Annotated in this window: 57 protein-coding genes (2 of these 57 running past the window's edge); 33 read left to right on the top strand and 24 right to left on the bottom strand. The window is 72.3% G+C overall.

The window, feature by feature from the left end; translation table 11 throughout:
* Positions 1-628 carry the 3' portion of an adenosylcobinamide amidohydrolase gene (locus ACH4RG_RS26590; protein WP_398540394.1) on the top strand. Its footprint begins 110 nt before the window's first position, so 628 of the gene's 738 nt are visible here — the last part of the coding sequence; the start codon falls outside the window, past its left edge; its stop codon occupies positions 626-628.
* A gap of 191 nt (positions 629-819) precedes the next feature.
* Here ACH4RG_RS26590 and ACH4RG_RS26585 read toward each other — a convergent pair whose 3' ends face one another.
* The 5 genes from ACH4RG_RS26585 to ACH4RG_RS26565 all read right to left on the bottom strand — a co-directional run bounded on the left by ACH4RG_RS26585 (position 820) and on the right by ACH4RG_RS26565 (position 5448).
* On the bottom strand, positions 820-1353 hold the full coding sequence (locus tag ACH4RG_RS26585) for a thioesterase family protein (protein ID WP_398163273.1): 534 nt from the start codon (positions 1351-1353) through the stop codon (positions 820-822).
* On the bottom strand, positions 1350-2357 hold the full coding sequence (locus tag ACH4RG_RS26580; RefSeq protein ID WP_397931717.1) for a 3-hydroxyacyl-CoA dehydrogenase NAD-binding domain-containing protein: 1008 nt from the start codon (positions 2355-2357) through the stop codon (positions 1350-1352). Before ACH4RG_RS26580 ends, ACH4RG_RS26585 begins: the two co-directional genes overlap by 4 nt.
* Before the next feature lie 118 nt (positions 2358-2475).
* Entirely contained in the window at positions 2476-3369 is an 894-nt protein-coding gene (locus ACH4RG_RS26575; protein ID WP_397924567.1) for a 3-keto-5-aminohexanoate cleavage protein, read from the bottom strand.
* 101 nt (positions 3370-3470) lie between these two features.
* Complete coding sequence (locus ACH4RG_RS26570) at positions 3471-4412, bottom strand: TetR family transcriptional regulator C-terminal domain-containing protein (RefSeq protein WP_397924569.1); 942 nt, start codon at positions 4410-4412, stop codon at positions 3471-3473.
* 163 nt (positions 4413-4575) lie between these two features.
* Positions 4576-5448 (bottom strand): RNA polymerase sigma factor SigF, encoded by an 873-nt coding sequence (locus ACH4RG_RS26565; protein ID WP_397924571.1) that lies wholly within the window; start codon positions 5446-5448, stop codon positions 4576-4578.
* Between the two features lie 634 nt (positions 5449-6082).
* Here ACH4RG_RS26565 and ACH4RG_RS26560 point away from each other — a divergent pair.
* The 6 genes from ACH4RG_RS26560 (at position 6083) to abc-f (ending at position 13318) form a co-directional block, all read left to right on the top strand.
* The gene (locus tag ACH4RG_RS26560; protein ID WP_397924573.1) at positions 6083-6844 is read left to right on the top strand and encodes a GNAT family N-acetyltransferase; all 762 of its coding nucleotides are present in this window, start codon (positions 6083-6085) and stop codon (positions 6842-6844) included.
* A 251-nt stretch (positions 6845-7095) separates the two neighbouring features.
* Entirely contained in the window at positions 7096-8373 is a 1278-nt protein-coding gene (locus tag ACH4RG_RS26555) for a PP2C family protein-serine/threonine phosphatase (RefSeq protein WP_397924576.1), read from the top strand.
* Between the two features lie 88 nt (positions 8374-8461).
* A complete protein-coding gene (locus tag ACH4RG_RS26550) occupies positions 8462-9166 on the top strand; it encodes a TetR family transcriptional regulator (RefSeq protein ID WP_397924578.1) in 705 nt (234 codons plus the stop codon).
* Positions 9163-9963 (top strand): SDR family NAD(P)-dependent oxidoreductase, encoded by an 801-nt coding sequence (locus ACH4RG_RS26545; RefSeq protein ID WP_397924580.1) that lies wholly within the window; start codon positions 9163-9165, stop codon positions 9961-9963. Before ACH4RG_RS26550 ends, ACH4RG_RS26545 begins: the two co-directional genes overlap by 4 nt.
* Before the next feature lie 71 nt (positions 9964-10034).
* A complete protein-coding gene (locus tag ACH4RG_RS26540) occupies positions 10035-11075 on the top strand; it encodes an NAD(P)-dependent alcohol dehydrogenase (protein ID WP_397924582.1) in 1041 nt (346 codons plus the stop codon).
* A 506-nt stretch (positions 11076-11581) separates the two neighbouring features.
* On the top strand, positions 11582-13318 hold the full coding sequence (abc-f, locus tag ACH4RG_RS26535; protein ID WP_397924584.1) for a ribosomal protection-like ABC-F family protein: 1737 nt from the start codon (positions 11582-11584) through the stop codon (positions 13316-13318).
* Here abc-f and ACH4RG_RS26530 read toward each other — a convergent pair.
* The 9 genes from ACH4RG_RS26530 to ACH4RG_RS26490 form a co-directional block, all read right to left on the bottom strand.
* Complete coding sequence (locus tag ACH4RG_RS26530) at positions 13282-13785, bottom strand: NUDIX domain-containing protein (protein WP_397924586.1); 504 nt, start codon at positions 13783-13785, stop codon at positions 13282-13284. The genes abc-f and ACH4RG_RS26530 overlap by 37 nt on opposite strands.
* A 65-nt stretch (positions 13786-13850) precedes the next feature.
* Positions 13851-14261: a PTS-dependent dihydroxyacetone kinase phosphotransferase subunit DhaM gene (locus ACH4RG_RS26525; RefSeq protein WP_397924588.1), complete on the bottom strand. Its 411-nt coding sequence runs from the start codon at positions 14259-14261 to the stop codon at positions 13851-13853.
* Positions 14258-14869, bottom strand: a complete 612-nt coding sequence (gene dhaL / locus ACH4RG_RS26520; RefSeq protein WP_397924591.1) for a dihydroxyacetone kinase subunit DhaL — start codon at positions 14867-14869, stop codon at positions 14258-14260. The genes ACH4RG_RS26525 and dhaL overlap by 4 nt, the downstream gene beginning before the upstream one ends.
* 110 nt (positions 14870-14979) lie before the next feature.
* Entirely contained in the window at positions 14980-15972 is a 993-nt protein-coding gene (dhaK, locus tag ACH4RG_RS26515) for a dihydroxyacetone kinase subunit DhaK (protein WP_397924593.1), read from the bottom strand.
* Between the two features lie 779 nt (positions 15973-16751).
* The gene (locus tag ACH4RG_RS26510; protein ID WP_398540360.1) at positions 16752-17234 is read right to left on the bottom strand and encodes a hypothetical protein; all 483 of its coding nucleotides are present in this window, start codon (positions 17232-17234) and stop codon (positions 16752-16754) included.
* Between the two features lie 367 nt (positions 17235-17601).
* Positions 17602-18255: a snapalysin gene (gene snpA, locus ACH4RG_RS26505; RefSeq protein WP_397931727.1), complete on the bottom strand. Its 654-nt coding sequence runs from the start codon at positions 18253-18255 to the stop codon at positions 17602-17604.
* Positions 18256-18818: 563 nt separating this feature from the next.
* Entirely contained in the window at positions 18819-19286 is a 468-nt protein-coding gene (locus ACH4RG_RS26500; protein WP_397924601.1) for a cupin domain-containing protein, read from the bottom strand.
* Between the two features lie 83 nt (positions 19287-19369).
* Positions 19370-20206 carry a helix-turn-helix domain-containing protein gene (locus ACH4RG_RS26495; RefSeq protein ID WP_397924603.1) on the bottom strand — a complete coding sequence of 279 codons (837 nt, stop codon included), beginning with the start codon at positions 20204-20206 and terminating at the stop codon, positions 19370-19372.
* A 45-nt stretch (positions 20207-20251) separates the two neighbouring features.
* Complete coding sequence (locus ACH4RG_RS26490; RefSeq protein ID WP_397924605.1) at positions 20252-20494, bottom strand: hypothetical protein; 243 nt, start codon at positions 20492-20494, stop codon at positions 20252-20254.
* Between the two features lie 82 nt (positions 20495-20576).
* On the opposite strand from ACH4RG_RS26490, the gene ACH4RG_RS26485 reads away from it, so the two are divergent.
* Positions 20577-21323 carry a phosphotransferase family protein gene (locus ACH4RG_RS26485; protein WP_398540359.1) on the top strand — a complete coding sequence of 249 codons (747 nt, stop codon included), beginning with the start codon at positions 20577-20579 and terminating at the stop codon, positions 21321-21323.
* Positions 21324-21526: 203 nt separating this feature from the next.
* On the opposite strand, the gene ACH4RG_RS26480 is transcribed toward ACH4RG_RS26485, so the two are convergent.
* Positions 21527-22204: a GAP family protein gene (locus tag ACH4RG_RS26480; protein ID WP_397931730.1), complete on the bottom strand. Its 678-nt coding sequence runs from the start codon at positions 22202-22204 to the stop codon at positions 21527-21529.
* A gap of 572 nt (positions 22205-22776) precedes the next feature.
* On the opposite strand from ACH4RG_RS26480, the gene ACH4RG_RS26475 reads away from it, so the two are divergent.
* The 3 genes from ACH4RG_RS26475 (at position 22777) to ACH4RG_RS26465 (ending at position 25289) form a co-directional block, all read left to right on the top strand.
* Positions 22777-23772, top strand: coding sequence for a Ku protein (locus ACH4RG_RS26475; RefSeq protein WP_397924611.1), 996 nt, complete (start codon positions 22777-22779; stop codon positions 23770-23772).
* Positions 23773-23819: 47 nt separating this feature from the next.
* Positions 23820-24755: a non-homologous end-joining DNA ligase gene (gene ligD / locus ACH4RG_RS26470; protein ID WP_397924613.1), complete on the top strand. Its 936-nt coding sequence runs from the start codon at positions 23820-23822 to the stop codon at positions 24753-24755.
* Positions 24756-24902: 147 nt separating this feature from the next.
* Complete coding sequence (locus tag ACH4RG_RS26465) at positions 24903-25289, top strand: VOC family protein (protein ID WP_397924615.1); 387 nt, start codon at positions 24903-24905, stop codon at positions 25287-25289.
* A gap of 108 nt (positions 25290-25397) precedes the next feature.
* Here the strand turns inward: ACH4RG_RS26465 and ACH4RG_RS26460 are convergent, their stop codons facing one another.
* Positions 25398-25685 carry a GlsB/YeaQ/YmgE family stress response membrane protein gene (locus ACH4RG_RS26460; protein WP_361869714.1) on the bottom strand — a complete coding sequence of 96 codons (288 nt, stop codon included), beginning with the start codon at positions 25683-25685 and terminating at the stop codon, positions 25398-25400.
* A gap of 257 nt (positions 25686-25942) precedes the next feature.
* Between ACH4RG_RS26460 and ACH4RG_RS26455 the strand changes: the two genes are divergently transcribed.
* The 13 genes from ACH4RG_RS26455 (at position 25943) to ACH4RG_RS26395 (ending at position 37349) form a co-directional block, all read left to right on the top strand.
* Positions 25943-26242 carry a gas vesicle protein gene (locus tag ACH4RG_RS26455; RefSeq protein ID WP_397924617.1) on the top strand — a complete coding sequence of 100 codons (300 nt, stop codon included), beginning with the start codon at positions 25943-25945 and terminating at the stop codon, positions 26240-26242.
* A gap of 63 nt (positions 26243-26305) precedes the next feature.
* Positions 26306-26743: a gas vesicle structural protein GvpA gene (locus tag ACH4RG_RS26450; RefSeq protein WP_397924619.1), complete on the top strand. Its 438-nt coding sequence runs from the start codon at positions 26306-26308 to the stop codon at positions 26741-26743.
* Between the two features lie 2 nt (positions 26744-26745).
* The gene (locus tag ACH4RG_RS26445) at positions 26746-27456 is read left to right on the top strand and encodes a GvpL/GvpF family gas vesicle protein (protein WP_397924621.1); all 711 of its coding nucleotides are present in this window, start codon (positions 26746-26748) and stop codon (positions 27454-27456) included.
* Positions 27457-27513: 57 nt separating this feature from the next.
* Positions 27514-27771, top strand: coding sequence for a gas vesicle protein GvpG (locus ACH4RG_RS26440; protein WP_397924623.1), 258 nt, complete (start codon positions 27514-27516; stop codon positions 27769-27771).
* Between the two features lie 49 nt (positions 27772-27820).
* A complete protein-coding gene (locus ACH4RG_RS26435; protein ID WP_397924625.1) occupies positions 27821-28420 on the top strand; it encodes a hypothetical protein in 600 nt (199 codons plus the stop codon).
* Positions 28413-29543 (top strand): SRPBCC family protein, encoded by a 1131-nt coding sequence (locus ACH4RG_RS26430; RefSeq protein ID WP_398540358.1) that lies wholly within the window; start codon positions 28413-28415, stop codon positions 29541-29543. The genes ACH4RG_RS26435 and ACH4RG_RS26430 overlap by 8 nt, the downstream gene beginning before the upstream one ends.
* 53 nt (positions 29544-29596) lie before the next feature.
* The gene (locus ACH4RG_RS26425; RefSeq protein ID WP_397924628.1) at positions 29597-30028 is read left to right on the top strand and encodes a gas vesicle protein; all 432 of its coding nucleotides are present in this window, start codon (positions 29597-29599) and stop codon (positions 30026-30028) included.
* Positions 30025-30879, top strand: a complete 855-nt coding sequence (locus ACH4RG_RS26420; protein WP_397924630.1) for a GvpL/GvpF family gas vesicle protein — start codon at positions 30025-30027, stop codon at positions 30877-30879. Before ACH4RG_RS26425 ends, ACH4RG_RS26420 begins: the two co-directional genes overlap by 4 nt.
* Entirely contained in the window at positions 30876-31088 is a 213-nt protein-coding gene (locus ACH4RG_RS26415) for a gas vesicle protein (protein ID WP_265603411.1), read from the top strand. The genes ACH4RG_RS26420 and ACH4RG_RS26415 overlap by 4 nt, the downstream gene beginning before the upstream one ends.
* A 59-nt stretch (positions 31089-31147) precedes the next feature.
* Positions 31148-31558 carry a gas vesicle protein K gene (locus ACH4RG_RS26410; protein WP_397924837.1) on the top strand — a complete coding sequence of 137 codons (411 nt, stop codon included), beginning with the start codon at positions 31148-31150 and terminating at the stop codon, positions 31556-31558.
* Positions 31559-31607: 49 nt separating this feature from the next.
* The gene (locus tag ACH4RG_RS26405; RefSeq protein WP_398163283.1) at positions 31608-32102 is read left to right on the top strand and encodes a hypothetical protein; all 495 of its coding nucleotides are present in this window, start codon (positions 31608-31610) and stop codon (positions 32100-32102) included.
* Between the two features lie 775 nt (positions 32103-32877).
* Positions 32878-36345, top strand: coding sequence for a DNA polymerase III subunit alpha (locus ACH4RG_RS26400; protein WP_398540357.1), 3468 nt, complete (start codon positions 32878-32880; stop codon positions 36343-36345).
* Positions 36342-37349: a DNA polymerase thumb domain-containing protein gene (locus ACH4RG_RS26395; RefSeq protein ID WP_397924636.1), complete on the top strand. Its 1008-nt coding sequence runs from the start codon at positions 36342-36344 to the stop codon at positions 37347-37349. The genes ACH4RG_RS26400 and ACH4RG_RS26395 overlap by 4 nt, the downstream gene beginning before the upstream one ends.
* Before the next feature lie 364 nt (positions 37350-37713).
* On the opposite strand, the gene ACH4RG_RS26390 is transcribed toward ACH4RG_RS26395, so the two are convergent.
* Positions 37714-38223, bottom strand: a complete 510-nt coding sequence (locus ACH4RG_RS26390; protein WP_397924638.1) for a GbsR/MarR family transcriptional regulator — start codon at positions 38221-38223, stop codon at positions 37714-37716.
* 123 nt (positions 38224-38346) lie between these two features.
* On the opposite strand from ACH4RG_RS26390, the gene ACH4RG_RS26385 reads away from it, so the two are divergent.
* Both ACH4RG_RS26385 and ACH4RG_RS26380 read left to right on the top strand, forming a co-directional pair.
* Positions 38347-39336, top strand: coding sequence for an ATP-binding cassette domain-containing protein (locus ACH4RG_RS26385; RefSeq protein WP_398540356.1), 990 nt, complete (start codon positions 38347-38349; stop codon positions 39334-39336).
* Entirely contained in the window at positions 39333-40994 is a 1662-nt protein-coding gene (locus ACH4RG_RS26380; RefSeq protein ID WP_398540355.1) for an ABC transporter permease, read from the top strand. Before ACH4RG_RS26385 ends, ACH4RG_RS26380 begins: the two co-directional genes overlap by 4 nt.
* Positions 40995-41021: 27 nt before the next feature.
* Here ACH4RG_RS26380 and ACH4RG_RS26375 read toward each other — a convergent pair whose 3' ends face one another.
* Positions 41022-42455, bottom strand: coding sequence for a hypothetical protein (locus ACH4RG_RS26375; RefSeq protein ID WP_397924644.1), 1434 nt, complete (start codon positions 42453-42455; stop codon positions 41022-41024).
* Positions 42456-42650: 195 nt separating this feature from the next.
* On the opposite strand from ACH4RG_RS26375, the gene ACH4RG_RS26370 reads away from it, so the two are divergent.
* Positions 42651-43922 carry a molybdopterin-dependent oxidoreductase gene (locus ACH4RG_RS26370; protein WP_398540354.1) on the top strand — a complete coding sequence of 424 codons (1272 nt, stop codon included), beginning with the start codon at positions 42651-42653 and terminating at the stop codon, positions 43920-43922.
* 394 nt (positions 43923-44316) lie between these two features.
* Here ACH4RG_RS26370 and ACH4RG_RS26365 read toward each other — a convergent pair whose 3' ends face one another.
* From ACH4RG_RS26365 to ACH4RG_RS26355, 3 genes are read right to left on the bottom strand one after another with little or no spacing between them, the layout of a single operon-like run.
* Positions 44317-45219 carry a class I SAM-dependent methyltransferase gene (locus tag ACH4RG_RS26365; protein WP_397924649.1) on the bottom strand — a complete coding sequence of 301 codons (903 nt, stop codon included), beginning with the start codon at positions 45217-45219 and terminating at the stop codon, positions 44317-44319.
* Positions 45216-45863, bottom strand: a complete 648-nt coding sequence (locus ACH4RG_RS26360; protein WP_397924651.1) for a DUF2064 domain-containing protein — start codon at positions 45861-45863, stop codon at positions 45216-45218. Before ACH4RG_RS26360 ends, ACH4RG_RS26365 begins: the two co-directional genes overlap by 4 nt.
* On the bottom strand, positions 45860-46627 hold the full coding sequence (locus ACH4RG_RS26355) for a glycosyltransferase family 2 protein (RefSeq protein WP_398540353.1): 768 nt from the start codon (positions 46625-46627) through the stop codon (positions 45860-45862). Before ACH4RG_RS26355 ends, ACH4RG_RS26360 begins: the two co-directional genes overlap by 4 nt.
* Positions 46628-46745: 118 nt before the next feature.
* Between ACH4RG_RS26355 and ACH4RG_RS26350 the strand changes: the two genes are divergently transcribed.
* Positions 46746-47543 carry a response regulator transcription factor gene (locus ACH4RG_RS26350; RefSeq protein WP_397924655.1) on the top strand — a complete coding sequence of 266 codons (798 nt, stop codon included), beginning with the start codon at positions 46746-46748 and terminating at the stop codon, positions 47541-47543.
* A 209-nt stretch (positions 47544-47752) separates the two neighbouring features.
* Here the strand turns inward: ACH4RG_RS26350 and ACH4RG_RS26345 are convergent, their stop codons facing one another.
* Together ACH4RG_RS26345 and ACH4RG_RS26340 are read right to left on the bottom strand one after the other, a co-directional pair.
* Positions 47753-48850, bottom strand: coding sequence for an NAD-dependent epimerase/dehydratase family protein (locus ACH4RG_RS26345; protein WP_397924657.1), 1098 nt, complete (start codon positions 48848-48850; stop codon positions 47753-47755).
* Positions 48851-48937: 87 nt separating this feature from the next.
* Positions 48938-49450, bottom strand: coding sequence for a nitroreductase family deazaflavin-dependent oxidoreductase (locus tag ACH4RG_RS26340; protein ID WP_397924659.1), 513 nt, complete (start codon positions 49448-49450; stop codon positions 48938-48940).
* A gap of 155 nt (positions 49451-49605) precedes the next feature.
* Here ACH4RG_RS26340 and ACH4RG_RS26335 point away from each other — a divergent pair, with 155 nt between their 5' ends.
* Both ACH4RG_RS26335 and ACH4RG_RS26330 read left to right on the top strand, forming a co-directional pair.
* Entirely contained in the window at positions 49606-50136 is a 531-nt protein-coding gene (locus ACH4RG_RS26335) for a MarR family winged helix-turn-helix transcriptional regulator (RefSeq protein WP_397924661.1), read from the top strand.
* Between the two features lie 124 nt (positions 50137-50260).
* Entirely contained in the window at positions 50261-50908 is a 648-nt protein-coding gene (locus tag ACH4RG_RS26330; RefSeq protein ID WP_397924663.1) for a hypothetical protein, read from the top strand.
* Here ACH4RG_RS26330 and ACH4RG_RS26325 read toward each other — a convergent pair.
* Positions 50887-51834 carry a methionyl-tRNA formyltransferase gene (locus ACH4RG_RS26325; protein ID WP_397924665.1) on the bottom strand — a complete coding sequence of 316 codons (948 nt, stop codon included), beginning with the start codon at positions 51832-51834 and terminating at the stop codon, positions 50887-50889. The genes ACH4RG_RS26330 and ACH4RG_RS26325 overlap by 22 nt on opposite strands.
* Positions 51835-52083: 249 nt before the next feature.
* Between ACH4RG_RS26325 and ACH4RG_RS26320 the strand changes: the two genes are divergently transcribed.
* The 3 genes from ACH4RG_RS26320 to ACH4RG_RS26310 all read left to right on the top strand — a co-directional run.
* Positions 52084-53442, top strand: coding sequence for a lysine N(6)-hydroxylase/L-ornithine N(5)-oxygenase family protein (locus tag ACH4RG_RS26320; protein WP_397924667.1), 1359 nt, complete (start codon positions 52084-52086; stop codon positions 53440-53442).
* A gap of 139 nt (positions 53443-53581) precedes the next feature.
* Positions 53582-54640 carry a FecCD family ABC transporter permease gene (locus tag ACH4RG_RS26315; protein WP_397924669.1) on the top strand — a complete coding sequence of 353 codons (1059 nt, stop codon included), beginning with the start codon at positions 53582-53584 and terminating at the stop codon, positions 54638-54640.
* A 38-nt stretch (positions 54641-54678) separates the two neighbouring features.
* Positions 54679-55538, top strand: partial view of a FecCD family ABC transporter permease gene (locus tag ACH4RG_RS26310; RefSeq protein WP_397924671.1) — the 5' portion only. Its footprint extends 202 nt past the window's final position; 860 of the gene's 1062 nt are visible here — the first part of the coding sequence; it begins with the start codon at positions 54679-54681; the stop codon falls past the right edge of the window.

The following is a 55538-nucleotide window of genomic DNA, read 5'->3' as shown; positions in this document are numbered from 1 at the left end:
GGTCTGCAGCAGCGCGATCCTCGGCGGCGGCATCGGCACCCGGGCCTGGGTCCTCAACGCCCAGGTCCCCGGTGGCTACCCGCGTCTCGACCCGGACCGGCACCTGGCCGAGATCGCCGCAGCGGAGGGGCTCACCGGACCGGGCGCGGGGTTGATGACCGCCGCCGACGTGGCGGCGTACACGACCGGCCAGGACGGTGGAGTCACCGCGACCGTCACCGCCGGCCTCGGCGTACGGGGCTGGGCGGCGGCCCCCGACACCGCCACCGGGGTGTCGCGTCCGCAGGAGGAGGAGGCCTCGGCGGCCCCGTTCCGGCCGGAGCCCGCGGAGGTCCCGGCGGCCCCGTTCCGGCCGGGCACGGTCAACATCGTCGTCACACTGCCCGTCGCGCTCTCCGACGCCGCCCTGGTCAACGCCGTCGCCACCGCCACCGAGGCCAAGGTGCAGGCACTCCTGGACGCCGGACACGACTGCTCGGGCACCCCCACGGACGCCGTGTGCGTCGCCTCTCCCGAACCGGGACCCGACGGCGGCGAACTCTTCGCGGGGCCCCGGTCCGCCTGGGGCGCGCGGATCGCCCGCGCCGTGCACACCGCCGTACTGGCGGGGGCCCGCAGCGCACCGTGACGGGCCCGGGCCGGCTCACCCACGGTCACCGGACGCCGCACCACCGCGTCGAACAGGCAGCCCGGGTTCGGCGCGGTACGTGATGGGGGCGATGCGCCGAGCCTGCCCGAGCCTCGGGTGCGGGGCCGCCGCTCGCCGCCGCGGCGCCGGCCGGGCGGGCGCGGCGGCGGCGAGCGGAGGGCGTCGACGGCTCAGCGGGTCGCCGGGACCTCGGCGATCGAGCGGCCCGCCCACACGGGCGTCGGCTCGACGAGCGCGGCCAGCCGCTTCCGTACGGAATCCGGGAACGGGACGGTGCGGCCCGCCCGTTGGTCCACGTGGAGCGCCAGCAGCTCGCTCGTCGCCACCGGGGCGGCCGCCGGTTCCGGTACGCCGTCCGGCGCGCCGACCACGTACAGCTCGTGGCTGAAGCGCGCCTTCTTCGCGTCCACGCCCAACAGGCGGGTGCGGACGGCGAGATGAGAGCCCTCGGCCACGTCGCGGAGGTAGCGCAGATGCGACTCGACGGTGTAGAGCGAGCAGCCGGTGCTCTCCCGGTACCCGGCGTGCAGACCGGTCCCGATCATCATCGCGTCGGTGGCGTACCCGAAGACGAGGACGTAGAACGCCTCGCTCATGTGGCCGTTGTAGTCGATCCACTCGGGTCGCACGGTCCGGTGGAACAGGGGGAGTTCCGCGGCGTCGTCCGCCAGGGCCGTCTCCTCGGGGGGCGTGTGCTCGCTCATCGGGCGACCTCCTCGGCGGACCGGGGCAGCCGGCCCGTGGCTCGCAGGACGCCGATGACGCCCCGGTCCCGCTCGGCGACCAGATCGGCGATGCTCCGGCCGTCCGCCGCCTCCTCGCAGCCGGCCACCACCGCCTCGTACAGCGCCCGGTCCAGTTCCGGTGCCTCGAGCCTGGTCCAGGGCGACTTGAGCGAGGGGCCGAAGTGGTCGAGCATATGGGCCATCCCGCCCTCGCCGCCCGCGAGCGCGAAGGTCAGCATCGGTCCCATGACGGCCCAGCGGAGCCCCGGGCCCTCGGTGATCGACGCGTCGATCTCCGCCACCGTGGCCTCGCCGTTGGCGACCATGTGCAGGGCTTCGCGCCAGAGGGCTTCCTGGAGCCGGTTGGCTATGAAGCCGGGCACCTCGCGTTCCATGGTGATGACGGACTTGCCCGCGACGGCGTAGAAGCGCGAGGCCCAGTCGATCGCTGCGGGGGCGGTCCGTTCGCCGCCGACGACCTCGACCAGGGGGATGAGGTAGGGCGGGTTGAAGGGGTGCCCGACGACGAGCCGCCCGGGGTCGGCGGCCTCGGTCTGCATGTCCGTCATCGGGTAGCCGGAGGTCGACGAGGCGATCACCGTGCCGACGGGCGCCGCGGCGTCCAGCCGGGCCAGCAGATCGCGCTTGAGGTCCAGCTTCTCGGGGGCGCTCTCCTGGACGAACTGGGCGTCGGCCACGGCCTCTTCGAGGGTCGTGGTGACGGTCAGCCGGTCCTGCGACGCTCCGGGGGCCAGCCCGAGCTGCTCCAGCGCGGGCCAGGCCGCTGCGATGAGCCGGCGCAGCCGGACGGCCGCGTCGGGGGCCGGGTCCCAGGCGGTGACGTCGTAGCCGCGGGCGAGGAAGTGGGCCGCCCAGCCACCGCCGATCACCCCGGCCCCGACGCACGCGACACGGCGTACGTCCTCCGGGGCGCAGGGGGCGGCGGGGCCGTCGGTCGGGGCGGCGGAGGGAGGGACAGGCACGGGCGATACTCCAGAAGGACGGTGGGGGTGGGGGAGGAGGGGCAAGAGGGGGAGGAGGGGCAGGAGGGGGGAGGGAAAGGGGGGAGGACGTGCGGGAGGGAGAGGGAGGCGTGCGTGGTCAGGCGCGCGGGCGCAGGCCGAGCTTCAGGCGTGCCTCGTCGGGCGTGGCGACCCGGGAGCCCAGGGATTCGGTGATGCGCACGGCGTTCTCCACCAACTGACCGTTGGTGGCCTTGACGCCCCGGCCCAGGTAGAGGTTGTCCTCCAGGCCGACCCGGACGTGTCCGCCGAGCAGGATCGACTGGGCGGCCCAGGGCATCTGCATCCGGCCGAGCGCGAAGCTCGCCCACTGGGCACCCCGCGGAAGCATGTTGACCATCGCCTGGAGGACGCCGGGGTCGGCGGGCGCGCCCCACGGAATGCCCATGCAGAGCTGGAAGACCGTGGGGTCGTCGAGCAACCCCTCGGCGAGGAGTTGTTTGGCGAACCACAGCTGCCCGGTGTCGAAGATCTCCAGCTCGGGCCGGACTCCGAGCTCCTGGATGCGCTTCGCGCCGGTGCGGAGCATGTCGGGGGTCGAGACGTAGAGATTGCTGCCGTCACCGAAGTTGAGTGAACCGCAGTCCAGGGTGCAGATGTCCGGCAGCAGATCCTCGACGTGCGGCAGCCGTTCGAGAGCGCCGACCAGATCGGTGCCCGGCAGCTGACGGAGCGGGGCCTCCGGGTCGATGACGAGGTCTCCGCCCATTCCGGCGGTCAGGTTGATGACCACATCGGTGCCGGTCTCCCGGATCCGCTCGACGACCTCCCGGTAGAGCCGCGGATCGCGGGAGGGTGCGCCGGTCTCCGGATCGCGGACATGGATGTGCACCACGGCGGCCCCGGCACCGGCGGCCTCGACGGCGGAGGCGGCGATCTGCTCGGGCGTCACCGGGACATGGGGGCTGCGGCCGACGGTGTCGCCGGCTCCGGTGAGGGCACACGTGATGATGACGTCCTGGTTCACGGGCATGCGGGAACGTCTCCTCTCGGGGAGTTCGGGGAGTTCGGGAGTTGGGAGAGCTCGGGCTCAGGGGTTGGGGTTCAGAGGGGCGTGCGGGGCGGGCGCGGGTGTCAGCCGGCCGGGGGCGACGTCAGGAAGGCGTCCACGTGGGCGATGAGCGCGTCGTGCATGGTCTGGGCGCCGGTGCCCGGGCGGCCGGGCTCGGTGGCCAGGACCTGGGAGGCCAGGCCGTCGATCAGGGCGGTGAGGGCGAGGGCCGTGCTGTCCGCGTCGACCGGACGGAACACGCCTTGTCCGACGCCGCGACGGATCACGTCGGCGACCGTTGACCGCCACTGGCGGTAGTACTCCACATGGAGCCGTCCGACCGTGGTGGACCGGGCGGCCTCGGCCCACAGGTCGAGCCAGACGCACCACTGCCGCCGTTGCTGTTCGGTGCGGGGCGTCTGGAGCTCGATCAGCAGACGCAGCTCGTCCCCGGCGTGACGGGTGCCGGCCGTGGCGTCGGCACGGCGACGGGTGTCCTCGTCCATGCACCAGCGGACCGCCGCCTCGAGCAGTTCGTCACGGCCGGGGAAGTGGTAATGGATCGCCGCCGTGCTGGTGTGACAGGCCGCGGCGATGTCCGCGACCCGGACGGCGTGGAATCCGCGTTCGGCGATGAGCCGGACGGTCTCGCGGACGATCTGCAAGGGCCTGCCGCCCTCCGGCGAGGGCGATGGCGCGCGAGGGGGCGACGGGGCGCGCACGGTCGACGGCCTCGACGTCGCGCTGCCGGCCGTCGCCTCACCCGCACCGGCTGCCGCCTCGCCCGCCGCACCGGCCGCCGCATCGTCGTCGGCACCGGGCGTCGTACCGATCAGCCGACCGACGTCCACACCGCCGATGTCCGCGATCCGGGCCAGCTCGGCGGCGGTGAAGCGCCGTGTGCCGTTCAGCGAACGGGACAGCTTCGACGGATCGATGACGATCCGCCGAGCGAACTCGCGCGCGCTGACACCCGTCGCGTCGATCACCTGCCGGACCCGTGCGGCCACCTCATCCTGCTGCATGGTCAGCCACCGTAGCCATGTGTTGAGAAAACCTCAACATTGGTGGGAGGTAATCCCGGAACAAGCAAGGTGTTGCGGTTCTGACTGATTCATCAGTCAGAACCGCAACACCTGCTCGTCCGCTGTCCGTCCGGCCACCGCCCGACGGGGTGGCTCGCGGTGATCACTCCTCGACGAGCATCCCACTCCGCAGCTTGCCCAGCATCCGGCTCAGCAGTCGGGACACGTGCATCTGCGATATCCCGAGCTCCGCGCCGATCTGCGCCTGGGTCATCTCCTGGCCGAAGCGCATGTCGATGATCCGGCGCTCCCGCTCGTCCAGTTCGCCCAGCAGGGGCGCGAGGGCGTGGAGGTTCTCCACGGACTCCATGGCGGGGTCCGGCTCGCCCAGCACATCGGCGAAGGTCCGTCCGGCGGCCTGACCGGGTCCGCCCTCCGCGGTGTCGGTCGGCATGTCCAGGGAGCCCGCCGTATAGCCGTTGGAAGCGACGATCCCCTCCGTGACCTCGGACTCCTCGATCCCCAGGTTCTCCGCCAGTTCCCGCACGGTGGGGTCCCGGTCGAGGTCGCCCGCCAGGGACTCCTTCGCCTTGGCGAGGTCGACCCGCAGTTCCTGGAGGCGCCGCGGCACGTGCACCGCCCAGCTCGTGTCACGGAAGAACCGCTTGATCTCCCCGACGATGTACGGCACGGCGAACGAGGTGAACTCGACCTCCCGCGAGAGGTCGAAGCGGTCGATCGCCTTGATCAGTCCGATGGTGCCGACCTGGATGATGTCCTCCATGTCGCCGCTGCCCCGGTTGCGGAAGCGGTTGGCGGCGAAGCGGACGAGGGACAGGTTCATCTCGATCAGGGTGTTGCGCGCGTACTGGTACTCGTGCGTGCCCTCCTCCAGCGTCTGGAGGCGGTCGAAGAAGAGGCGCGAGAGCCGGCGCGCGTCCATCGGGGCGACCTTCCCGGCATCCTCGATCCACGGAAGTTCTTCGGTGGCGCCCGTCTGCTCCGTACCGGCCGGCTGCGCGGTCTGTGCGGTCATGTCGGCTTCACGCTCCCTGGTTCGTAGGCCCTGAGGTCTGTTCGCCTTCCCAGAGGCGCGGCTCTCATACGTCGAAGCGCGAGTTGATCCGGCCAACCGGAATGAGTTGGCTCGAAACAGGTGCAGTTCGGCCCTGAGGCGCGGTCATCCGAGAGGCACAGGCCACGAGGGGCGAGCCGAGTGGCACGGGTCGCGAGACGCGGGTCGAAAGCCGCGAGCCGAAGGGTGCAGGTAGAGGGCGCACATGAACGGCGCGAGCAATGAATGCGCAAACAACCGCCCCACCGGTACGGGGGAGCCCGGTGGGGCGGTCGCCACCAGAGTGCCACAGCCGGGGGGTCGTTGGGACCGGACCGGCGCGTATTGGCCTACGGATGAGTCGATTTCGTCGCTCGCCGTTCGGGCGTGCGCCGGAGCAGCGGGGTGTCGCCGGGGGGCGTCGGCGCCGGTGGCGCGGGCAGGGCGCGGGGGCGGACAGCCCGCGCCCCGATGACGGCGACGCCGTGAACAGAGCCGCCTCATGGAATACCCGCCGTACCCGCCGGCTTCTCCTGCCTGGCGGGTACGCCGCTACCGACCCCGAGCACCCGCTGCCGAGAACCGCGCGATGGACGGAACGAGAACGAGGAAGCCCATGACCCGGAACAGCAACCGGCCCCGGACCGATGATCCTTCCGGGCCCCACCCCCTGGACAACCCCGCCCGGGCCTCGCTCACCGGCCCGCACGCCCACTTCGCCGAGAGCCGAGGGCGGGTCCTGCGCTATCCCGCCGACGTCACTCCCTGGATCGCGCTCCCCGACGCCCCGGACGCCCGGGACTGGGCCGACGTCGCGGCGCTCGCGGGGCCGGGCGGGTCCGTCGCCCTGGCAGCGTTCCAGGAGCCGCCGCCGCGGGACTGGGAGATCGTCTTCCGGGCCGAGGGCGTCCAGATGGTCGACGCGTCGGTGGACGCCGCGCCCGATCCGGAGGCCGTCCCGCTGGGCCCCCGGGACGTGCCGGAGATGCTGGACCTGGTGGCGCGCACCCGCCCCGGTCCCTTCCTGCCGCGCACGGTCGAGCTGGGCACGTATCTGGGCATCCGTCGGGGCGGCGCGCTGGTGGCGATGGCGGGGGAGCGGCTGCACCCGCCCGGCTTCACGGAGATCAGCGGTGTCTGCACGGACGAGTCCGTACGGGGGCAGGGGCTGGCGAGCCGGCTGGTCCTGGCGGTCGCGCACGGGATCCGGGAGCGCGGCGAGACGCCGTTCCTGCACGCCTCCGCCTCCAACACCGGGGCCGTTCGGCTCTACGAGTCCCTCGGCTTCCGGCTTCGCCGACGTCCGGAATTCATCTCCGCGCTCGTCCCCGCCGCGCTCCCGTCCGCCGACGCGAGCCGCAGGCCCTCGCTGCGCTGACCGGTACTGGTACCCCGATCCCCCTTACCCGTCCGGTACCCGCGCGACGGGACCGGGACCTGAGGCACCCCCGGCACGGGACCACGGTCCCGGGCCGGAGGTCCCGGGCGGGACCTTCGGCGGCCGCCCGGGGCCCTAAGCCCTCCTGCGCGGACGCCCGCCACCCGGTCAACTGGAAGGGACCGACCGAAACCGCGGGCGGCACCGAGAGATCAGCGGGAGGACAGGCCGTGCCCATGAGGTTGCTGGACATGGCACAGAAACGGAGCGGGGTCATGCCCCGGGGTGATACCGCGCCCGGAGCGGACGCGGGCGCCGGAGCGGTGTCCCAGAGCCGGATCGGCGACTGGGCACTGGTCGGCGGTCTCGCGCTGCTGACCGTACTCGTCGTGTTCCTCGACGTCAGTACCGGCAACGACCTGCGGGTCGTGCCGCTGCTCGTGGTCGTCCCCGCACTGGCCTCCGTCTACTGCAGCCTCCGCCAGACCATCTGGATCGCGGTGTGGATCACCACCGTCGTCGTCGGGTTCCGGGTCGGGGCGGACGGCACCTTCTGGGACTTCGTCTTCGGCATCGGATTCGCCGTACTGGCCTGTGTGCTCGGGGTCGCTGCCTGCGCCGCGCGCATCCGCCACGCCACCGAGATGGCGCGGCTGCGGTCCGCCGCCGTCGCCCTGCAGCGCCAGATCCTGCGGCCGCTGCCGGTAGGTACCGACCACGTCGTCGCGCACGGGCTCTACGAGCCGATCGAGGAGGACCGCTTCGTCGGCGGAGACATCTACGAGGTCGTCGATTCGCCCCACGGGACCCGCGTGATCATCGGAGACGTCCAGGGCAAGGGGCTCGCGGCCATCGGCGCCGGATTCGCGGCCATCGCCGCGTTCCGTGAGGCGGCCATCCGCGAACGCACGCTCACGGGAGTGGTGGAGGCGCTGGAGGCCGCCGTCGTCCGGCACAACGTGTTCTCCGCCCAGACGGGTGAGGCAGAACGCTTCGTGACCGCGCTCGTCCTCGGGTTCGACGAGGGCGGCCGGGTGGAGGTCGTGAACTGCGGGCACCTGCCGCCGCGCCTGCTGCACGACGGCCGGTCCTCGGCCGTCACGCTCCACCGGACATACGTCCCCCTCGGCCTCGCCGGACTCAGCCAGGAGACCCGTACGACCGAGTCCTTCGACTTCCCGCCGGGCGCGACGCTCCTCGTCGTCACCGACGGGGTGACCGAGGCCCGCGACGTCGGCGGCGCCTTCTACCCGCTGGACGAGCGGATCAGGGCCTGGGCCGGGCATGGGCCGCGCGAACTGCTCGACGCGCTCCACGTCGATCTGGGGGAGTTCTCCGGAGGCGTCCGGCGCGACGACATCGCCGCGCTCGCCCTGTTGCGCGCCTCTGCCGACGGCGGAAGGCGGCCCGCGGTCCAGGGCGCCGCGTTCGCCGGCGACGCCCTCCCCGGCGACGCCGATTCCGGCGCCGGGCCCCATGGCGATCCCGCCGAAGCGGGCGAGGCCCAGCGGCGGCCCGCCGCGGTCTGAACCCGCGGCGCGGGACCGCGGCGGGTATCCCTGATGTCCCCACGAGACTAATGTCGCGTGGGGACATTTTCAGGTGTACGGTGCATGTATGACTCCGGAACGGAAGATCCCGGATCGGCGCGGCCGCAAGGCGCGCCGCACCCGCGACACCCTGGCGCAGGCCGCGTTCGAGCTGGTGCTCGACCGAGGGCTGCGGAACGTGACGGTCGAGGAGATCGCGGAAGCCGCGGACGTCGACCGCCGCACCTTCAGCAGGTACTTCACGAGCAAGGAGGCCGCCGCCCTCGACTCCCTGCGGGGTGACGGCGACCGCATCAACGCGGCCCTGCGAGCCCGCCCGGCACCTGAACCCCCGCTCCTCGCCTACCGGCGGGCCGTCCTCGACTGGCTCGCCGATCCCGGGTCGGAGCCCTGGCACCTCCGCCCCCGGATCTTCGACCTGCTGGTCGTCGCCGAGGAGGAGCCGACCCTCTACGCCGTCTTCCACCACATCCGGGTGGACGCCCAGGAGGACTCGGTCGCCATCGTCGCGGACCGGCTCGGTGTCGATCCCCGGCAGGACATCCGCCCCGCCGTGACCGTCGCCGCCGGAGCGGGTGCGCTGCTCGCCGCCCAGGCCGCCTGGGTGCGCGGAGGCCGGCCGGACGCTCTGCCCGCACTGGTCGCCGAGGCGTTCGACGCGCTCTCCGCTGACCTGCTCGGCGAGCCGCGCCCCGCTGCGGAACAGCACCGCGGCACCACCAGAACCACCCGTACCACCGAAGCAGCAGAAGGAACAGAGGCAACACCATGAGCACCGAGCCCAGCTCCACCCCCGCGGCCGCGGCGAAGGCCGACGCCCGCACCGAGTTCGCGGGCCGCACCGCCCTCGTCACCGGCGGCGCCTCCGGCATCGGCCTCGCCCTGGCCCGGCGGCTCGCCGCCGGCGGCGCGGCGGTCGTCGTCGCCGACTACGACGAGGAGAACGCGCGCAAGGCCGCGGCCGACCTGGAGAGCGCCGGGGCCAGGGCCGCCGCCGTCGCGATGGACGTCACCGACCCGGCCTCCGTCGAAGCGGGCGTACGGTTCGCGGTGGACGCCTTCGGCGCCCTCCACCTGGCCGTCAACAACGCCGGCATCGCGGGCTCCAGCAGCCCCACCGGCGAGTACCCGGTCGAGGACTGGAACCGCGTCGTCGCCACCAATCTCAGTGGCGTCTTCCTCTCGATGCGCTACGAACTGCCCGCCATCGTCGCGGCGGGCGGCGGCGCGATCGTCAACATGTCCTCCATCCTCGGCACCAACGGCTTCGCCGGGTCGCCCGCCTACGTCGCGGCCAAGCACGGCGTCGTCGGTCTCACCAAGACCGCCGCGCTCGAATACGCCGGACAGAACGTCCGGATCAACGCGGTCGGCCCCGGCTTCATCGACACCCCGCTCCTGCGGAACACCGACCCGGAGGCGCGTGAGCACCTGATCTCCCTGCACCCGGCGGGACGGCTCGGCACCGCCGAGGAGGTCGCCGAACTCGCGGCGTTCCTGCTCTCCGACAAGGCCTCCTTCATCCACGGCAGCTACCACCTGGTGGACGGCGGCTACTCCGCCCCGTGACAGAGCCCCCGAGTGGCGCGCGGGGGACACGGGGGCGACAAAGAGAGTCAAGAGAGAAGCGAGGAGACCTCATGAAAGCCGTTCAGTACCGAGCCGTCGGCGCCGCCCCCGAGGTGGTCACCGTTCCGGACCCCGAGCCCGGCCCCGGACAGGTCCTGCTGAAGGTCACCGCCGCCGGTGTCTGCCACTCCGACATCGCCGTGATGAGCTGGCCCGCCGACCAGGTCCCCTTCCCGCTGCCCCTGACCCTGGGGCACGAGGGCGTCGGCACGGTCGCCGCCCTCGGTGACGGCGTCGACGGCTTCGCCCTCGGCGACTCCGTCGCGGTCTACGGACCCTGGGGCTGCGGCACCTGTGTGAACTGCGCCGAAGGCAGGGAGAACTACTGCCTGCGCGCCACGGAGCTCGGCATCATGCCGCCCGGACTCGGCGCGCCCGGCGCGATGGCCGAGTACATGATCGTCGACGACCCCCGCCACCTGTTTCCGATCGGTGACCTCGATCCGGTGAAGACCGTGCCCCTCACGGACGCCGGGCTGACCCCGTACCACGCGATCGTGCGCTCCCGGGCGAAGCTGGTGCCCGGCTCCACCGCCGTCGTCATCGGTACCGGCGGCCTCGGCCACGTCGCGATCCAGTTGCTGCGCGCCATGACGGCAGCCCGGGTGATCGCCCTCGACGTCACCGAGGACAAGCTCGCCCTGGCCAGGACCGTCGGCGCGCACGAAGCCGTCCTCTCCGACGAGAAGGCGGCCGCCCGCGTCATGGAACTGACCGGCGGACTCGGCGCCCACGTGGTCCTCGACTTCGTCGGAGCGCCGCCCACCGTGGCGACCGCGGGCGCCGTCGCCCGCGTCGACGGCGACGTCACCATCGTCGGCATCGGCGGCGGCGCGCTCCCGGTCGGCTTCGGCACGCTTCCGTACGGCACCAACGTCAGCGCGCCCTACTGGGGCTCGCGCAAGGAGCTCGCCGAGGTCCTCGACCTGGCCCACGCCGGAGCGGTCGACGTCCATGTGGAGACGTACTCCCTCGACGAGGCCCCACTCGCCTACGAGCGCCTCCACGACGGCAGGATCAACGGCCGGGCCGTCATCCTCCCGGGCGGCTGAGCTCTCCGGCCCACGGGTGGCCGAGCCCCTCCGGCCCCCGGGCAGCGGCCTGATTCCTTCCGGCCCCTGGGCAGGGGGCTGGCCCCCTCCGCCCCCTCCGGCGGGTGCACGGGCCCCCTCCGGCACCCCGGCGGGTGCCTGAATCCGCCCGCGTCCGGCGGCTGAACCTCCCGGTCCCTCCGTCGTGGAACGTCCGCCCGACCGCCCCGGCGGCGGTCTCCGGCTCCTGGCCGGCTGCCGCCCCCGGGCGGGCGAGAAATCCCCGGCGCCGGGAGTCCGGCCGCCGTTAGAATGGCCGACATGGGTTCGTACCACTACTACTTCTTCCGCTGATTCCCGGCCCGGACGGCCGCAGCGCGCCGCACCGCGCGTCCCTCTGAGACGCCCGCGGTGACGTTGACGTCACCGCGCGCCCGCCGCCGTCCCCTCCGCCGTCCGGCATCCACGCCCCGCCGCCGCGCCTCCGCGTGCGCCTTCGCGGGCCGTCACCCAGGGAAAAGGCACCCATGCACCCCCAGCGCGACCGCGCTCAACTGGCCGTCAAGGACGTCTCCAAGAAGTACGGGGACCGCTCCGTACTCGACCAGGTGACCCTCACCGTCCGGCCCGGTGAGAAGACCGCCGTCATCGGCGAGAACGGCTCCGGAAAGAGCACACTGCTCCGGCTGCTGGCCGGAGTGGAACAACCGGACTCCGGTGAGATCACCGTCCGCTTCCCCGGCGGCACCGGCTATCTCGCCCAGACCCTCGGCCTCGACCCGGCCGGCACCGTGCAGGACGCCGTCGACGCGGCCCTCGCCGAACTGCGCGACCTCGAACACCGTATCCGCGAGGCGGAGACCGGCCTCTCGGAGCGGAAGCCCGGCGACCCGGGGCCCACCGACGCGGAACTCGCCGCGTACGGCGACCTCCTCACCGCCTACGAGGACCGCGACGGTTACCGCGCGGACGCCCGCACCGAAGCGGCTCTGCACGGCCTCGGCCTCGCCCACCTCACCCGCGGCCGCGCTCTCGTCACGCTCTCCGGCGGCGAGCAGTCCCGGCTCGCCCTCGCCTGCGTCCTGGCAGCCGCCCCCGACCTGCTGCTGCTCGACGAGCCGACCAACCACCTCGACGCCCGCGCCGTCGGCTGGCTGGAGGACCACCTGCGCGCCCACCCGGGCACCGTCGTGGCGATCACCCACGACCGGACGTTCCTGGAGCGGGTCACCTCGGTGATCCTGGAGGTCGACCGGGACCTGCGCACGGTCACCCGGTACGGGGACGGCTGGGACGGCTACCGCACCGCCAAGGCCGCCGCCCGCCGCCGTTGGGCCCAGCGACACGAGGAGTACCTGACGGAGCTGGCCCGCACCGAGGAGCTCGTCGCAGCGGCCGGAGCGCGGCTCGCGGCCAGCGGAGGAGACCCGAAACAGGGCTTCGGCAAGCACCGTCGCTCGCACGAGGCGAAACTGTCCGGCCAGGTCAGGGCCGCCCGGACCCGGCTGGACGCGCTGCGCAGGTCTCCCGTGCCGCCCCCGCCCCACCCGCTCGCCTTCACCGGCCGCCCGACCGTCGCCGACGGGACCGGCCCGGCGGACCGCGACGGCACCACCACCGTGACCGGCACCGCGGACCGCGCGAGGCCCCTCGTGGAGCTGGACGCCGTCTCCGTCGGGGACCGCCTCCGCCTCCCCTCCCTGCGCGTGGCACCGGGAGCCCGCCTCCTGGTGACCGGTGGCAACGGGGCCGGGAAGACCACCCTGCTGCGGGTCATCGTGGGTGACCTGACCCCCGACGCGGGCACGGTCACCCGCCGGGCCCGCATCGGCTACCTCCCGCAGGAACTGCCCGCGCGCCCGACCCGGCGCACCCTGCTCGCCACCTTCGCGGCGGGCCGCCCCGGCTTCCCCGACGAGTACGCCGACGAGCTCCTGGCCCTCGGCCTGTTCCGCCCCGAGGACCTCGGCGTGCCCGTCGCGTCTCTCTCCGTCGGCCAGCAACGCAGGCTGGCCCTGGCCCGGCTGGTGACCCGGCCCGCCGATCTGCTGGTACTGGACGAACCGACGAACCACATCGCGCTGAGCCTGGTGGAGGAGCTGGAACAGGCCCTCGACCAGTACCGGGGCGCGGTCGTCGTCGTCTCGCACGACCGCAGCTTCCGGGCCCGCTTCACCGGCGACGTACTGGAACTGCGGGCAGGCCGCCCGGCGGGCGCGGTGCCCGCCTACGCGTCCGGGGAGGCGGTGCTCCCGCGCACCTGAGCGCGCAGCCGGTCGACGAACACCCGCTGGCCGACGATCAGACGCTCGGCGGCCTGCTCCGGCGTGCACCAGGCGAACCGGTCCATCTCCGGGAACTCCTGCTGCACGCCGGACCCGCGCGGCCACTCCATCGTGAACGTCCCGGGCACGACGGACGCCACGTCCAGCTCCGCCTCCACGGCCCAGAGGGTCACCGTCTTGCCGCTGCGCTGCCGTGACTCGCCCAGCGGGATCCACGCGCCCGGCGGAACCGGCACGCCCAGCTCCTCCACGAACTCCCGGCGGGCGGCGGTCTCCGCGTCCTCCTCCGGTCCGTGCTCGCCCTTCGGCACCGACCAGGCGGCCGCCTCCCGCCCCGCCCAGAACGGTCCGCCCATGTGCCCGATCAGCACCTCGACATCCCGCTCGCCCGTGCCCTCCGTGACCCGGAAGAGAAGAAGCCCCGCACTGCGCCTGCCTGTCGACATGTCGTCAAGTCTGCTGCGGCACGGTGCGGGGCGCCACGCGGGCCCGGCACGCCCCGGAGGCAGCGCTACGTCTTGCGGTAGCCGTACGCCTCCGAGGCCGCGGCCTCCACCGCCGCGAGGTCGCCACCCGCCGAGGCGGTCACCACGGCCGCCACAGCGCCCTCCACGAACGGCGCGTCCACGAGCCGCGTGCCCTCGGGCAGCTCGTCGCCCTCGGCGAGCATGGCCTTCACCGTGAGGACCGCGCTTCCCAGGTCCACCAGGACCGCGACACCCGCCCCCCGCTCCACCGAGGCGGCGGCCCGGCCGATCAGCTCCGCGCTCGTCCCGAGCCCGCCGCCCGGCAGCCCGCCCGCCGCGGCGACCGGCGCGGTCACCCCGCCGGCGGCGAGGCCCCGGGCCAGCTCGGCGACCGACTCGGCGACGGCACCGCTGTGGGAGACCAGAACGATGCCCACCTGCCGCTCGCCGCTCACGCGCCCGCTCCGTCCGTCGCCGTCGCCGCCAAGGCCTCGACCAGCAGCGCCGACGAGGTCGCGCCCGGATCCTGATGCCCGATACTGCGCTCGCCGAGATAGCTCGCCCGGCCCTTGCGCGCCTGCAACGGCACCGTCGCCTCGGCGCCCGCACGAGCCGCGTTCGCGGCGCCGTCGAACGAGGTGGCGAGGGCCTCCGCGGCGGGCAGCAGCGCGTCGAGCATCGTCTTGTCCCCGGCCTGCGCGCCGCCCAGCTGACCCACCGCGGCGACCCCGGCCGCGAACGCCCGGGCCAACTGGTCCCGCGTCACCTCGTCGTCGTCCCCGAGCGCCTTGCCCGTACGGCGCAGCAGTGTCCCGTACAGCGGTCCGGACGCCCCGCCGACGGTGGAGATGAGCTGCCGTCCGGCCAGGGTGAGAACAGCTCCGGGAGTGGTGGGGGCATCCTTCTCCAGCACCGCCGTCACCGCCGTGAAGCCGCGCTGGAGATTGCTGCCGTGGTCGGCGTCCCCGATCGCCGAGTCCAGCTCGGTCAGATGGTTCGCCTCACGCTCCACGGACGCCGCGGCAGCGGTCATCCAGCGGCGGAAGAAGTCGGTGTCGAGCACATGATCTCCTGTTCCTCGGTCCCACCCGGAACGGTTCGTCCCGGCGGTGGCACGGGCTGTACGGCCAACCCGCACCGGGGTCGCACACAGTCGCGGGGTCCGTCGGGCGCTCAGCGGCCCCAGCGGAGCGCGGCCGTCCGCACGGGCGCGTCCCACAGGCGCAGCAGCTCCTCGTCGACCTGGCACAGCGTCACCGAACAGCCTGCCATGTCGAGCGATGTCACGTAGTTCCCCACGAGCGTACGAGCCACCGGGACACCCCGCTCGGACAGGACCCGATGGACCTCGGCATTGAACCCGTACAGCTCCAGCAGCGGTGTCGCCCCCATGCCGTTCACCAGCGCCAGCACCGGTCCGGTGGGGCGCAGATCGTCCAGTACCGCGCTCACGGCGAAGTCGGCGATCTCGCCGGACGTCATCATCGGCCGCCGCTCACGCCCCGGCTCCCCATGGATGCCGATGCCCAACTCCAGCTCCCCAGTGGGCAGATCGAAGGTGGGGCTGCCCTTGGCCGGAGTGGTGACGGCGCCCAGCGCCACCCCGAAGCTGCGTGAGGCCCCGTTCACCTGCCGTGCGACGGCGGCGACCCGCTCCAGCGGAGCGCCCTCGTCCGCCAGGGCTCCGGCGATCTTCTCGACGAACAGCGTCGCTCCCGTACCGCGCCGCCCGGCGGTGAACGTACTGTCGCTCACGGCCACGTCGTCGTCCACCACCACCTGGGCGACCTGGATTCCCTCGTCGTCGGCGAGCTCGGCGGCCATCTCGAAGTTGAGCACGTCGCCGGTGTAGTTCTTGACGACGAACAGCACCCCCGCCCCGCTGTCGACGGCTGCCGCCGCCCGCAGCATCTGGTCGGGCACGGGGGAGGTGAAGACCTCCCCGGGACAGGCGGCCGACAGCATCCCGGGTCCGACGAACCCGGCGTGCAGCGGCTCGTGCCCCGAACCACCCCCGGAGACGAGGCCCACCTTTCCCGCCACGGGCGCGTCCCGCCGCATGACGACCCGGTTCTCCACATCGACGGTCAGCTCGGGATGTGCGGCCGCGATGCCCCGCAGGGCATCGGCGACCACGGTCTCGGGAACGTTGATGAGCATTTTCATGCCAGTCTCCTGGTGTGCGTAGCAGAGGGCTTCGGGACCTGCGTTCTTCCAGGTGGGTAAGGATGGAGCGAGTTGTGGATCTTGGCGGTCCGTGGCGGCTTGCCCCGCCTTGTGGCGGTACTGATGCTGACTGCCTGCTGAGTTTCCTGGCTGATCGCCACCTTGTTGGCGCAGCGCTCTTTGATCTTGAGGGCGGCTTCTGGGTGCTCCAACGCGATGATGTCAACGTGGCATGCCCGATGCCACCGCAAAGGCGGCCTGCAAGGTCCCGGACGCAAAACGTCGGGGCTCGGCGGACCGGCGAGGAGGGCCACCGACGTGAGGGCATCTCCGGGGACGCGGTGTCGAACGTGGCCGGGCGGTTCCCCAGCCGACCCCCCACCCGTGCCTCCCGCCCGGAGCAACGGCCACGTCGGTCGCCACGCTGTCTCGGGGGTGATCCGAAGACGCTGCACGACTGGCCGCTGCCCGGCCCAGCCGTCTTCGACGTCCTCGCTCGTACTCTCCAGCTCAACGACGAGCAGCACCAGCGGCGGATCTGTGCGAAGGTTCCGGGCACGTGGAGCGGACGCCCTGCGGGACGGTCAAGCGCTGACCACGGATGCCTTACTCTGCACTTTTTCGGCCATGCCTCTCATGCTGTGGCTGGATTGGGCGCATCGTTGGGTCTGCGGGATTTCCGTTCCCGCCACCCGGTCGGGCCCCGCCCCACGCTGCGAAGCGGGCAGGGCCCGCCGCTCTTCCCGGCTCCCCACGGCAGGGGAACCTGGCCAGGGGAATCAAGCGTCGTTCTGCGGCACCCGGAGCGATACCGGTTCGTCCTGACCGTGCCACACCACCTTGATCACTGCTGGGACGGGATCTGCGTAGTCGCCCGCCATCATGAACGGGTGCGGCTCGTTCTCGCCCAGCGACAGCCCGGCCGGCCAGGGTCTCATCGCCGGGTACTCTCCCACCGCGCGGATGTTCTCAGCGCGGGCGGCGCCCTGATTGAACAGCAGAAACATGCTGCCACCGCTGTACTCGATGCGGAGGTCCACCCGCGGGCGGCACGCCTCTTCCTCCGCCGCACGCCGCTCCGCCGCCTCGCGTCGCTGATCGGCCAGCGTCTCCTCGGCCACCGTGGCCGACCGTTCCGAAGCGAGGCGCGACAACCGTGCCTCCTCCACCGAAGCTTCAGCGGCGGTAACCGACTTCTCGGCCGCGTTCGCGGAACGTCGACCGTCCCGCTGCGCCCTGAGGCTGATGACCAGCGCGACCACGGCGACCAGCCAAGCCAACCAGGCGGGTCAGTCCCCCCAACCCAACGGTGCGGTCCACGACCGCGCGTATCCCCAGTTCATGGATGGACCGCACTGCCGCGGGCCTACGCGGCGCTGCCGGGCGCTGCCGGGACCATACGCACCCGCACCACCATCACCGCCGCGCTCACGGCAGTCCAGCTCACCATCACCGGGTGCGGATCCGAACCTGAACCGGCAGCGCCTGCCGCCACCGTGACGCTGTGCCGCCGCGGCTTCCTGGTTGCCGCTCCGAACCGGATCGCTGACGGCAGAGGGCCCGGTGCGGAGGGCCGCTCCCCGTCCGGAACGGCCCTTCACTCATGCAGGTGCAGCGATCAGGTCCCGGTCAGGAGGCGGCCCGGGCCAGCGCGGCCAGGCCGTTCCGCCAGAGCTGGTTGACCCGCGCTCGCTCGTTGGCGTCCGGCTGGGCGTTGGTGCAGGACGGGCCGGGGCCGCCGCCGGACATCAACTGGCTGCACGGGCCGGAGTAGGTGTCCGGCAGGCCGAGTACGTGTCCGGTCTCGTGCGTGGTGACGCGGGTCGAGTTGTACTGCTGGTTCTGCCGGTAGTCCAGGAAGATGAAGCCGCGGCCGTGTCCGTCGGTCGAGGCGTACGATCCGCGCGGATCGTTTCCTTCGCGGTACGTGAAGTCAGCTCTGGAGCCTTCCTGAAGCCGGACGTTGGAGACCGAGCTGTTCCAGATCCGGGTGCTGTTGGCTATCTGGGTGCGGAAGCTCGGGGCGTAGGCCGCGCTGTACGTGACCGTGACGGCCTGGGTTCCCGGATTGGCGGCCCGCTTCTCGGCGACCGACTTCATGACCGCGTCGAGGAAGGCCCGGTTCGAGGCGGCGTGCTCGCCCGACCCGTTGTACGCGGCGATGCCGGCTGGGGTGGAGGTGGCAGGAGCAGGAGCGGCGGAGACCGCGGGAGCTGAGCCCAGCGCGGCAACTAGACCGAGGCCGGCGATGGCAGAGGCGATGGCGGTCGGGAGGTGTCTCATGGGGGATTTCTCCTACTGTCCGATGAGGCCGCGCCCTGGAGTTTGTCCGCTGAACGGACGGGGCGCGGGACGGTACGGGGAGAGTGTGGGGGAGCGGACACCCGCCGGGAATGATGCCAACTCGCGATGACACCGTCCTATCCCCCGTCCTCCCGGGCGAGTCGCGCCACCATGACATCGGCTCAAGACCGCCATGTGGCGAGGAAGCCCCTGGCCCGCTCTCCGCAGCCCTGGGGGCTTCCTCGTCCACTGACCGCCTCGTCCACTGACCGCCTACGCTCCGGACCGTCTCGCCCCGGACGCGAACCGCTGCCGCGCCGAGGTATGTCTCGGGGTGTGGTCCCGGCAGCGTGACCGACCGGGGCGCCGCCCCGACGTCGTGCCAGCGACCGGGGCGACGACCACCACGGGCACGGGAAGCGGCACCACTCGGCGTCGCGGGCCGTTCCGTTGCCGCGGAGGGAAACGGCTGCGCCGACGGACGGGGACCGGCCAGGGAGCAGCCTCGTACGCGACGACGGAGCCCGCGCACGGCTCGGCGAGTTCGAGGGGTGCGGCCTTCGTCACGGCGTTTGCGGGCCCGGCGTGCCGACGTGCTCGGTCGGGCCGGTGCCGGACCGGGGGCGGTGGTCGGTGCCGAGGCCGGCGGTGACGGTCAGGATGGACGCCGACCCCGCCATGTCGACCGCGTGCCACACCCCGGCCGGGTTCACGGTGGCCTCACCCGGCCGGAGCGTGACGCGCTCGGGCACCCCGTCCGCGTCGCGGGTGACCGTCACCGACCCCTGGAGGCAGACGACCAGTTCGTCGCCGGCGGGGTGCCGCTCCCAGTGGTCGCCGGGGCCGTCGCCGTCGAAGATCGCCACTGTCCGGCCCTCGGCGCCGTCCGCCGCGACCGCGGCGCTGTAGGCCTGGAGCACCTCCGGTTCCCAGGCGAAGCCCTCGACGGGTTTGGCTCTCGATCCCAGCCCGAGGTGCACGGGGGTGGTCCGCAGGTCGATGGCGTTGCGTTCGTGGTTGATGAGTCTCATGCCGGCGATCGTCACAGGACGGCCATCGGGTGGTCTTGAAGGAAAGGGAACGGTAACCGACGCGACGGGCAGCCGGCCGACGGCTACCGGGTCCCGAGGAGGACTTCGCCGCGACGCCAGGCTGTGGGCGACCGACCCGTGAACTCCCTCCAGTCCCGGACGAGATGAGCCTGGTCGGCGTAGCCGGAGAGAGTCGCCACATCGGCCCACGGGAGCGGATCGTGTGCTGTTGCCAGTTCGTGCGCGTACTCGAAGCGCAGAACACGGGCGAAGGTCTTCGGTAGCAGGCCCACCTCACTGTGAAACCGCTCGGTGAGATATCGACGGCTCCAGCCCAGTTCTGCGGCGACCGCCCCAACCTGGACACGGCCCCGCGCGGCGACGAGGCGGCGCCAGGCCTCGGCCACCTCGGGGCGTACCCGGGGGACGCGTTCGCCGCCGACGCTGCGGCCGACTGCTCGCAGGAGCAGTTCATCCAGCGCGGCGAACCGCGAAGCCCAGGTCGTTGCCGTTCGGAGCCGGTCGACCAGCTCGATGCCAAGCGCTCCGAGAAGCTCGTCGAGTGGAACCAGCTGGTGGGCGAGCGCAGCAGCGGGCATGCCGTAGACGGCCCGAGCCCCGAGAGGCGTCAGCGACACCTGCACACCTTGCTGGCGTCCGTCGTGGTGGATCGCGACGGACCGGCACATGAGACCGCCGGCCACGCTGCCGAATCGGGTCACCGGCGACGCGTCGTCGACGCCCCTCGCCACCCCCAGAGGGTCGGACAGGCTGATCACCGCGGTGAGCACGCGGCCCGGCGGACCGCAGTGCACCCCGGCCGGGAATCCGCGAAGGTCGAAACCGGTATACGAGCTGACGTACCGTCGCAAGGCGGGCGTCGGACGCGCATCGATCCTGGTAGCCCTATGGTCCTCCACCCTCGACAGTGTAGGAACCGTAGGTCTGTTGGTGGGCTCTCGTGCTCAACTGCCGCGGGTTCTCCTGGGAGTCCGGTCCTGCCCGTCGGCGACCGTCTGCATCGCCGCGAGGGCATGGAGGGCCGGCTCGGCTCCCTCGGACTGGTCCGTAACCCCGTAGTCCTGTGCAGCGGCCTCTGCGTCGGCGCGGCCGTCGAACTGCGCGCCGGTCGACGGCTTCTCCGTCATGGACCAGACCGGGTCGATGCGGGCTTTGCCACCGAAGACCGGGACCGCGTCCGCCGTCACGGGCCGCACCGGCGACTGATCACGCCCGTTGAGATCCATATCCCGGCGACATCGGCGATCACCCCCGGGATACTGGTCGCCCATGGAAGAAGTCGAAGTCATCGTCGCCCATTCCGAGCGCGCGACTCTGCGCGTCGGCGACGTGTTCCTGAAGGTGGACGCCGACCGGGCGCGCCTCGACGTCGAGGTCGATGCGATGTCCCTCGCGCCCGTTCCGACCCCGGAGGTTCTGTGGCGCAGGCCGCCCGTGCTCGCGATCGCCGCACTCCCCGGAGCAACGCTCGGGCGTCTCGGCGGGCCGTCGACCGAGTCGTCGGCGGCGTGGGCCGCGGCGGGCGCCGCCATCCGGAAGCTGCACGACGCACCGCCGCCGCCCTGGCCCGGTCGGGCCGGGCGGAGCGCTGTCGCGCTGGCTGCGGAACTCGACGACGCGTGCGCGTCGCTCGTGACGAACGGCCTCCTGCCCGCTGACCTGGTCACCCACAACCGCCGGGTCGCCGAGGCCGCGCTCCGGCCGTGGACCCCGGCGTTCACGCACGGCGACCTGCAGATCGCGCACGTCTTCCTCGACCGCGACGAGGTCACGGGCATCATCGACTGGTCCGAGGCGGGCCGGGGTGATGCCCTGTACGACCTCGCCACCTTCACGCTCGGACACGAGAAGCACCTCGACGAGGTCCTCGCCGGCTACGGCGCCGACGTCGACCTCGACGTGATCCACGCGTGGTGGTCGTTGCGAAGCCTGCTGGCAGTTCGCTGGCTGATCGAGCACGGCTTCGACCCGTTCGCGCCGGGCTGCGAGGTCGATGTGCTGAGATCGCGGATGTGAGGCGATCGACTTCCCCCCCCCACGGAGTGGAACGAGACGGCCGGCGCGTTCGCCGTCCAGCATCCCGGCGCAGCAGCACGCATGGCGCCGGGATACGCATGATGCCGGGGTACGTCTTCGCCGGCGTGCCTCTGGCCCTGCCCGCGACCGCGGCGCTGGGCGGCACGGGGACGCCGAGAGGTCCGGTAGGCCGGCAGCGCCTCTCAGGTCGTCAGGCCGCTGATGGCGTCACCGACGTACTTCACGCCGAGGACGACGAAGAGGGTGGTCATGATGGCGGGGTTGTGGCGGGCCATCCAAGTCTTCCAGCCGCCGAGGGTCGCCGCGGACTTCTCACGGCCGCCGAGGTAGACGCCGAGCGGCAGCAGGGTGCAGAGGGAGGCGATGAGGACCATCAGTACGGCTGCCACGGTCCTGCCGCCCGTGGTGGCGGTGGAGCCGGCGATGGACAAGGCGCCGCCGAGGGCGAGGACGAGGTTTTTGGGGTTGCCGACGACCAGGGCGACGGCGAGGCCCGCGGCCTTGACGGGGGTGAAGGTGTCGAGGGCCTTCATCCAGCCCGGGGTCCCGGCGTCCTGCCCCTCGCGAGGCCGTCCGCGCCACTGTCCGACGCCCAGGAGCAGGAACAGTACGCCGAGCGCGAGTTTCAGCCAGAGCGTCCAGGCGGCGGGGCCGGCGTCGCCGGAGGCGTCCGCACCGGATCCGGCGAGAACGACGACGGTGACCACGGCGGCGACGGCGAGAATCCACCCGGCGGTGAAGGCCATACCGTTGGACCGGCCCTTGGGCGTGGCCAGCATGAGGATCACGGCGATCAGCGGCAAGGGGCTGATCGCGATGCCGACGGCCGAGGTCAGCATCTGTCCGATCGCGTCACCCATGTGGTCTCTCCCCTCTGCCCGCGGAAAGGAACCGCCCTCAACCTCGCACGGAGCACGGTCGCCCGCCTGCCGTGGAGTCGCCCTCCGGGCGGGCGGCGCTCGGCTTCACCCGGACGGCAGGCCCGGCCCGTGCCCCGAGGGGTGCCCGGTCAGCCCCCGGTGGTCAAGGGGCGGAAAGCGGCGACGTGACGGGTGCGGGGTGCGCCGGTGACAGAAGCAACCGGGATGGTCACCACACTCACCAGCACCATCGCGCTGACCCCGTAGAACGCCCATTCGGACGCCGGGCTCGACCCGAAGGGCGCGGGGAACGTCGCCATGCTCACCCCGCCCCCGCCCCCGCCCCCGCACCCGGCACAAAGGCAGCCAGCCTGAGCGCAAGGGCTGTTCCGACAACCCTGCCGACCGGACGGCTGAGCTCCGTCATTCGCACGCGCGCCGGCAAGAGCCGGCCGCGTCGCCGCTGGGCCTCGACGACTACCGGAGCCGACCCGGTGCCATTGCGACTGAGACTGTGCCGCGAAATGCTGGAACCTACGAAGCGACTCAGCGTGGCGGACATGGAGGTAGGTATGCCGAGGCCTTTGTGGACCGGCGCGATCAGCTTCGGCCTGGTCACCATCCCGGTGAAGGTCGTCTCCGCGACCCAGGACCACTCGATCCACTTCCGCCAGGTCCACCTGGAGGATCTCGGACGGGTGCGCACCCGGAAGGTCTGCGAGCTGGACGGCGAAGCACTGTCGCAGGACGAGATCGGCAAGGGCTACGAGCTCTCCGAGGGGCAGACGGTGCCGATCACGGATGAGGAACTGGACCGGATTCCGTTGCCCACCGCGAAAGCCATCGAGATCGTCGCTTTCGTGGACGCCGACAGCGTCGACCCGATCCGGATCAGCGACTCCTACTACCTCGCGATCGACGGCAAGGTCGCCGAGAAGCCCTACACCCTGCTGCGCCGGGCGCTGGAGCGCTCGGACAAGGTGGCCGTCGCGAAGTTCGCCTGGCACAACCGTGAGCGGCTGGGGCTGCTGCGGGTCCGGGAAGAGGCGATCGTGCTGCACTCGATGCGCTGGCCGGACGAGGTCCGCAGCCCCGAGTCCCTGGCCCCGCGAGAGGTGGAGCTGGACGACGACGAGATCGAGCGGGCCGTCCAGCTGACCGACTCCATGGCTCTGGACAGCATCGCCGGGTTCCGGGACACCTACCGGGACGCCCTGGAGGAGCTGCTCACGGCGAAGTCGGAGGGCAAGGAGCTTCCGGAGCCCGCCGAGGGCGAGGAGCAGGAGGAGGGCAGGGTCGTGGACCTGATGGCCGCGCTGAACGCGTCGGTCGAGGCGGCGAAGGAGAGCAGAGGGGAGGACGGGGGAGGGGAGGCCACGGTGCACGAGATGCGGCCCCGGAAGAAGACCGCGGCGACGAAGACGGCCTCGTCCGGGAAGCCGGCCGCCGGCCGCAGGACGGCGGCGTCCAGGAAGGCCACCGGTCAGAAGGCGGGCGCCAAGAAGACGACCGCGGCGAAGAAGACGACCGGCGCCAAACGCACGGCGAAGAAGCGGAGCGCCTCCTGACCGAGGACCGAGAGGGTTCCGTGGCGCGTCTGCCCAGCATCGCACCGATGCTCGCGACGCCCGGGCGGCTGCCCCCGCCCTCGGAGGACACCTCGTACGCGTACGAGGTGAAGCAGGACGGGCAGCGGTGCATGGTCTACCTGCCCGGCGACGGTTCGGTACGGTTGCGCTCCCGGTCCGGCGCCGACATCACCCCCGCCTATCCCGAGCTCGCGAGCCTGGGGACGGTGCTGGGCTCCCGCCCCGCCGTGCTGGACGGGGAGATCGTCGCCCTGGACGACGAGGGGCGCGGCGACTTCCAGCGGCTGCAGCCCCGGATGGGGCTGGCCGGCTCCGGGGCCAGGGCGGCCCGCATGGCCGCGAAGGCGCCCGTGCACCTGATGCTCTTCGACGTCGTGTACCTCGGCACGAGCCGGCTCACCCGCACCCCGTACTCCGAACGCCGTGCCGTCCTGGACTCCCTGGGCCTGGACGGGCCCGCGTGGTCGACCCCGGCGGCGGTCGTCGGGCACGGGCAGCGGGCGCTGGAGATGACGCGGACCGCCGGCTTCGAAGGGATCGTCGCCAAGCGGCGCACCTCCCTCTACGAGCCGGGTGTCCGCTCCCGGGCGTGGGTCAAGATCCGGCATGTGCGGACCGAGGACATCGTCGTCGGCGGCTGGCTGCCCGGCCACGGCCGCCTCACCTCTCTGCCCGGCGCCCTCCTCATGGGCCGACCGGACCCCGGCGGGGGACTCCGCTACGTCGGCGGCGTCGGCACCGGCTGGAGCGACGCCGAACGCACCACCCTCGCAGCCCTCCTGCACGCCGCGGCGACCGACACCTGCCCGTTCACCGAGCGGCCGGCGGTGACCGGGGCCCGGTGGGTGGAGCCCCGGCTGGTCGGAGAGGTCCGCTACACGACCCGCACCAGGGCCGGGCGGCTGCGCCAGCCCTCCTGGCACCGCCTGCGCCCCGACCTCACACCCGATGACCTCCGCTGAGTCGCGCGCAGGGCAGCCAGTCCTCCGTCGAGCATCCACCGTACGGCCTCGGGCCTCGCCTCCGGGGAGTTCAGCGTCCACCGCCCTCCGTGGCTCCGACCAGAGCCGTTCACCGTTCGCCCGGGAGCACCTTGTTACGCTCGCCCCATGCTGAGACTCGGAATGCCTGTCGTCGGCGTCACCGACATCCCCCGAGCGGTCGCCTTCTGGACCGCTGCGCTGAACCTGGTCGCCAGTCAGGAGTGGGCGAGCGAGACGTGGCGGACGCTCGACCACGCCGACGGCTCCGGCCGGGCGCTCGGCCTGTTGCGCAGCGACTCCCCGCCCGAGCCGCACCCCCGTATCCATCTGGACCTCTTCACGGATTCGGCCGAGGAGCAGCAAAGCGAGGTCCGGCGACTGCTCGGTCTCGGCGCGCGGAGCGTCGACTGGGACCTCTACCCGGCCGATCCTGACTTCGTTGTCCTGGCCGACCCCGACGGCAACATCTTCTGCGTCGTGGACCTGAGCCACGCACCCAGCGGCGCGAGCTGAACGGCACGACGAACCGGCCCCGTATCCGCGGGGCGACCTGACCGCCTCCGCCGGAGGACGACCTGACCGGCCGGGCCGCGGGCCCCACGTACCGGCTCACGGCAGGCGTCACGCGCGCTTCCGCGGCCGCCGTTCGGTTCCGGCGAGCGCGCGGTCGAGGGCGGCCACGCCCAGGCCGGCCAGCACGATCTGGATGAGCCACTCCGACCAGTCGACGCCCCGCGTGTCGCCCACACCCAGTACGGACGCCAGCAGCGAGCCGAGGAGCGCGGCGGCCATGCCGACGACGAGCGTCCACAGGACGCCGATGTGCTGACGGCCGGGCAGGACGAGGCGCCCCAGCAGGCCGACCGCCGCGCCGATGATCAGAGCGCTGACGAGTCCGGAGATGTGCATGGCCGGCTCCTTCGTGGTCGACGTGTCCGCTTCGCGTACCCCGAGGGGCGCTGAGGACTCTCGGGACACGAGACCCGCCGACACGTGACGACACCGCCGAAGTCGCCGCCGCGCGCGGGCATTCGGCGTCATCGGAGGCGGCTCGCCACCATCGGCCCATTCGTTCGTGCATACGTCCGGAGCGCAGGGGCAGGCGCATGTCAGCCACGGACGACGGAGGCCGATCGTAAGCGGTCATCCCCGGCGACAGGTGAATGATGAGCACCGAGAAGAAGACCGATGACGAGCACGACGGAAAGCGTGTCGACGTTCCTACCGCCATGAGGCAGGCCTCTGCGCAGCTCACGGAATTGCTCCAGTGCGAGCCGGGTTCTGTTTCCGCGGTGAAGGCCACCGAGGACGGTTGGGCGGCGGATGTGGAGGTGGTCGAGCTGGAAAGAGTGCCGGACACCATGAGTGTGATGGCCTCCTACCGGGTCGAACTCGACCCGCAGGGAACGCTGTTGTCCTACGAGCGACTGCGCCGCTACGCCAGGGGCCAGATCGACCGGCGCTGAAAATTCCGTCGTCAGACGTAAACAAGACCTCAGACGTACAAGGATCACCGAAAGGAGTTCCCCATGGCACTCGTTCAGCAGAGCAATGCGACGTCCGGTGGCGGGAGCGGCTCGGGAAATCTCTACGACGTTCTTGAACTCATACTCGACCGCGGGTTGGTCATCGACGCATTCGTCCGTGTCTCCCTGGTCGGTATCGAGATTCTCAAAATCGACGTCCGGGTGGTGGTCGCGAGCGTCGACACCTATCTGCGGTTCGCCGAAGCCTGCAACCGACTCGACCTCGAGTCCGGGCGCAAGGCGCCGAGCCAGCTCACCGACCTGGTCGGCGACATGACGGAGAACGGCGCCAAGGGCAAGTCCAAGGGCGCGCTCAGCGGTGCCGTCGAGGCGGTGACCGAGTCGTTGCAGGGCAAGCGCGACGAGCCCGAGGAAGAGCCGCGCAAGCGCCCGGCCCGTAAGTCGACGTCCAGCCGCCAGACCCAGCGAAGCGAGGAGTAACGGTGCCCACCTACATCTACGCCATCACCGGCGCCGACCACCCGCTGCCCCTCAACGGCCTGCACGGCGTGGGCGACCCGCCGTCCGCCCTGCGTACCCTGCACACCGACCGGCTGGCCGCCGTGGTCAGCGACGCACCTCCCGGACTCCGCGCCAAGCGCCGCGATGTGATGGCCCATCAGGCTGTTCTGGAGGCGCTGATGGCGGGTGGTGCGACCCTGCCCATGAGGTTCGGCCTGGTGGGCCCCGGCGACGACGAGGTCACCGCGGCCCTGGACCGGGAGGCCGACGCGTATGGGGACCGGCTGGTGGAACTCGACGGCCGGGTGGAGTACAACCTCAAGGCCGGCCGAGACGAGGAGGACCTCCTGCGGGAGATCATGACCGAGTCCCACGACATCCGGGAACTCAACGAACGGACGCGTGCCCAGGGCGGCCACGACGACCGGGTCGCGCTGGGAGAGCTCGTGGCCCGCGAGGTGACCGCCCGCCACCAGCGGGAGGCGGAGGACGTCGCCGCCCGGCTGGCGGACGTCGCCACCCGCAGCTCGCACGCGGAGCCGGCCCCGCAGCAGTTCCTCAACCTGTCCTTCCTCGTGCCCCGGGCGGAGACCGACGCCTTCGTGGCGGCTGTCCGGCGCGAGGCGGAGCAGCGCGGCGACGCGTACGCGTTCACCCTGACCGGCCCGCTGCCGCCGTACAGCTTCGTCTGACCGCCGCGGCCCCGGGCCCGTCCGGCCCTCCTCAGGAGCGGAGGTGATCTGTCCGCCATGGGCCTCATCAGCACCATCCTGACCCTGCCGCTGGCTCCCGTACGGGGGACGGCCTGGGTCCTCGACCAGGTCGTCAAGGCCGCCGAGGAGGAGTACTACGACCCCGAGCCGGTACGTGCCCGGCTTGCCCAGTTGGAACAGGACCTGATCAACGGCCTCGTCGACGAGGACGAGTTCGACCGGCGCGAGGACGAACTCCTCGACCAGCTCGACGAGATCGAGGAATACCGCAACAGCGCACGGCACACGCCGTGACCATCAACCACGACACACGTGACCGGGGGAGAGCAGAGGTGCATCGCACATGACGAAGAACGCCAAGATAGGCGCGGCTCTGGTGGGGGGATACCTGCTGGGGCGTACCAAGAAGGCCAAACTCGCCCTGGGGTTCGGAATGTTCCTCCTCGGCAAGAAGATCGACCTCGACCCGCGGCAGCTCGGCAGGATGCTGGCCGACTCACCGGTCCTCGGCTCCCTCAACGACCAGGTGCGCAAGGAACTGGTCGACGCCACCAAAACGGCGGCCACCAAGGCCGTCACGCAGCGGGCCGGCAGCCTGGCCGACTCCCTGCAGCAGCGCACCCAGGCGCTGGGGGCCGGTTCCGGGACCGACGAGGAGAAGCCGGACGAGGAGGACGACGAGACCAGGACAGCCGCCGCCGACGATGAGGAAGCCGAGGCGGACCGGGACGAGGACACGGGCGGGGACCAGAAGCGCAAGCGCACTTCCCGGAAGACCACCGCCGCGTCCGACTCCAAGCCCACGTCCAGGAACCGGGCCTCCTCCGGCGGTAGCCGGTCCGGGAGCGGGGGCAGGTCCGCCCCCGCCCGCAAGAGCGGCGGAACCGCCCGGAAGACCGCGGCCTCCGGCGCCCGCAAGGCCAAGGGAGGCGACGATGCCTGACTCCGCACTCGGCGGCATCAAGGACGACGTGGTCAAGAGTCCGGCCACCGACCGCCTCAAGGACGAGCTGCAGAACTACCTCCGGGCCCGTGCCGAACACGCGGTGACCCAGCTGGGGCACCGTCTCGGCGACTCGGTGTCCAAGCTCGCGGAGCCGGGCGGCGGGGGTGATGCGCTCAAGAGTCTGGCCAAGGGCGGCCAAGCCATCGGGGAAGGCAAGTCACCCGGTCAGGCCGCCCTGAGCGCGGGCGCCTCCCATCTCAAGGACACCGTCAAGGACAAGGTCAAGGGATTGTTCGGCAAGGGTCGCAAGTCGGGTGGGGGCAAGTCCAAGAGCGTCACCATCGTCGAGGACATCGACGTCGGCGTACCGGTCCGCGAGGCGTACGACCAGTGGACCCAGTTCCAGGAGTTCAGCTCGTTCGCCAAGGGCGTCGTGAGCGTGGAGAAGGCGGACGACACCACCAGCAACTGGAAGGTGAAGGTCGCCAAGTCGACCCGCAGCTGGAAGGCGAACGTCACCGAGCAGGTGCCCGACGAACGCATCACCTGGACCACCGAAGGAGCCAAGGGCACCGTCAAGGGCGTGGTCACCTTCCACGCGATCACCGACGATCTCACCCGTGTCCTCCTGGTCCTCGAATACTTCCCCAAGGGGCTCTTCGAGAAGACCGGCAACATCTGGCGCGCCCAGGGCCGCCGAGCCCGGCTCGACCTCAAGCTCTACCGCAAGTTCATCATGATGCGCGGCGAGGCGACCGACAGCTGGCGGGGCGAGATCCGGGACGGAGAAGTCGTCGTCGGCCACGAGGAAGCGCTCGACGAGGAGGAGGCGCAGAACGACGAGGGCGCCGAGTCCGGGGACCAACCGACCGCGTCCGAGGACGAGCAGCTCCCTGACGAGGACGACGATCCCGCGTACGACGACGAAGAGCCGCAGGACGAGGAAGTCGAAGAGCCGCAGGACGAGGAAGTCGAAGACGAGGAAGACGCCGAAGACGGCGAGGGCGCCGAAGACGAGGAAGACGCCGAAGACGAGGAAGACGTCGAGGACGACGAGGGCGCCGAGGACGACGAGGACGGCGTGCCGGTGGACGAGTCGGAGCAGCCCGCCGACCGGTGACCGGGCCCGCACACAGAGCCGCACCGAGACCCTACGGAAAGGCGTGAGACACCGTGTCCGATTCACTCGCCGGCCGGATGCCGGCCCCGCCCCGAGGGGCCGGCCCGGCACACGGGCAGCAGGGCTCGTCGGCCAACCTCGCCGACATCCTGGAAAGGGTGTTGGACAAGGGCATCGTCATCGCCGGTGACATCCAGATCAACCTGCTCGACATCGAGCTGCTCACCATCAAGCTCCGCCTGCTCGTCGCCTCCGTCGACAAGGCCAAGGAGATGGGCATCGACTGGTGGGAGCACGATCCCTCGCTCTCCTCACGAGCCCGCCCCGTGCGTGAGACCGAGGCCGGCACCGGGCGTGACGCGCTGGCCGACGAGAACGAGCGGCTGCGCGCCGAACTGGCCGACCTGAGGGCGGCTGCCGGGCTTCCGGGCTCCGGGGCGGCCGAAGACCGGACCGTCCCGGCGGAACAGGAGGGGGAACGATGAGCACCGGACCGAACTCGCCCGCCCGCGCTCTCGGCGCCGGCGCCGAGGAGATGAGTTACGTCTACGCCGTCGGCCGTGAGGGCCCGGCCCTGGACGGGCTCGCCACCCGGCTGCCGGGCGTGGACGGCCGACCCCTGCGGCCCGTCGGTGGAGGCGGGCTGTGCGCCCTCGTCTCCTCCGTGCCGGCGGACACGTTCAGCGAGCAGGGACTCACCGCGCAGATGGAGGACCTGGACCGGCTCGAAGCCGTGGCCCGGGCCCACCACGCCGTGGTGGACGCCGCGTTCGCGGAGACCGCCGTCCTGCCGATGCGGCTGGCCACGGTCTATCTGGACGACACCCGGGTGGCCGACATGCTGGTCCGGCAACGCAGCGAGTTCCAGGAGCTGTTGGGCCGCCTGGAGGGACACGTCGAGCTGGGCGTGAAGGTCTACGCCGATCCCCGTGCGGCTGCCGCGACGGCACCGGCACCGGCCGAGGCGAAGCCGTCGGGCGGCGGAGCGGGCCGCGCCTATCTGCGGCAGCGTCAGGCGCAGCAGCGCGACAGCCAGGACGTCTACCGGGCGGCGTCCGACCTGGCCGCCCGGGCCGCACGGCTGGCCGACGGAGTGGCGACCTCACGGGCGGTGCACCGCCCGCAGCAGGGGCAGCTCGCCGCCCGGGCCGGGGTGAACGTGGCCAACGAGGCCTACCTCGTGCCCCGGGAACACGCGGCGCGGTTCCACCGGGACCTCTCCGTACTGGCCGAGGGCGCCCCCGGGGTGTCGATCGAGGTGACCGGACCGTGGGCGCCCTACTCGTTCGCCACCGCCGTGGTGACGGAGGGTGCGGACGGCGGTGGCCCACGGTGAGCACGGACATCATCGGCGGCGTTCTCGGCGAGACCGAGCCCCGGGGCGGTCCGCCCGTCGCGCTGATCGATCTCCTGGACCGCCTGTTGAACGGCGGGGCCGTGCTCACCGGAGACCTCGTCCTGTCCATCGCCGACGTCGATCTCGTCCACATCAACCTTCGCGCGGTGATCCGGTCGATCACCGGTGAGGAGCCGGGGCCGTGGTGAGCCCGCCCCCGGCGGCGTACGAGCGAAGCACTCCGGCGAGCGAGGAGGAGGTGGACACGATGGCCGAGGACGACCGCGCGCGAGGCACGGAGGGTACGCCCGCTGCGGCGGCCGAAGAGGTGGCACGCGCCGCGGCCCGGGCCTTCGGGCTCAGCCCCGCGCAACCGGACGACAGCCGTCCCTCGGCGGCGGCCCAGCGGCTGCACACCGATCCGGACACCGTGGAGCGGGATCTCATCAAACTGGTGCTCACCATCGTCGAACTGCTCCGCCAGCTCATGGAGCGCACCGCGATCCACCGCGTCGACCAGGGCGACCTGAGCGAGCTCCAGGAGGAGCGGATCGGCATGACGCTGATGATCCTGAACGAACGCATGACGGAGCTGTGCGACCGCTACGACCTGACGATGGACGACCTCAATCTCGACCTCGGACCGCTCGGCTCACTGCTGCCGCACAACGGCGCCTGAGCGGGCCGAGTCCAGGTTTCATCGCAGCACCCCAGGCAAGGAGGAGGCCATGACTGACGACAAGGAAACGAAGAACTCGGCCCCGGACAAGGGCAGGACCACGACCGCCCGCAAGACGGCATCGGCCCGCAAGTCGGTCGATGCCACGGCCGGGAGGGCCGGCAAGCGGGCCGACGCGACCGCCGACGAGGCGCTGTCCGCGGCAGGGAGCGCCAAGGACGCGGCCGGCAGCGCGAAGGACGCGGCCGGGGGCGCCAAGGACGCGGCCTCGGACAGCGCCCGGGCGGCCGGTGAGACCACCCGCCGCGTCGGCCGTGCCGCTGCCGCAGGTCTGCAGAGCGGGCAGCACACCGTGACCGCCAGCGCGGCGAAGGCCGCGAGCGCGGCGACCACGGCCTGGACCGCCGTCAAGCACCGAAAGGCGGTCGCCGCCGGAGCCGCTGCGGGAGTGGCCGGTGTCGCCGGAGCGGCGTTCGCCATCGGCCGTTCGACGGCCAAGCCTCCGACGGGCCCGCTGACCCGGCTGGCGCGCGGGCGGATCTGAGCGCGCGGGTGGATCCGAGTAGGTGAACAGGAGAACGCCGGGCCCGGCACGGGCCAGGACGTGGGGCGGGGCCGGAGAGGATTCTCCGGCCCCGCCCCACGTCCGGACCACGGCGATCTCCGTCCCGTGCGGCACCCACGCGACCCCGTCGCCCCGGCCCGGTGGCCATTCACCGGCTCAGGGACGGCCACCAGGACGCTGTCGTCGTCGCACTGCCGGACGGTGGCGGCACCGCTGAAACCGGCTTCGCGGAGGAGCGGGTCCGCGTCGACGCCGACGGTGTCGGCCCGTGGGAAGGCGTGGGCCGGCCAGGTGGTCAGCGAGCCGGTGCCGCAGCCCATGTGGCAGCCCAGGGCGTCTCCCCTGCCCTTGCCCGGCCCCTGCCCCGGCGTGCCCCTCACCAGAAGGCGCTCGGCTTGAATTATTCGAACGTTCGAGCGAATATCGAAGAGTATGGGCAGGTCGTCAGGGAGACCGAGTGGATCGGTGGCGGCGCTGGTGGGTCTGGATCTGGCCACCGGCCAAGGTGATGAGTGACCCGGCGTCGCGCGCGGCCTGCGTGCTCGCCGTGCCGCTGGAGTCGGTGCCGGAGTCCCGCCGCGTCGGTTCTGTGCGTTCGGGGTGGGCTCTCGCGGGAGAGTGACTTCTCGCCACGTCAAGATCGGTTGGCTGAAACTGCTCTATCGAACTATTGTGCGAATGGATCGGATGCAACGTTCTGACAGCAGGACGCCAGACGAGCCAGGGGGTGCCAGAGCAGATTCGGAGGTGCGCGATGGCTGTTTTCACGCATCTCCACGTCGCTTCCGGGTTCTCCGCCCGCTACGGTGCCTCGCATCCGCAGGACCTGGTGCGCCGGGCGGCGGAGCTCGGCATGGGTGCGCTCGCGCTGACTGATCGGGACAGCGTCACCGGCGCCGTGCGGCACGCGAAGGCGTGCCTGAGCGCCGGGGTACGTCCGATCTTCGGGGTGGATCTCGCCGTCCCGGCGTTCGACACGGCAACGGCTCCTCGCCGCTCGCGCACACCGGTCCGCGGTGGTGGGCACGTGGCCGAGCCGCGCCTGAGGATCACGCTGCTGGCAGGCTCCGTGAGCGGGTGGGCGCGTATCTGCCGCCTCGTCTCCGCGGCCTACGCGCATCCGGTCGACGGCTTTCCGGTCGCCTCGTGGGAGGCGTTGCGGGAGGGCTTGGGCGAGGATGTGGTGGCGATCCTCGGGCCGGCCTCCGAGCCTGTACGTGCGCTGGCCGCCGGGCGGCCGGACGTCGCGGAAAGGCTGCTCGTCCCGTGGCGGGAGATCGCGGGCCGGGAACTTCTTCGGCTGGAGGCGGTCGCCTACGGCCTGTCCGGGCTGGGCGCGGGATCGGTGCGGCTGGCCGCGCACACCCTTGCTCTGGGCGACCGGCTCGGCATCCCGACGGTGCTCACCAACGCGGTGCGGTACGAGCGGCGCGAGCAGCACCGCCTGGCCGACGTGCTGGACGCCGCCCGGCTGCTGCGTCCGATTCCGCAGCGTGGTCCGCTCGACCCGGGCGAGCGGTATCTGAAGTCCGGAGCCGAGATGGCCGAGGTGGCGGAGCGGGTGGCCGCGGCGGCGAACGCCCCGGCCGGGCGGGGGCGGCGTCTGATCGAGGAGACGGCAGCTACCGCCGAGCAGTGCACGGTGGACCCGGTGCGCGACCTCGGCCTGGGACGGGCGCACTTCCCCGAGCCTTACGTGGTGGGAGCCGGCACCCGGCCGGGGGACGGGATGCGGTTGCTGCGGCAGCGCAGCGAGGCCGGGATGACCGCCCGCGGCCTCGACCGGGACGTGCGGGCGATGGATCGGCTCGGCTACGAGCTCGGGGTGATCGAACGCCTCGGATACGAGGCGTACTTCCTCGCGGTGGCCCAGGTCGTCGCGGACGTGCGGTCCATGGGGATCCGGGTCGCCGCCCGCGGCTCCGGTGCCGGGTCCATGGTCAACCACAGCCTTTTCATCGCCACGGCCAACCCGCTCTCGCACCGGCTCCTGTTCGAACGCTTTCTCAGCGAGCGCCGCACCGCCCTGCCGGACATCGACCTCGATGTCGAGTCGGACCGGCGCCTGGAGGTCTACGACCGGATCTTCGAACGGTTCGGCCCCGAGCGCGTGGCGGTCACCGGGATGCCGGAGACCTACCGCGCCCGTCACGCCCTGCGCGATACGGGGCTCGCGCTCGGCATCCGTCCGCAGACCGTCGACAGGATCGCCAAGAGCTTTCCTCATATCCGCGCGTGCGACATCGGCTCCGCCCTGTCCGAACTGCCCGAACTGCGGCAGCTCGCGGCCGAGGCCGACCAGTACGGTCCACTGTGGGAGCTGGCCGAGGGCCTGGACGCCCTGCCGCGCGGCTTCGCCATGCACCCGTGCGGCGTGATCCTTTCCGACGCGAGCCTGCTCGGTCGCCTCCCGGTGCAGCCCGCTCCGGGAGGCGCGTATCCGACGGTGCAGGCCGACAAGCACGATGTCGAAGACCTCGGCCTGCTGAAGCTCGACGTCCTCGGCGTGCGCATGCAGTCGGCGATGGCGCACTCGGTCGCCGAGATCCGTCGGACCACAGGCCGGCACATCGACCTCGACAGTCCCGACCACGTCGACCTCGCCGACGAGGCCACCTTCGAACTGATCCGCAGTACCAAGGTGCTGGGCTGCTTCCAGCTCGAGAGCCCAGGACAGCAAGATCTCATCGCGAGACTCCAGCCACGGCACATGCAGGACGTGATCGCCGACATCAGCCTCTTCAGGCCCGGCCCGGTCGCCGGGGGCATGCCCGCGAGATTCATCGCCGCCCGGCACGGGGCCGAGGAGCCTCGGTATCCCCACCCCGACCTTGTGCCGATCATGGACGACACGTACGGGGTGGTGATCTGGCACGAGCAGATCATGATGATCCTGGCCACGATGACCGGCTGCGACCGTGCCGCCTCGGACGTCGCACGCCGCGCCCTCGCCGACCCCGGGCGGCTGCCGAAGGTGGAGGCGTGGTTTCGCCGCTGCGCCGGCGAGCGTGGCTACACCCCGGACGTGATCGGCGAAGTCTGGGGCATCGTCAAGGAGTTCGGGGCGTACGGATTCTGCCGTGCGCACGCTGTGGCCTTCGCGGTCCCGGCCGTCCAGTCGGCGTGGCTCAAAACGCACTACCCCGCCGCGTTCTTCGCCGGGCTGCTCCAGCACGATCCCGGCATGTGGGCGCCCCGTGTCCTGGTCCAGGACGCGAAGCAGTTCGGCGTGGCGATCCTGCCGGTCGACGTCAACACCTCCCGCAGCGCACACAGCGTCGAACCGACCGCGAACGGCTGGGGCGTACGGCTCGCGTTGTCCACGGTGCGCGGGATCACCGAGGCGGAGAGCGCCCGCATCGAAGCCGGGCAGCCGTACGCCGGGCTGCAGGATCTGTGGCTGCGCGCCCGCCCGTCCCTGCCTCTCGCCCAGCGCCTCATCAAGATCGGAGCTCTCGCTCCGCTGCAAGGCGGACTGACCCGGCGGGATCTGCTGTTGCAGGCCGCCGAACTGCACCGCTCCGCACGCAACAGGACCGCGATCGACGGCCAACTGCCGCTCGGCGACGAGACGCACGCGGGCGATCCGGCCGGGCTGCCCGAGATGACCGGCCGCGACGTGATGAGCGCCGAGATCGACGTGCTCTCCATCGACGTCAGCCGTCATCTGCTCGAACACCACCACCGCCTGCTCGCCGAGCTCGGCGCGACCGACGCCCATCACCTGCAGGCGATGCGCCGTGGAGAGCAGGTGCTGGTCGCCGGTGTGCGGGCATCGACCCAGACGCCGCCGATCCCGTCCGGCAAGAGGGTCATCTTCGTGACCCTGGAGGACGGCTCCGGCCTGGTGGACCTCGCGTTCTTCGAGGACTCCCACGACACCTGCGCGCACACGGTCTTCCACTCCGGCCTGCTCCTGGTCCGTGGAGTCGTCGAGGAACGCGGCCCCCGGCGCACCGTGGTCGGGCAGATGGCCTGGGACCTCGAGGAAGTCGCCACCACCCGCCGCGACCTGGGCCCCGAAGCCGCTCTTGGCCTGCTGGGCCGCACCACACCCGCCCCCACACCCGCCCGCGGTGACAGCACGCCGGGGGCGGGCCGGACACTCGAAGACGGAACGGCCGGGGCGAAGCTCAACGCCTGGAGCGATCTGCGGCCCGCCGGGTCCCGCTCCGCCGACCTGCGGCGCCTGGGGCATCGCTCTCCCGGATCGGCGGGTTGAGCGCCATGACCACCCGAGCCCGAAGCATCCTGCGCATCCAGCTCCACGACCTCGGCCCGGCCGGCCAGGAGACGTACGAGCAGGCACTCGCGCTGCTGCGTGATCTCACCCCGCTGGTGCAGGCCCTCCCGCCGGACGCCGTCGACCTCGACGTCACCGGTGCCCTGCGGTTCTTCGACCGGGACACGGGCGGCCTGGCGACCATGGCCGCACTCCGCCTGGCCGCACACCTCGGGCTAAGGGCGACGATCGGCGCCGGCCCGAATCGGATGCTGGCCGCGATGGCGGCCGACACGACCGCTCCTGGTCAGGTCACCGTCGTCGCCCCGGACTCCGGGGCAGTCGCCGCGTTCCTCCGTCCCAAGCCTGTCGGCGCCCTCCACGGGGTCGGCCCGGCCACCGCCCGTACGCTCGGGGAGTACGGCCTCCACCGCGTCGGCGACCTTCTCGACGTTCCGCTGCTGACGCTCCAGCGCATCCTCGGCAAGGCCACCGCCGTGACGCTGTCGCAACGGGCCCGCGGCCTGGACCCGCGCCCGGTCATCTCCGAGGCGGCGCCCAAGTCCACCGGTTTCTCCTACGAGTTCAGCCACGACGAGCTCGACCCCGCCGCACACCGCCGGGCCCTGCTCGACCTCTGTGAACGTCTCGGGCTGCGGCTGCGCACCACCGGCCAGGTCGCCGTGCGGCTCGCGCTGAGCATCGCGTACGCCGACGGCGCCACGACGCAGCGCTCGCGCACGCTGGAGGAGTACACCGCTCACACGCCGGCACTCGGCGCCGCCGCGTACGACCTGTACTCCCGCTTCGGGTTGCAGCGCGCCCGCGTCCGCACGATCAACGTTCGCGCGGACGTCACCGATGCCCGGCACGCCGTCCAGCAGTTGCTCCTGGACCCGGCGGACGGCAAACGGCGCCGCATCGAGCAAGCCGCCGACCGGGCGCGGGCCCGCTTCGGTGATCAGGCGATCCGCCCGGGCACCCTCGCCCGGCCGCGGTGGTGACCGCGGCCCTCCAGCCGGTCCGGTGGTCCGAGGGAAACCGGCCGCCCACCTGGACGAAGGCCGGGTGGAGACGATCACCGGGGCCGCGCCTTCCCCGGCGCCGGGGCCACGTCGGACGGCATCACGTCGGACGGCGCCACAGCGTCCGGCGGTGCTGGAGCATCCGCCGGACGCACGGAACCGCGTTCTTCGCTCATGATCACCAGATGCGGTGAACTCCCCAGCTCCCGGGAGCGATACGCCCGTATCGCCCACCATGATGAGGTCGTCCCACCCCCACCTCCCCCAGGAGTACGACGATCCTCCCCCAGGAGTACGACGATGTTCAGAGACGTCCGAACCCCGTGTCGGCGCCTGTGCTTCCTCAGCCGCCGAGGTGTTCGGCCCGATGCGCGGCCCAACGTTCCATCATCGACCCGAGTTCCTTCTCCACGAACCGGAAGAACTCCAGGGTGCCGTTGATCCGGCTTCCCTGCGGGGTGTCGATGCCGAACCGGTCCACACCCTCCTGCATCGTGGCCTGCCAGCTCTTCAGAATGGTGTCCCGCTTCAGCAGCGCTTCGTACCACTGGTCGCCCTGCACGCGATAGCGCTCACGCCGGGACCCGGGCTCCCGCTCGCGGCTGACCATATTGACCTGGGCGAGATAGCGGACGCCCCCCGAGACGGCCGCCGGGCTGATCCTCAGCTGCTCGCTCAGCTCCGCGGAGGTGAGTACGCCCCGCTCCGACGAGAGCAGGGCGGCGAAGATCCTGGCCGGCATGCGAGCCATCCCCGCCTGGACCAGCTGGGCGGCGAAGTGCTCCACGAACCGGGAGACTGCCGTCTCGTCGTCGCCGCCGTCCACGCGGCTCTCTTTCCGCCGCTCATCCATGCTCCGACCCCGGTCCCTGTGGTTCCTGACGCTTGTGCGTGCCTGCGTCCTCGACCAGTCTATCGAGCGATTCATACGGTTTCTTAACTTCACACATTTCTGAAAGAAGCGTACTTTCGAAAGATGAAGAAGGCAATCACCGTCGCCGGACTGCACAAGTCGTTCGGTCGGACGCACGCCCTCACCGGCCTCGACCTCGACGTCGAAGCAGGTGAGGTCCACGGCTTCCTCGGACCCAACGGGGCCGGCAAGTCCACGACGATCCGCATCCTGCTGGGGCTGCTGCGCGCCGACTTGGGCGGGGCCCAACTCCTCGGCAAGGACCCGTGGAAGGACGCGGTCGCACTGCACCGGCGGCTCGCCTACGTCCCCGGGGACGTGGAGCTGTGGCCGGGCCTCACCGGAGGAGAGGCCATCGACCTGCTGGCGAAGCTGCGCGGCGGCCTCGACCGGCGAAGGCGCGACGAACTCATCGAACGGTTCGACCTCGATCCGGTCAAGAAGGGCCGCGCCTACTCCAAGGGCAACCGGCAGAAGGTCGCCATCGTCGCCGCGCTCGCCTCCGACGCCGAACTGCTCCTCCTCGACGAGCCCACGGCGGGCCTCGACCCCCTGATGGAGGTCGTCTTCCAGGACGTCATCCTCCAGGCCAAGGCGGCGGGGAAGACCGTGCTGCTCTCCAGCCACATCCTGGCCCAGGTGGAGAAGCTCTGCGACCGCGTCAGCATCGTCCGCCGGGGCCGCACCGTGCAGTCGGGCACGCTCGGCGAGATGCGCCACCTCACGCGAACGACCGTCGAGGCCGAGACCGAGCGCCCGGCCACCGGACTCGACGCCACGCCGGGTGTGCACGGACTGAAAGTGATGGACCGGAGAGTGAACTTCGCCGTGGACGGAGCACACCTCGACGCCGCGATCCGCAGGCTCGGAGAGTTCGGCATCCGGAGCCTGACCAGCCACCCGCCGACGCTCGAAGAGCTGATGCTGCGCCACTACGGCGACGAGCTCGCGTCCAACGGCCGTACGGGGAACGGCGACCCCGCGCCCTCCGACGCGCACTCCGACGGGCCTCCCTCCACCTCCACCGGCGGAAAAGGCGGCGTTCCCCGATGACCAGCACCGTCGCGCCGCTCGACGCCTCCGGAAGGTCCGCGCCCACCAGGACCGTCTCCGTCGCCCTCACCGGTACCGGGACCCTGGTCCGGTTCGGACTGCGCCGTGACCGCGTCCGCATGTCCGTATGGCTGCTCGCCCTCACCCTGGGGACGCTGGCCACGGCGGCCCAGTACAAGACGCTGTACTCCACTCCCGAAGAACGGGCCACCGCCGTCGGCTCCATGGACAGCCCGGCCGCGCTCGCCATGACCGGCCCTCGTCACTATCTGTCCGACTACACCGCCGGAGCGATGCTCGGTCACCAACTGCTCGGCTTCATGGCCGTCCTGGTGGGTCTGATGAGCATCCTGATCGTCACTCGCCACACCCGCGACGAGGAGGAGACCGGCCGCGCCGAACTGGTCCGCTCCACCGTCTTCGGGCACCACGCTCACCTCGCCGCCGCACTGACGCTCGCCGCCGTGGCCAACCTCGCGCTCGCCCTGCTGCTGGCCCTGGGCCTCACCGCGTCGGGCATCGACGGCATCGGCCCCGGCGGGGCGCTGCTGTACGGCCTCACCCATGCCGCGATCGGGCTCGTCTTCGCCGGGATCGCCGCGGTCACCGCGCAGGTCACGGCGCACACCCGGGGCGCCTCGGGCATGGCGCTCGCGGCGATCGGCGCCGCCTACGTGCTGCGGGCCTCCGGCGACGTGGGCCACGGCGCCCTGTCCTGGCTGAGCCCGATCGGCTGGATCCAGCGCACCTACGTCTTCGTCGACGACCGGTGGTGGCCGTTGGCGCTCTGCCTCGCCCTCGCCGCGCTGACCGCGGCGTACGGATTCGTCCTGAGCACCCGACGCGATGTCGGCGCGGGCCTGCGCGCCGCGCGGCTCGGGCGGCGTACGGCGTCCGACGCCCTCACCCGGCCTCTCGGCTTCGCCCTGCGGCTGCACCGGGCGACCCTGCTGGGCTTCGGCGCCGGGCTGTGCCTGATGGGCGTCATGTACGGCTCGATCCTCGGCGAGGCGGCCGACATGGTGAAGGACATCGAACAGGTCCAGGAGGCGCTGGCGAAGATCGGCGGCAGCACCGTGGCCGAGTCGTTCGCATCCATGGTGATGGTGGTCGTCGCGGTGGTCGCCGCCGTGTACGTGGTGATGGCCGCGCTGCGACCGCGCGCCGAGGAGAGCGCCGGCCGCGCCGAACCGCTCCTGGCCACCGGCCTCTCCCGGAACCGCTGGCTCGGAAGCCATGTCGCCGTCGCACTGGCCGGCGGCACCGCGCTGCTGGTCCTCGCCGGGCTCGGCTTCGGCCTCTCGGGCGCGGCGTCGGCGGGGGACGGGGGCCTGGTCCTCGGCCTGGCCGGAGCGGCCACCGCGTACGCCCCCGCCCTGTGGGTGACCGTCGGCGTGGCCGTCCTGCTCTTCGGCTGGTTCCCCCGTGCGGGAGCGGCGGCCTGGATCGTGCCCGTGTACGCGTTCCTCGTCGGGTACCTCGGGCCGATCCTCCAGCTACCGGGCTGGATGGACAACCTGTCGCCCTTCGGTCATGTGCCGCGACTCCCGGCCGCCGGGATGGACTGGACCCCGCTGCTCGCCCTGACCGCCGTCGCCGCCGGACTGATCCTGCTGGGGCTGATGGGATTCCGTCGCCGGGACCTGGAGACCAAGTGAAGGACGCGGCGCCACGCTGACGTCACATCACCAACCGGTCCACAGCAGGTGGTTGATCAGCAGAGCCGGAATCACCGACGCGATCAGCCACCGTCGCACGGACCGGCGGGGGAGCAGCGCCGCCGCCGGCAGCAGCCACAGCAGGAACGGCTGCCAGATGCGCTCGGTCTCCGCCTTGCTCATGCCCGAGAGGTCGGCGGCGAGCAGCGCCGCCAGCGCCGCCAGGACGAGCAGCGCGAGCCTCGCTTCCGGGGAGGCCGCCGCGGAGCCGCCCCGCAGTGCCCGTACGGCGCCGGGCGCGGCCGCCGCGCTCCGGCGCAGCCCGGCGACGGCGGCGAGCCCGGCCGCGAGGGTCGCGCAGGCCAGGTTGGCCCAGACCCAGTAGCCGTACGGGCGGACGCCTCCCGCGCCCTGGTAGTAGCGCTCGACCAACAGGTGGTAGGCGGTCCACCAGTTGAACCCGGCGAGCGTGAAGGCCACCGGGACCACGAGGGCGCCGAGCAGGAACAACGGCACCGGGCGGGCGGTCCGGGCGAGCACCAGCACCGCGAGCAGGACGGCCGCCATCAGCCCCAGCCCGTAACTGAGGTAGCAGGTCCACCCGAACAGCAGACCCCCGCCGGCCGCCGCCACGGCCGGGAAGCGGACCCGGCGGGTGGCGGCCAGCGCGAGCAGCGCCACCGACCAGGCGGCCACGGCCGTGAAGTAGCCGTCGGCGGAGACGCCAGCCCAGACGGCTGCCGGGGCAAGGACGAGGAAGGGCGCGGCACGCCGGGCCAGGCGCTCCTCGGCCAGCGCGCGCACGGTGATCAGGGCGGCCAGCACCCCCGAACTGCCCACCACGACACAGAAGACGGCCGCCCAGGCGCCGCCACCGAGACCGATGCGGTCCAGCCACACGAAGGTCAGCGTCGCGCCCGGCGGGTGCCCGGCGATATGCGCGGGCCAGTTGCCGGGTTCGCCGATCACGATGTGGTTCGTGAAGTCGCGCAGGGTGGCGGGAATGTCCTCGAAGCGGTCGATGACCCGCAGGTACTCGTGCTTCGTGGTGAGCCGCTTCGCGACGCCCCGGTGCCAGCCGTCGATCAGCGCCATCGACAGGACCCAGGCCATCGACCCGGCCCAGGCCGCGGCCAGCAGCCCGCGCCAGGGCAGCCGGGCGGCGAGCGCCGGGCCGTGAACGACCACCAGGACCGCCAGGGTCAGAGCGGCCGGAGTGCCCGGCCCCAGGTGCGGGTCCCAGGAGGCCAGGAGCGGCGGCCACTGGGCGCGCAGACTCCCGTCCCGGTTCTGGATGACATGGCCGACGACCACAGCGGCCGTGACCAGCAGCACGCCCGCGGCGGCGGCGACCAGGTCGGCCCGTCCCGCGCGCCGGGCGCGGTCGCGGTCCGGTGGTGCGGGCGGGCCGTGCCCCGTGCCGCCGGCGGTGTTCGTGGGGGTGGCGTCCTCGGTCTTCACGCTGGCACGCTATGCACACCGGCGCGCGATCGGGCGGTACGGCAGGGCCGCGTCACCGAACCGTCAGATTCGCTCTTCCAGCAGCGACGACCGTCGCGGCGACGCCCCCTTCCCCCGCCCTGACGCCACGACGTCAGCATTCCGTCAGGAGTCGCGTCCGCCCGTCGGAGCTGTTCCCCGCCTAGCGTCGGGCACATGCCCGATCGCCGTCGCATCCGCTCCCTCCCCGCCTCCCTCCGCACCCCGCGCACCCCTGCCGACCCGGCATTCTGGCGCAGCCCCGTGCGCGGAGTGCGCTTCACCGCCGTGCTCGGCGTCATCCTGCTCGCCGGACTCACCCTGCTGTTCGTCACGGGTCTGCTCTCCTACGCGGCCTACAACCCCGACCTGAACCGGGTCAACGACAAGACCCCGGGCAAGGGATGGCTCGGCTTCTACCTGTTCTCCTGGCCGACCGGCCCCCACTGGCTCTACCGGCTGACCCAGGGCCTGCACGTCACCGTGGGCATCGTGCTCGTCCCCGTCCTGCTCGCCAAGCTCTGGTCCGTGGTTCCCCGGCTCTTCGCGCTGCCGCCCGCCCGCTCCGTCGGCCACGCCCTGGAGCGGATCTCACTGCTGCTGCTCGTGGGCGGGGCGCTGTTCGAGTTCCTCACCGGACTGCTCAACATCCAGCTGGACTACCTCTTCCCCGGGTCGTTCTACACCCTGCACTTCTACGGGGCCTGGGTCTTCCTCGCCGGGTTCGTCACCCATGTGGCGCTCAAGACGCCCCAGGCCGTACGGGTGTTGCGAGGCGGCATCCCGCGCGGCGAACCGGACACCCTCGCCGCTCCGGACCCGCTGCCCGCCACGCTGTCCCGGCGCGGCGCGCTGGCCCTCGTGGGGGCCGGTTCACTCCTTCTGCTGGTCACCTCGGCCGGTCGCAGCTTCGACGGGCCGCTGCGCCGCATCGCGCTCCTCACCCCGCGCGGCGGCACCGACCCGGGGCCCGGCCCGAACGCCTTCCAGATCAACAAGACCGCCGCCGCCGTACGGATCAGGCCCGCCGACACCGGTGAACGCTGGCGGCTGACGGTACGGGGGCCGGCCGGGGAGTTCCGCTTCTCCCGGGCCGAGCTGTTGGCCATGGAGCAGCACGGCGCCGCGCTCCCGATCGCCTGCGTGGAGGGCTGGTCGACCTCGGACCAGCGGTGGCGCGGAGTGCGGCTCTCCGACCTGGCGGCGCTCGCCGGCCACCCGGACCGGCCGCCGGGCGTGTTCGTCGAGTCGCTCCAGCGCGGCGGCTCGTTCCGCAAGGCCGCGCTGCGCGACAACCAGGTCCGCGACGGCCGCTCGCTGCTGGCGCTGGAGGTGAACGGCGCACCGCTGTCGCCCGACCACGGCTACCCGGCCAGGGTCATCGTCCCCGCCGTGCCAGGGGTACTGAACACCAAGTGGGTCGAGACCCTGACGTTCGGAGAGCTGTGATGTCCACCCGAGCCGTACCGCCCGCGTCCGCCGGCCCCCGCCGCCCGCGTTTCTCGCCGCGCCGCCCGTACGGCGAGGGCCCGTTCCACCTGCTGCTGCTCGCCGCCACGTTCTGCCTGGCCGGCTACGCGGGCGTACGGCTGCTGGACGGGGACACCGTCGGCGTGCTGCTCTGGTTCGCAGGATCGGCCGTCCTGCACGACCTGGTGCTGCTGCCGGTGTACGCGGGGGCCGACCGGGCGCTGCGCGCCGCGTTCGGCCCCCGGCCGGCCCTGGTGAACTTCGTCCGGGTGCCGGTGTTCCTCTCCGGACTGCTCCTGCTGATCTGGTTCCCGCTGATCGCCCGGCGCACCGAACGGCGGTACGAGGCCGCCGCCGGCACTTCCCCGGACGTCTACTTCGGCAACTGGCTGCTGATCACCGGCGCGCTGTTCGCGCTCTCCGCGCTCTGGCTGCTGGTCCGGGCGCTCCGCTCCCGTACGGGCCGGCGCAGCGAGACGAAGGTCCGCCCCTCCGCGCCCCACTGACCGGCCGTGAGCCAGCCACCCGCGCGGGCGTGCCGCAGCAGGGCAGGCGTTCCGATCCGCGCCCACGGGAACGGCTCGGCGGCGCGCGCGGAGGCGGGGGCGATCCTCCCGTCCGTTCCGTCCCGGCCGTCGTCGAGCCGGACCCGGACCCGTTCGTCCACGTCGACGGGGGCGGTCTCGGCGATCAGCAGCCCGCCCGCGCCGAGCAGATCGGCCGCCCGGTCCAGCAGGGCGGCCGGGTCACCCCCGATGCCGATGTTGCCGTCGAGGAGCAGGAGGGTGCCCCAACGGCCCTCCCCGGGCAGCGGGTCGAACACGCTGCGGAGCAGCGCGGTGCCGCCGAGCCCCCGCGTACGGGCCACCGCCGCCTCGCTCACATCGATGCCCAGCGCCCGGTGTCCGAGCGAGGCCAGCTCCGCGACGAGCCGCCCCGGCCCGCAGCCGATGTCCAGCACGGGACCCTCGCACCGGTGCAGCGCGGACAGATCGGCGGAGCCCGCGTCGGAGCACCAGCGCTCCACGTCCAGCGGCAGCAGCCAGCCGTCGTTGCGGCGCAGGAACAACGGACCGCGGCCGGTGCGCAGGGCGTTGGCGTACGGGTCGGCGCCCCACGGAGCGGTGCGGATCGGCGTGGCGCCGGGGGCGTCCGTGGAGTCGACGGCATCCGAGTCGACGGCCGTTCCGTGGGCGTCCGGGCTCGCCTCCCCGGCCTCGACGCGGTCGGCCGGGGCCGGGGAGGCGAGCCCGGACGAGGGCACGGTGGTGCTCATCGCACCCCCGCCCCGGTCAGCCGGCCGAGCGCCGCGGCGAACCGGCCGCCCGGCGCCGCCGACGCGACCCGGTGGGCGTCGGCGGCGGTGTCCACGTCGACCAGTACCGGCAGATCGCGCACGGCGAGCCCCGCCTCCACCAGCCTGCGCCGCTGCACCGCACCCGTTTCCGGGACGGACATCGGCACCCCGCGCAACAGGCCCGGATCGGGATCCGCCAGGCCCAGGGCCCAGAAGCCGCCGTCCTCGGCCGGACCGAACCAGGCCCCGGCGCCGTCCCAGGCGTCCGGGGCGAGAGCGGGGGCGAGCAGATCGGACGTGATCTGCGGGGTGTCCATGCCGACCAGGAGGGCCGGCCCCGTACACCCGCCGAAGGCCGCGGCGAGACGCTCGTCGAGACCGCCCGCGCTCTGCGGCACCACCTCGAAGCCCGGGGGCACCCAGGGGCCCGGCCTCCCGTCGAGGACCAGGACACGTCGCCGGGCGGGGAGGGCGAGCACGGCGTCCAGGGTGTCCGCGAGGGCCGCGGCGGCGAGCTCGGCGGCATCGGCGGGGGAGAAGGGCGGGCAGAGCCGGGTCTTGACCCGCCCCGCCACCGGCTCCTTCGCGATGACCAGGAGTTCCGTGGGCCCGTACGCGCTCATCGAACAGCCTCCGCCCCCGCGCGCCCGGCCCGACCCGATGCCCGGTCCGCCGGTGGCTCCCGCAGCACGCCCCGCATGTCGCGCACCGCCTGCCAGGTCCCGCGCCAGGTGCCGGTCACCTTCGACTTCCCGGTGCGCGGCCGGTAGGGGACGTCGCTCTCGGCGACCCGCAGCCCGGAGTCCGAGGCCCGGACCACCATCTGGAGCGGATAGCCGCTGCGCCGGTCGGTGAGGCCCAGGGCGAGCAGATCGCTCCGGCGGGCCGCCCGTAGCGGCCCGAGGTCGTGCAGGCGCAGACCCGTGCGGCGGCGCAGCATCCGGGCCAGTGCCAGATTGCCGGCGCGCGCGTGCGGCGGCCAGGCGCCCCGGCCGTCGGGGCGGCGGCGGCCGAGCAGCAGATCGCACTCGCCGTCCGCGATCTGTCGCACGAAGCCGGTCAGCAGCGCGGGGTCCAGCGAGCCGTCGCAGTCGCAGAAGCAGACGAACTCGGCTTTGGCGGCGAGCAGCCCGGCGTGGCAGGCCGCGCCGAACCCGCGCCGTTCCTCCGTGACGACGTGCGCGCCGAGGGAGCGGGCGAGCTCGGCCGAACCGTCGGTCGAGCCGTTGTCGACCACGATCGCGCGCCAGCCGTCGGGGACGCGATCGAGCACCCAGGGCAGCGCGGCCGCCTCGTCGAGGCAGGGCAGCACGATGTCGGCCCTGGGCAGGCCGGTGTGCGGTGCGGGCGGAAACGGAAGAGCGGCAGAAGAATCGGTCACCCGCATCACCCTACGGAGACAACTCCGACATTCGGGGCATCAGGTTCTTACGAAACATGGACATCGGCCGGATGGGGGCGGCCGGCCCCGGGCGTCCCGGAGCGGGGGTGCCACAGTGGAGGCCATGGAGAACACCCCGCCCGCCCGGCATCCGACGCCCGTCCAACAGGAGGCGCGCGGCCGGGTCCTCGTCGTGGACGACGACCCCACCGTCGCCGAGGTCGTCGTCGGCTACCTGCACCGCGCCGGCTACACCGTCGAGCAGGCCGGCGACGGCCCCGCCGCGCTGACACGGTTCGCGGCACACCGGCCCGATCTCGTCGTCCTGGATCTGATGCTCCCCGCCATGGACGGGTTCGAGGTCTGCCGCCGGATGCGCGAGTACGGCCCGGTCCCCGTCATCATGCTCACCGCCCGCGGTGACGAGGAGGACCGCATCCTCGGACTGGAGACCGGCGCCGACGACTACGTCACCAAGCCGTTCAGCCCGCGCGAACTGGTCCTGCGGGTCGACTCCGTGCTGCGCCGCGCCCGGGCCGCCGTACCGGCGGACGGAGCGGGCCCGCTGTCCGCGGGCGGGCTGAGCCTCGACCCGGCGTCCCGGCAGGCCTATCGCGACGGGCGCGGACTGGCCCTGACGCTGCGGGAGTTCGACCTGCTCGCCTTCCTCCTCCGGCACCCCGGGAAGGCGTTCGGGCGGGAGGAGCTGATGCGGGAGGTCTGGGGCTGGGACTTCGGCGACCTGTCGACGGTCACCGTCCACATCCGCAGACTGCGCGGCAAGGTCGAGGCGGATCCCGCCCGCCCCCGGCTGATCCGCACCGTGTGGGGGGTGGGCTACCGCCTGGACGCCGAAGCGGACCGCACGGAGAAGGACGGGGCAGCCGCCCCCGCGCCGCCGACCGGGGGCCGTTCGCGGTGAAGGGCGTCCTGCTCGTCGCGTTCCGGCCCCCGAGCACGGAGTGCGGCTGACCGGCGACCGGATCGACGGGGGTGCCGGCGGAGGCGGACGACGAGGAGAGGAGCCGGGTCCTGAACGATCTCCTGATCAACGCCGTCCGCCCCCACCCCGCCCGACGCACGCCGGGCGCGCCGAGGCGCGCGAGGTACAGGGCGGCTGCTGCTTCTCCGTCACGCTCCCGACAGCGTGACGGCGCTCTCCTGCCGGCCGCCCGCCGAACCACGCAGCGGGGCCGCCGCGAAGTCCCCCATCCCCTCGGCGAAGGGGATCCGGGGCCGCCAGCCCAGCTCCTCGCGCAGCGCCCGCGAGTCCGCCGTGACATGGCGGACGTCCCCGAGGCGGTACTCCCCGGTCACCACCGGGTCCGGCCCGCCGTGCGCGCCGGCCAGCGCGGCGGCCATCTCCCCGATGGTGTGCGGCTCGCCGCTGCCGGTGTTGTACGCGGCGAAGGACGCGGGCCGCCGCTCCCGTACGGCCTCCAGAGCCACCGTGTTCGCCGCCGCCACATCCTGGACGTGGACGAAGTCGCGCCGCTGGCCCCCGTCCTCGAAGACCCTGGGGGCCTCACCGCGTGCCAGGGCCGAGCGGAAGAACGAGGCGACACCGGCGTACGGGGTGTCGCGCGGCATGCCCGGCCCGTAGACGTTGTGGTAGCGCAGCGACACCGCCCGGCCGCCCGTCGCCCGCGCCCACGCGGCGGCGAGGTGCTCCTGGGCCAGCTTCGTCGACGCGTACACGTTGCGCGGGTCCGCGGGCGCGTCCTCGGCCACCAGACCGGGCGTCAGCTCCGCCCCGCAGTCCGGGCAGCGCGGCTCGAAGCTCCCCGCCCGCAGATCGGCCTCCGCGCGCGGTCCGGGGCGGACCGTGCCGTGTCGGGGGCAGGCGTAGCGGCCCTCGCCGTAGACCACCATCGACCCGGCCAGCACGAGGTCCCGGACCCCGGCGGCGGCCATCTCCGCCAGCAGCACCGCCGTACCGAGGTCGTTGCACCCCACGTACAGCGGGGCGTCCGCGAAGTCCTTGCCGAGGCCGACCATGGCCGCCTGATGGCACACGGCGTCCACCCCGGCCAGCGCGTCCCCCACCGTCTCCCGGTCCCGGACGTCCCCGACGACGAACCGGTCACCCGGCGGCTCCGGAGGCGTGCCACCGGCGTGGGCCGAGGGCAGCAGGGCGTCCAGCACCACGCTCTCGTGCCCGGCCGCGGCGAGTGCGGCGACGACATGTGACCCGATGAACCCGGCTCCGCCGGTGACCAGTACGCGCATGACCGCCACGCTAGGGCCCGGCGAGCCGTCGGGCCGGGCACGCCGCGCACCCGTCACGGGTCCGTAAGGACGTGTCCGACGTCCCGGTCAGCGCACCCGCTGGCCGGGGGCCGCGTCGAGGCGCACGAAGGGGATGGCGCGGCCCGCCCGCCGGTAGGCGTCCGTGCTGCCGTCGGCGACGTCGAACCCCATAAAGGCGCACAGCCGGCGGGCGGTGCGGGGGTGGGCGGGGGCGTAGCGGGCCATGATCTCGCCGCCCTCGTCCGCGCTCGGGAAACAGGCGGTGACGGCGTAGTGCCGGTTGCCGAACTGGATCGTGGTCTTCGGCGAGGCGCGCAGGTTGCGGTACCAGGCGGCCTCGGGGCCGAAACCGGAGGCCAGAAACCAGGTTCCCTCCTCGCGGTCGTGCGCGACGACCTCCAGGGCGACCCGTCGGTCCAGGCCGCTGTTCCGGCCCGTGTGGTGCAGGAGGAGCAGGCGCCGGCCGAAGACCGGGCCGAGGCCCACGCGGTAGAAGGCTACGGGCAGGCGGGCGAGGCGTCGCCGCCAGCCGCGCGGCAGGGGTGGGCGGCCGGGGTCGGTATGTGGTCGTGGCGTCATCACAACGCCTCCTCTGGACGCGAACGGGAGTCGACGGCACAGCGGGCCCCGGCTCGACTCTTAGTCTGTGCAATCTTTGCACAGACTAAATCTTGGAGACGTGGAAGACCGAGGGGGCGGAGCACGCCCTGCCGGGAGCAGGGTAGAAAGGTGCCATGGCCAGGAAGCCGGCTCCTGCGGAGCGCATGGACGATGTGGACGCCGTGACCGGGGCGGTGCTGACGGCATCCCGGTTGCTGGTCGCGGTGTCGGCGCGCTCGCTGGCGGACGTCGAGGAGCGGGTGACGCTGCCGCAGTTCCGGATGCTGGTGGTGCTGTCCTCGCGGGGGGACACCAAGCTCGTGGCGCTGGCGGAGTTGCTGGGAGTGGCGTCGTCGACGGCGATGCGCATGGTCGACCGGCTGATCGCGGCCGGCCTCGCGGACCGGCAGACCAACCCGGACAACCGCCGGGAGACGTTGCTCCGGCTCACGGAGGAGGGGCGTCGCACGGTCGGGGACGTCACCGCGCGTCGACGTCAGGAGATCGCGTCGATCGTCGAGCGCCTGGCTCCGCACCAGCGGACGGCGCTCATCGAGGCGCTCACCGACTTCAACCGGGCGGGAGGCGAGCCGCCGGCCCCGTTGCCGGACGAAGGCGCCGGACCGCACCCTCTGGGCTGGGACGCCGCGACGACGGCGGGCTGACCGGCCGGGGCGTCCGTCGGCGCCCGGCCCCGCGGGCGGGCGGTTCTCCCGGGGCGCGCTCGCCATGGACATCACGCATATGGTTGCACCTTGAACAATTCATGTCGTGTGAGAGGAGCCTCCCTTGAGCGAGCGGCCGGTGGGCGACATGACGGGTGAGCGACCGGATGCCTGGGCCGAGGCCGTGATGGCCGGGCTGGAGGGAGCGAGGGCCGCGGAACGCGCTCTGACGGAGGCCCTGCGGCCGGCCATGTCCCTGAAGGAGGAGAAGGCGCAACGGCGGGCCGAGGCGGTCCGGGCGGCGGCCATGGGGCTCGGCGTCGAAGGCTGTGCTGCCGCCGCGGGAATCTCCGAGCGTCTGCTCGCGTCCTGGCGGGCCGAGGACCCCGTCTTCGACGCCGCCCTGTCGGCGGCCAGATCCCTGGCGCATGTGCATGACGTGGTACCGGACGTCGCCACCAACCCGGCAGTGCTCAGGGTGGCGCTGGACGCCATCCTGGACGGCGTGCCGTTCGTCGCGGTGGGTGCTCTGGTGGGGGCGAAGCGGGACGCCTTCTACCGCCTGAGGCGAGGCAACCTCCGGCTCGGCGCGCTCTTCGGCGCGGCGCAGAGCGCGCGCCGCCGGACCACGTCGCCGGGCCGGAAGAAGAAGGCGGAGCTCAAGGGGTATCGGCTGGTACGCATCGATCCCTCGACAGGCCCGGGGCCGACCCGGTCTGCTGAGCGGGCGCCGGGCGGCAGCCCCCCGGCTCAGGGGCGGCCGGTGAGGTAGCCGCCCATCGAGGTGAAGTACTCGGTCGCGGGCAGCTCGCGGCCGTCCTCGGTCCGTACGCGCGTGATCGCGAGGCCGTGGTTGCGGCCGGTGCGGGCGTCGGCCCCGGCGACGATCACCACGCCCTCGCCCTCCCGGTAGAACACCCGGCCGGGCGTGCCGCCGTAGCGGTTCTGGGACACGACGGCGGAGAGGACTTCCAGCCGTCGGCCCCGGTGGAAGGTGAAGGCGCTGGGGTAGGGGGCGGACTGGGCGCGGATCAGCCGTTCGAGATCCTCGGCGGGCCAGTTCCAGTCGATGCGGATGTCCTCGGCGGCCCGCTTGTGGAAGAAGGTCGCCTTCGACCGGTCCTGCGGGGTGAACTCGGTCTGTCCGGAGGCGATGAGGGCGAGTGCGCCGATGGTGACCGGGGCGATGAGGTCGACGGTGCGGTGGAAGAGGTCGGTGGCGGTGTCCGTCGGGCCGACCGCTATCGCCTCCTGGCGGACGATGTCGCCGGCGTCGAGTTCGTCGTCCATCAGGTGCGCGGTGACGCCGACTTCGCTCTCGCCGTTGATCAGTGCCCAGATCAACGGCGAGAATCCGGCGTACTTCGGCAGCAGCGAGTCGTGGACGTTCAGCGTGCCGTGGCGGGGGAGGCCGAAGATGCGCGGCGGTATCCAGGTCCTCCAGTTGTTGGCCACGATGATGTCAGCGTCCGCCTCTTTGAGGCGCTCGAACAGCTCCTCGTCGTCCGGACGTTCGCGGATCAGGACGGGGACCCCGTGCTCCTCGGCGAGATCGGCGACGGAGTCGCTCCAGATCTTCTCGTACGCGTGCTCACTCCTGGGGTGCGTCACGACCAGCACCACCGTGTGCTCGGATTCGAGGAGGGCTTGCAGGGTACGGTGCCCCCAGGTCTGGTAACCGAACATGACGACCCGCATGGGTTCCTCCTCGGGGCAGGGATGGGCCGGGCAAGTAAAGCAAGCCTCACCTGAGTCGGCAACAGGTCATGCGGGAGGCCATGGGTGACGGACCGTCAAGGAGTCGCCGCCCCCCGTTGCCCTATCGACAAGGCCTGCCGGTCAGCTTAGGCTCCCCTAAGTCGAAGTGGGCGATTCCGTCGGCCTGCCCGCCTTTCGCCATCAACCCCCACGCCTGACAGGCGACTTTCCCAGACGAACGGGAGTGACATGTCTCAGGTTCTTCCTGGCGACACACCACCGGTCCACGACCTCATCGGCATCGGCTTCGGCCCGTCGAATGTGGCCATGGCGATCGCGCTCAGCGAGCACAACAGCAAGGTCGGCAGGCAGGATTCGGTCACCGCCCGCTTCTTCGAGCAGCAGCCGAGCTTCGGCTGGCACCGCGGCATGCTCATCGACGACGCCACCATGCAGGTGTCCTTCCTCAAGGACCTGGTGACGCTCCGGAACCCGGCCAGCGAATTCAGCTTCCTCTGCTACCTGCAGAGCAAGGGCCGGCTGATCGACTTCATCAACCACAAGAACCTCTTCCCGCTGCGGGTGGAGTTCCACGACTACTTCGAGTGGGCCGCGGCCAAGGTCGACGACCTGGTCTCCTACGGCCACGAGGTCGTCGCCGTCGCACCGTTCGTGCACGACGGGACCGTGGAGTACCTCGACGTGACCGTCCGGTCCGGACAGGGGCTGGCTGTCCACCGGGCCCGCAACCTCGTCATCGGAACCGGGCTGCGCCCCCTCATGCCGGAGGGTGTGGAACGCGGCGAACGCGTCTGGCACAACTCGGACCTGCTGCGGAAGGTCGACGGCCTGGAGAACGCCTCGCCCTCGCGGTTCGTCGTCGTCGGCGCCGGCCAGAGTGCCGCCGAGAACGTCGCCTACCTGCACCGCCGTTTCCCGGACGCCGAGGTCTGCGCGGTCTTCTCCCGCTACGGCTACAGCCCCGCCGACGACAGCAGCTTCGCCAACCGGATCTTCGACCCCGACGCGGTCGACGACTACTTCGCCGCCCCCGAGGAGGTCAAGAGCCGGCTGATGGCCTACCACGGCAACACCAACTACTCCGTGGTGGACATCGACCTGATCGACGACCTCTACCGCCAGATGTACCGCGAGAAGGTGCTGGGCACCGAACGGCTGCGCTTCCTCAACGTGTCCCGGGTCACCGGAGTCGAGGAGAACGCCGACGGGGTCAGGGCGACCGTGAAATCCCTGGTGACCGACGAGGAGTCGGAACTGGACGCCGACGTCGTGGTGTTCGCCACGGGATACAGCCCCGCCGACCCGCTCGGCGTCCTCGGCGAGGTCGGAGCCCGCTGCCCGCGCGACGACGCCGGCCGCGTTCGGGTCGAGCGCGACTACCGGATCGTGACCGACCCCGGACTGCGCTGCGGCATCTACCTCCAGGGCGGTACGGAGCACACGCACGGCATCACCACCTCGCTGCTCTCCAACACCGCGATACGGGTCGGCGAGATCCTGGACTCCCTGCTCGACCGCCGGGTCAAGTCCACCTCCGACGAGTCCCGGCCCGCGGTGGAGGGGACCGGCGGCGCCACCCCGCGCTAGGGAGTGTCCGCGCTCCGGCCGGACGAGGCCTTGCGGACACGACCCAGGCCCTGTCGTCACAGTCCCGTCGTCCGCGGAGGGCGACCTGCCCGGCGGGCCCCGCGGGACCACTCCGATCAAAGGGATATCGTTCCTCGACATGTTCACGACTGAGGTGGAGCGTCCCGTGCCCGGGGGGACGACCGACACCCGCCGACGGCGGGTCATCGGGCTGGGCGTCCTCACGGCGGCCCTGGTGTTCGCGGCAGCGGTGTCCTTGGCCGTCGGGGCGCGCGCGTTGAGCCCCACCGAGGTCTGGCACGGTCTGTTCGCGGACCCCGAGCCCGACCAGAAGCTCACCGAGATCCGGCTCATCGTGCAGACCGTGCGCGTGCCCCGCACGGTCCTCGCGATCGTGGCGGGCCTGGCCCTGGGCGTGGGCGGTGCGCTGATCCAGGGGTACACGCGCAACCCGATCGCCGACACGGGACTGCTGGGCGTGAACGCCGGAGCCTCCTTCGCCGTGGTGGCGGTCATCGCCCTGTTCGGGTTCACCGACCCGTTCCAGTACGTCTGGTTCGCCTTCGTGGGCGCGGGGATCGCCGGCGTCGTCGTCTTCGGCCTGGCCAGCATCGGCCGGGGCGCGGGCAACCCCCTGACCCTCGCCCTGGCCGGACAGGGCGTCACGGTGTTCCTCGCGGCGATGACCACGGCGGTGGCCCTGTCCGACCAGAAGTCGTTGAACGCCCTGCGATTCTGGAACGCGGGTTCTGTCGCCGGCGTCGGCTTCGACGTCATCTGGCCGGTGACGGGGTTCATCGCCGTCGGGCTGCTCCTCGCGCTGATCACGCTGCCCTCCCTCAACCTGCTCAACCTGGGCGACGACGTGGCGCGCGGTCTGGGAGTGAACATCGCGGTGAGCCGGACCATCGGCATCGTCGCCGTCACGCTGCTGGCGGGGGCCGCCACGGCGGCCTGTGGACCCATCGCCTTCCTCGGGCTCATGGTGGCCCACGTGGCCCGCTATCTGACCGGCCCCGACTACCGCTGGCTGGTGCCGTACGCGGGGCTGCTCGGTGCCGGCGTGCTGCTGGTCTGCGACATCGTGGGCCGTCTGGTCGTGCGGCCGGGGGAGCTGGAGTCGGGCGTCGTCGTCGCCCTCCTCGGAGCGCCGTTCTTCGCGCTCCTGGTGTGGCGAGGAAAGTTCAGGAGCGCATGAGGCGGGTCCACGAGCACATGAGGGAAGTCCAGGAGCCCATGAGCGGAACCGAAGTGCGGGCGTCGATGCCGCCGGGCGTGCGGCTCGGCCAGGTGTCGTTCGTCTGGCGTCCCTGGCTCGTGCTGGTCACGCTGGTGCTCGCGGCGGCGGCCTTCCTGGTCTTCTGTCTCTCCATCGCCGTCGGTGACTTTCCCATCGGCCTCTCCCGGGTCATCGCCACCCTCTTCGGCCGGGGCGAACAGGTCGACGCGTTCGTGGTCATGGACCTCAGGATGCCCCGGGCGCTGGCCGGGCTCATCGTGGGCATCGCCCTGGGCGTCTCCGGGGCCATCACCCAGTCCGTGGCGCGCAATCCGCTCGCCAGCCCGGACATCCTGGGGATCACCACCGGAGCCGGCGCCGTCGCGGTGTTCCTGGTGACGGCGACGGGAGGAACCGCCGCGGCGATCGCCGGTGCGGTCGGGCTGTCCTCGGCGGCCCTCCTGGGCGGCCTCGGCACGGGGCTGCTGGTGTACTTCCTCGCCTGGCGACGGGGGATCGACGGGTTCCGGCTCATCCTCATCGGTATCTCCGTCACCGCGGCGATGCAGGCCGTCACGGTGTGGCTGCTGGCCTCCGCCGACATCCGGGATGTGGCGCGCGCCCAGGTATGGCTGATCGGCTCGCTGGACAACCGGAGCTGGGACGAGGTCCGGGTGGCGTTCTGGTGCACGCTCGTCCTGCTCGTCGTCGTGGCCGCGGTGGCCTTCCCGTTCAGGCCCATGCACCTCGGCGACGACGTCGCCGCCGGGCTGGGCGTACGGGTCGGGCGGGTTCGGGCCATCCTGCTGCTCTGTGCCGTCCTGCTGGCCGCGGTGGGGGTGAGCGCGGCGGGTCCGGTGCCGTTCGTCGCCCTGGT

It is taken from the genome of Streptomyces sp. NPDC021019 (genome assembly GCF_044333295.1).
Lineage (GTDB): Bacteria > Actinomycetota > Actinomycetes > Streptomycetales > Streptomycetaceae > Streptomyces.
Note: the sequence above shows the minus strand (reverse complement) of the source record. Positions and strands in the feature narration are given on the sequence as shown.

Bases quoted from the DNA above. Each gene is read 5' to 3' on its own strand.
- ACH4RG_RS26585 (WP_398163273.1), bottom strand. From the start codon at position 1,353: ATGAGCGAGCACACGCCCCCCGAGGAGACGGCCCTGGCGGACGACGCC.
- ACH4RG_RS26575 (WP_397924567.1), bottom strand. From the start codon at position 3,369: ATGCCCGTGAACCAGGACGTCATCATCACGTGTGCCCTCACCGGAGCC.
- ACH4RG_RS26570 (WP_397924569.1), bottom strand. From the start codon at position 4,412: ATGCAGCAGGATGAGGTGGCCGCACGGGTCCGGCAGGTGATCGACGCG.
- ACH4RG_RS26565 (WP_397924571.1), bottom strand. From the start codon at position 5,448: ATGACCGCACAGACCGCGCAGCCGGCCGGTACGGAGCAGACGGGCGCC.
- ACH4RG_RS26560 (WP_397924573.1), top strand. From the start codon at position 6,083: ATGACCCGGAACAGCAACCGGCCCCGGACCGATGATCCTTCCGGGCCC.
- ACH4RG_RS26555 (WP_397924576.1), top strand. From the start codon at position 7,096: ATGGCACAGAAACGGAGCGGGGTCATGCCCCGGGGTGATACCGCGCCC.
- ACH4RG_RS26550 (WP_397924578.1), top strand. From the start codon at position 8,462: ATGACTCCGGAACGGAAGATCCCGGATCGGCGCGGCCGCAAGGCGCGC.
- ACH4RG_RS26545 (WP_397924580.1), top strand. From the start codon at position 9,163: ATGAGCACCGAGCCCAGCTCCACCCCCGCGGCCGCGGCGAAGGCCGAC.
- ACH4RG_RS26540 (WP_397924582.1), top strand. From the start codon at position 10,035: ATGAAAGCCGTTCAGTACCGAGCCGTCGGCGCCGCCCCCGAGGTGGTC.
- abc-f (WP_397924584.1), top strand. From the start codon at position 11,582: ATGCACCCCCAGCGCGACCGCGCTCAACTGGCCGTCAAGGACGTCTCC.
- ACH4RG_RS26530 (WP_397924586.1), bottom strand. From the start codon at position 13,785: ATGTCGACAGGCAGGCGCAGTGCGGGGCTTCTTCTCTTCCGGGTCACG.
- dhaK (WP_397924593.1), bottom strand. From the start codon at position 15,972: ATGAAAATGCTCATCAACGTTCCCGAGACCGTGGTCGCCGATGCCCTG.
- snpA (WP_397931727.1), bottom strand. From the start codon at position 18,255: ATGAGACACCTCCCGACCGCCATCGCCTCTGCCATCGCCGGCCTCGGT.
- ACH4RG_RS26500 (WP_397924601.1), bottom strand. From the start codon at position 19,286: ATGAGACTCATCAACCACGAACGCAACGCCATCGACCTGCGGACCACC.
- ACH4RG_RS26485 (WP_398540359.1), top strand. From the start codon at position 20,577: ATGGAAGAAGTCGAAGTCATCGTCGCCCATTCCGAGCGCGCGACTCTG.
- ACH4RG_RS26480 (WP_397931730.1), bottom strand. From the start codon at position 22,204: ATGGGTGACGCGATCGGACAGATGCTGACCTCGGCCGTCGGCATCGCG.
- ACH4RG_RS26475 (WP_397924611.1), top strand. From the start codon at position 22,777: ATGCCGAGGCCTTTGTGGACCGGCGCGATCAGCTTCGGCCTGGTCACC.
- ligD (WP_397924613.1), top strand. From the start codon at position 23,820: ATGCTCGCGACGCCCGGGCGGCTGCCCCCGCCCTCGGAGGACACCTCG.
- ACH4RG_RS26465 (WP_397924615.1), top strand. From the start codon at position 24,903: ATGCTGAGACTCGGAATGCCTGTCGTCGGCGTCACCGACATCCCCCGA.
- ACH4RG_RS26460 (WP_361869714.1), bottom strand. From the start codon at position 25,685: ATGCACATCTCCGGACTCGTCAGCGCTCTGATCATCGGCGCGGCGGTC.
- ACH4RG_RS26455 (WP_397924617.1), top strand. From the start codon at position 25,943: ATGAGCACCGAGAAGAAGACCGATGACGAGCACGACGGAAAGCGTGTC.
- ACH4RG_RS26450 (WP_397924619.1), top strand. From the start codon at position 26,306: ATGGCACTCGTTCAGCAGAGCAATGCGACGTCCGGTGGCGGGAGCGGC.
- ACH4RG_RS26440 (WP_397924623.1), top strand. From the start codon at position 27,514: ATGGGCCTCATCAGCACCATCCTGACCCTGCCGCTGGCTCCCGTACGG.
- ACH4RG_RS26435 (WP_397924625.1), top strand. From the start codon at position 27,821: ATGACGAAGAACGCCAAGATAGGCGCGGCTCTGGTGGGGGGATACCTG.
- ACH4RG_RS26430 (WP_398540358.1), top strand. From the start codon at position 28,413: ATGCCTGACTCCGCACTCGGCGGCATCAAGGACGACGTGGTCAAGAGT.
- ACH4RG_RS26420 (WP_397924630.1), top strand. From the start codon at position 30,025: ATGAGCACCGGACCGAACTCGCCCGCCCGCGCTCTCGGCGCCGGCGCC.
- ACH4RG_RS26410 (WP_397924837.1), top strand. From the start codon at position 31,148: ATGGCCGAGGACGACCGCGCGCGAGGCACGGAGGGTACGCCCGCTGCG.
- ACH4RG_RS26405 (WP_398163283.1), top strand. From the start codon at position 31,608: ATGACTGACGACAAGGAAACGAAGAACTCGGCCCCGGACAAGGGCAGG.
- ACH4RG_RS26400 (WP_398540357.1), top strand. From the start codon at position 32,878: ATGGCTGTTTTCACGCATCTCCACGTCGCTTCCGGGTTCTCCGCCCGC.
- ACH4RG_RS26390 (WP_397924638.1), bottom strand. From the start codon at position 38,223: ATGGATGAGCGGCGGAAAGAGAGCCGCGTGGACGGCGGCGACGACGAG.
- ACH4RG_RS26385 (WP_398540356.1), top strand. From the start codon at position 38,347: ATGAAGAAGGCAATCACCGTCGCCGGACTGCACAAGTCGTTCGGTCGG.
- ACH4RG_RS26380 (WP_398540355.1), top strand. From the start codon at position 39,333: ATGACCAGCACCGTCGCGCCGCTCGACGCCTCCGGAAGGTCCGCGCCC.
- ACH4RG_RS26370 (WP_398540354.1), top strand. From the start codon at position 42,651: ATGCCCGATCGCCGTCGCATCCGCTCCCTCCCCGCCTCCCTCCGCACC.
- ACH4RG_RS26365 (WP_397924649.1), bottom strand. From the start codon at position 45,219: ATGAGCACCACCGTGCCCTCGTCCGGGCTCGCCTCCCCGGCCCCGGCC.
- ACH4RG_RS26360 (WP_397924651.1), bottom strand. From the start codon at position 45,863: ATGAGCGCGTACGGGCCCACGGAACTCCTGGTCATCGCGAAGGAGCCG.
- ACH4RG_RS26355 (WP_398540353.1), bottom strand. From the start codon at position 46,627: ATGCGGGTGACCGATTCTTCTGCCGCTCTTCCGTTTCCGCCCGCACCG.
- ACH4RG_RS26350 (WP_397924655.1), top strand. From the start codon at position 46,746: ATGGAGAACACCCCGCCCGCCCGGCATCCGACGCCCGTCCAACAGGAG.
- ACH4RG_RS26345 (WP_397924657.1), bottom strand. From the start codon at position 48,850: ATGCGCGTACTGGTCACCGGCGGAGCCGGGTTCATCGGGTCACATGTC.
- ACH4RG_RS26340 (WP_397924659.1), bottom strand. From the start codon at position 49,450: ATGACGCCACGACCACATACCGACCCCGGCCGCCCACCCCTGCCGCGC.
- ACH4RG_RS26335 (WP_397924661.1), top strand. From the start codon at position 49,606: ATGGCCAGGAAGCCGGCTCCTGCGGAGCGCATGGACGATGTGGACGCC.
- ACH4RG_RS26325 (WP_397924665.1), bottom strand. From the start codon at position 51,834: ATGCGGGTCGTCATGTTCGGTTACCAGACCTGGGGGCACCGTACCCTG.
- ACH4RG_RS26320 (WP_397924667.1), top strand. From the start codon at position 52,084: ATGTCTCAGGTTCTTCCTGGCGACACACCACCGGTCCACGACCTCATC.
- ACH4RG_RS26315 (WP_397924669.1), top strand. From the start codon at position 53,582: ATGTTCACGACTGAGGTGGAGCGTCCCGTGCCCGGGGGGACGACCGAC.